The organism is Pseudonocardia sp. Ae150A_Ps1, from assembly GCF_001932315.1.
In the GTDB taxonomy this organism is placed as follows: Bacteria; Actinomycetota; Actinomycetes; order Mycobacteriales; family Pseudonocardiaceae; genus Pseudonocardia.
In genome coordinates, this window is sequence record NZ_MCIJ01000002.1 from 58,118 (window position 1) to 105,103 (window position 46,986).

Sequence of the window (46,986 nt, forward strand, 5' to 3'; positions counted from 1 at the left end):
CTCTTACCTTCGGTAAGAGTAAACCTCGTTGGGGTCCAACTTTCGCCGCGCAACGACCCCGGCGGGGCCTCGGACGGGCCCGCCGAGAAGCTTTCGGAGGGGATGTCGGAGGGGATGTCGGAGGGGATGTCGCCGATCTCGGTGAGGGGTGCGTGGCGGGCGTCGTCGGGCGCCGCGGCGGTGTTCGACGCGGTGACCGCGTGGTCGGGCAGGCGGAGTTGGTAGACCGCTGCCCGGTTCCCGCACCGGCCGTGGATCGCGGTCTGGAGCGGCCCGCGGTACTGCGGGGTCGAACCGGACTCGACCAGCAGCAACCAGCCCGCCTCACGCAGCTTCGCGAGCCAGGACGCGACCGAGGACCGCGCCCACCCCGAAACCTCCTGCAAACGCGCCCAGGTCGGCCACGTGTAATGATCAGCCCAGTCCGCGCGCAGCGCCAGCTCGTTGAGCAGAGGGTCCAACCGGCGGCGGACATCACGACGCGCCTGCTGATACCAGGTCGATGCCTCGATAGCCTCGCGCCAGTCCCGGGCAGTCCGCGGCAGGACCCCGGCGGCCTCGTCGTCACCGGCCCCGGGGGCAGCCTCGTTGGTGACCGACGCCCAACACCGATCACAGACCACCGAGTCCAACACCGTGTCCCGCGACCGCCCGGACCGACGCACACAACCCGTACACATCACCGGCGCCGCAGACACCGCCGCCAGCTCACAGACAGAACGCCACTCGACCCCGGCCACCGCGGCCGCTGTAGCGGCCAACTCCCCCGGAGCAAGCTCGACCAGAGGCCAGAGCCCGACGTCGAGACCGGCCCGAACCGCACACCCACAGACGCTCTGAGCGTCCTCGACCGGGGGGGTTGATGAGCCTTGACCGGTCGAGCTATGGTTGTCCTGCGCATGCAACGCGTATCCGCCCCTCTTGGTGGGGGCTGAAGGGATCGGAGCTACTACTCCGTTGCACTTCCTACATCGGGCCCGACCTCTTTAAGGGGTCGGGCCCGACGTAGTTCTAGCGTGCCTCTGATCCTCAGCCCGGGATGTTCAGTAGTTGGATGGGTCTAGGTCTGCATCGCGCTGATCCTCTCATCGTGCGTGTCGTGCGCCGAGAAGCCGAGAAGCCGAGAAGCCGAGAAGCCGAGAAGCCGAGAAGCCGAGAAGCCGAGAAGCCGAGAAGCCGAGAAGCCGAGAAGCCGAGAAGCCGCCCGACGGTGGATCCTAGCGGTTCTGGCGTGGGGTCGAGTGTCCGCCGCGCTGGTCCCGACCGAGCTCTTGTGTGTCGTTGATCATGCGATCATGTCCATGAGTGGATCGAGGATGTTCTGGGCGGCGCGTAGGTGTCCGACTGCGGTTGCTTGCGCTGGCGACTCGGCTAGCGGGTCAGCGACAGTCTGCGCGGCGTGGAGGACTTCATGAGCGGCGCGGAAGAGCTCGCCTCGGAGCCAATTATCGCTGGCGCCGCTTGCGAGGGCAGGATCGAGGGCGGGGTACATGTCGGGACCTCATCATCGTCTACTCGGGGCCGGCGGTCACCTGTTCGGCGTGGCGGTGCTTACTTGGGGAACGACGGCCACGGCGTCTAGTGACGCTCGGTAGTGCTTACCTCACCACACTGCACCACCGTCGTCAACGGGGTGTGTCATGCTGCAGTCCAAGGCTTGCAGGACGCGAGGTCGAGCGCGCATACCAAGGGGGAGACTGGTGGGTCAGGCGGCGGTGGAGCTGGGTGAGCGGCTGCGATCTGAGATCAAGGAGTACGAGCAGCGAACGGGACAATCGTCGCTGTCTATGCGGAAGCTGGCTCGACAGATGCGCGATGCCGGCGTGCAGATCTCACACGAGAGCCTGAGGCGAGCCCTTGCAGGGACCCATGTGCCGCCGACGATGAAGTTGCAGGAGATAGCCGCATTCTTCGGAACTAGCTTCCTGGCGTTTGACGTGAATCTCGACCCTCGTTGCGTTCGGGTGATGGGCCGCCTTGCGCGTCTTGATGATGCAGGTCGTGTGGCTGTGGAAAATTTTCTTGACACGTTGGGCCAGTCGGATTCCCCCGAGTCGAGTTCGCAGTGAACCTCTGGTTGAGAAAGTCCCAGATCGACCCTGTCGCAGCCCCGGTCACGGCGATACCTCGCGGGGTGAATATGCGTGCGGCGAAGCGGGCACTGCGCTGGTCGCGAGAGCAGCTTCACTCAGTGCCGGAACTCCCTTACCCGTGGGATGTTGACAAGTTTATCGAGGGTCTCGCCGCGAGCCGAGGTCGAGAAATAGTCATATCTTCTATTCGAATGAGTGACAGTTCGGCTTCTCCTTCGGCTCTCTGGTATGAGCATCCAGATTTCGACGAGATCAGGCTCGATGAGTGCGGCGGCGATTGCCTGGAGCGCGATAATCGCATCATCCACGAAGCTTCGCATATGATCGCAGGACATCGGGGCGTCGTGATCTCAGAATCGAGTGCGGGAGCTGAGCTGGGGGAATCTGCTGATGGCGGGGGTCGATCCTCATCAATCAGGGTTCTCCATCGTAACCACTATGCCGACTATCGCGAGTTGCAGGCCGAGACTCTTGCGTTCTCGATCTGGGAGGCAGCAGGGGCTCGCTTGTTCCCGGACGGCGATGTTGATGCCGCCCGTCTCGTTGGAGCGTTCGAGTACCGGCTCGGGCGGTGCGGGTCGGGGTGGTGACAGCGCACGACGCGATCCAGTTCATGCTGGTCGGCCTTATCGTCGGCGCGGCGATCGCGAAACTCTTCCAGCTGCGCTTCCCGGTCGCGGAGACGAACCGTCCAGCTGCTGTCGCGATGTGCGCTGCGATCATTTTCATGGGGATCGCTACGTTCCAGGAGAGCATGGTCGTCACAGACTTTCTGGGGCGGTCGCTCGACACCAATATCTCCTATGCGCAACGGCACACTCCGGCCATAATCTCGTTCGCGTGTGTGCGGATGGCGTTTGTGTGCTGGATCTGGCCTCCGAGCCGTCGTCGCCGCCGCCGTATGGCCATGCACTTCGCTGTTCTTGTAGCCGTTCTAGCGATGAGATGGTCGATTGCGGTGGTGTCATCACCGCACGATGCTGCTGCTGCTTTGGCGGGGGATTGGACTGCGGCACCGTGGACAACGGCGGCCGTCCTGCTCTACATCGTTTATGTTGGCTCCGTATTTGTGGCTACGGCTTTGATGGCGTGGGGATGGGCTCGTGAAGAGAGCATCGCGCGCCGATGGACGGCGACCGGATTGAAACTTATCGCGGCATCGGCGTGCGGATTCTTCATGTATATTGGACACAAGGCGCTGTTCCTGCTTTCGGCGTACACGGTGGGGCGTCCAGGCTATGATCCACTTGCGGCGGAGCGCCCTATTTTGGTGACGTCGGTGTTCCTGCTTGTAGTCGGTTTGGGGATGCCGTTGGTGGCGACGGGTGTCCCGGCCGTGGCTCTCTTGGCTCGCCAGCGAGTGGTGTATCGGGAAATGGGCGGAATGTGGCTGTCGCTGGTGCGGTTCCGACCTGATGTGGTGTTGATGACGTGGGCCCCGTCGTGGGTTCCTAATCAGTGGATCGGGTTCTGGGAGGCCGTAGATATTCGCGAGATGGCGTTCCGGCTGTTCCGTCGTGTTATCGAGTGCTGGGATGTCGTCCGGTGTCTTCGACCTCATCTCGATGTGTCGTTGCGGGCTTGGGCGTTGACCCGGGCTCGAGCCGAACTCGACGAGTTCGCCGCCGCTGGTGTCGGTGACGCAGTCATGTTGCGTGTGGCGCTCACCCGGGCTCGTTCTGGTGCCGCTGCGCTGGAAGAGGCGCAGCGCGCCTTGACCCCGGCCGGCCTTCGCGAGCTCGGCCAGAACGCGTCCTGGTGGCAACGTGTCGCCCGAGCGTGGGATCACCCACTCACCCTCCGTCTCACCGCTGAGGTCGATGCTCGTGCGACCGTGTCCACATGAGCATGGTCGTGATCGGCGGGTAGCCGGGCGATGGTGGTGCCGGTCCCGTTCCGACGGCATGATCTACGGTGTGATTGTCAGTTTCGATGAGCAGTTCCAGGCTGACCCGTACGCGAGCTGGGATAAGCTACGACGGAGTGGCCCCGTCCATCGTGCGATGACGCCGGATGGAGCTCCGGTCTGGGTGATTGTCGGCGACGAACATGTTCGGGCCTTGGCTGCTGATCCGCGGTTGACCCTGGACCGCAGATATTCTCTCCGCGGGTACACAGGATTTTCGTTACCGCCGGATCTGGACCGGAACCTGTTGAATATGGACGGCGCCGACCACCGCCGGATCCGCCGCCAGGTCGCCGCAGGACTCACCTCACGGCGCGTTGAGGTGCTCGGGCCTGCAATCAGCGCCGCCGCGGCCGAGCTGGCCACGAACTTGCGGATCCAGCTGGCGGGCGGCGCACCGGTGGATGTGATCGCCGAATACGCTTCCCCGTTCGCTCTTCGTGTGATCGCAATGATTCTAGGTATCCCGCCGGCAGATCTGTCTGATTTTCGTGGATGGACCGATGAACTTCTGGCCCCATCAAGTCAATCGGCATCGGCTGATGCAGTCAGAGAACTTCATCGCTACATCCGCACTCTAGTTGAAAGATTACGTAAAGAAAAAGAGGGCAGCGCCGACAGTTTCCTGGGGGGGCTGGTGCGTGACGCTGACAACGATCCGGAGCGACTGTCGATGGAGGAGCTGACCTCGGCAGCGTTTCTCCTGCTGTTTGCCGGGTACGAGAACACCATCCGAGTGATCGGGAACGGTCTGATCGCTGCCGCGGACGAGACGGGGGGCCTGGAAATGTTACGGGATGCCCTGGTGGAGAGGGAGTTTCCGCGGGCAGTGATTGATGAGTTGTTGCGTTATGATCCGCCGCCGCAGTTGGCGATCCGCCGGTTCACCCGTGAGGACGTCACCATTGGCGGCATGGGGATCGCTAGAGGCGAGACGGTCATGTTGTCGTGGGCCTCGGCTAACCGCGATCCGCTGGTGCACTCTGGTGCTGATCAGTTACGTCTCGATCGCTGTCCGAACCCGCACCTGACATTCGGGCATGGGGGGCACGCCTGCCCGGGAGCGGCCCTGGCTCGGATGGAACTTAATATCGGACTGGCGACTCTTTTCAGGGAAATTCCGGGTTTTCGGTTGGCGGCCCCGACGAGTCATGCGTGGCGTTCATCGTTTCGGAACCGGGGCGTCACCGAGTTGCCGGTGGCCATGCAGTGATTGAAAGCACGGCAGTTCAGGGTGTGCCCCGGACTGGGGCGGCGCCGGAGTTGTTGTCGTCAACTATCCCCGCCAGGAGTCTGTGGACGGCGTCCTGCTGACCTGGAGTGAGTTGCGCATAGAGCCGAACCAGTTCCGCGGCACGGTTGTTCCTGAGCAGGACAACGGCACTCTGATGCAGCCCATTGATAGGGGTAGGCTGCACCTCTCGGAAAAAACTGACAGGAACCGCAAAGAATTCACTGATCCAGCGGAGGTAGTCTTCGCCCGGATTTTTACCGCGTTCACCAGTGAGGAGCTTCTGCATGTAGACGGTGGTGATGTGTCCGCCGTTTGCGTTGATCCAGCGGGCGACATCTGCGGCAGGATAGGGGCGCTTGGCGGGTCCGACGATAGTGGTGAATAAGTAGTACAAGCGTTGCGGGATTGATCCAGATCGGTAGCCGTCGAGGCGCTGTTGAATGCGTTGATCCTGGCGGGGGCCGTCGATGGGTGCAGGTTCGGGATCGGTGAAATATGCGGAGGGCAGGCAGAAGAACTCAGCCAGAACGGCGAGCTCGTCAGGGGCCGGTGCCGGTTTTGGCGGCTTCCCGACGCGCCTCAAGGCGGTGATTCGCTCCCGGCTGGTCGGCGTTCGGTGAGCGTTGATCCACCGCACGACCTCGTCGGTGGAATAGGAAGTTCCATCGGTGTGCCGGATAGTGACGAATAGATGATCCAGTCGTCCGGCGATGTCCTGCTTGGCGAGGGGTACTGCAGGTTGACTATGGGCCTCGGGCACGGGTCTTCACCTTCGTGGATGACATCGCTGGTCGGTGGGGCGATCCTAGATCGCTGGTCGGGTAGTCGTTTCCGAGGAGATGCGAGTGTATGAGCGGTGAGGGTGATGGGCTGGTCCCTGCGGGTGGAGTGCCGCCGGGCGGCTGGGGCGGCCGCGGCGCGACGCCCCAGGTTGGCCCGGCCGCGACTCCGGGGTGGGCTGCCCCGAGTTCCACTCCGGAGGGGGTGGGCCAGGCGCAGTTGGCGGCCTCGTGCGTCACCGCTGATGGCGGGCTGGATCTGTCGCCGCCGCGACGAAGGGGCCCCCGGGCATGGCTCTCCATCGCCTCCGGCGCGGTCGCGGTCGCCGGCGGAGTGTTCTCGGCGGTGGTGTGGCCGGGCTGGGCCATCAGCGTCATCTTCGAGCAGGAGGCGTTGCAGGCCGGCGTGCGCACGGTCCTGGTCGAGGACTACGAGCTGACCGTGACCGCCGACATGCAGTGTCCCGCCGAGGTCCCCGTCGTTCCTGGGCAGCGGTTCGCCTGCCAGACCATGATCGATGGTGAAGCTACCGAGATCACGGGAGTCGTGCTGTCCCCAGACGGCAGATACCAGGTCGATCGGGCCTGATCCCCGGCTCAGCCTGTCCGGGCAGCGCCAACCCATACTGGTGTACTCTCTCTGCCGATAAGAATGTACATCTGGTGGTTGTGGGGCGACGCCGGTCGACAGGCTGGCCGACTTCGCGTCCTGTCCGGGCCTGGTGGATCGGTGGCGGCGATGGTGAAGACACGGCGGGTACGTCCGGAGCCGGCGGCACTGCCGCCGTGGTGGTCGAACAACGCCGCGATACCTCTCGGGGGCCGCCGCTCCGATGACGACCGGGCAGCGCTGGAATCGATCGTGGCCGCCCCGGCCATCGAGCCGCCGCCGGAGCTGTGGGAGCAGGTAAGCAGTCAGACGGTGGCCGCCGGTGATCTCGTCGATGCCCGCGGCCCGGCCGCTCCCAGCTCGGTGTTGGCGCCGCCGCTGTTGGTGCCGTCGACAGGCGAGCTGCCGGTGTCACTGTCTGAGCATCGAGCTGCGGCGTCCGATCCGGGTATGGCTGCGCTGCCCTCGTGGCGGCCGGCTGATGACGAGCGCAGCACCCAGACCACGGTGGACCGCCCCGTTGAAGCGTTGCGCCCGATCGACCCGGCGGAGGCCCGCCAGCTTGCGGAGTGTTTCGCGATGGACTACCTGTCCTGCGACGCGGAGGATCCAGGTCGTCGGCGCCTGGCGTTGGAGCCGTATCTGGCGCGGCAATCAGATGCTCTGCTGGGGTGGCCGGGTGGCGTGCACGGTCACGGGCGTCGCCGCGCGGTCCACGCGAGAGCCGGTGAGGTGCTGGCGCACGGCTATGTCCTCACCGTCGATGTGAAGGCACTGGTCGAGATCTTTGATCCTGTTCCATCTCACGCTGGATTCGTCAGCATGGACGGTGCCGCCGAGGCTACCGCCGCCGAGGCCACCGGCGCCGGTGAACCGCAGCAGGGGGATCCTGCGCCGGTTCCGCGGTTACCGGTAGGGGCCCGATGGTCGGCAGTCCCACCATCGATCGCGGAGGGCTGGGCGCCGGTGATGGCGGTGTGGCAACGTCTCGGAGTCCCAATCCGCCGCCACGATCACGGTCATCTCGTTGTGGAGCTGCAGCAACTGCCCTCTCCCGACGATGACCGCCTGCAGTCCTCGCTTGAGTCTGGGATCTGTTGATGACCGACGCCGTTGCTGATTCCGACCCTTTGCGCCGCACGTGGGATCTCCCCACCGGTGCCTCTGATCCTGACCTGGCCACGTCGGCCGTCCCGCTGCCGCAGGCGGTGCCGCAGCCAGAATTGGACGTCGGCAGTGCAGTGCGGTGCGGTCGTCGTCCGGGGCCACGATCGACATCGTTGCCCTGGGACAGCGCCCTCTGGGCGGGGCCGGCACCGGTCGGAAGCCTCGATGCCGTCTCGATCAGGCCGGCACCGGTAGCTCCCGTACCTGCCACCACTCCTGTTCTGCAGTCGGACCCATCACCCCGGGAACGTTCTGAGTCGGTCCCCGCTGGGTTGCTGCCCCGGGACCTGGGGCCGGCGCGGCTCAACGCGTTGCGGCCTCGGCAGAGCGCGCCGACCAGCGGCTGGCGGGCTGCGGCGTTCCGGCTCAGCGGCGGGAAGTGGAACCCAGGTCCCTCCGCGGCGGAGGAGCACTACACCGACCTGGCTCGGCGTATTGGTAACACCCGTCTGGAAGGGCCGCACTCGGTCATCGTCGGCTCGATGAAGGGCGGCGTCGGGAAGACCACGGTGTCCTGCTTGCTCGGCCTGTGCCTGGCTGAGCACCGCGGTGATCGAGTCGTGGCCGTCGATGCCAATCCCGATGCCGGCACCCTCGCCGACCGGCTTGTCGGTGAAGAGTTCGCCGCGCAGGTGACCGTCCGCGATCTGCTGGCCCACCTCGATGAGGTCGAGACCTTCACTGATCTGTCGAAGTATGTTCACCTGACCCGCCGGTTGCAGGTCGTGGCCTCCGATCAGGAACCGGAGTCCAGTGAAGCGTTCTCGCTATCTGACTACGAGTCGGTCGTGCGGGTGTTGTCCCGGTTCGCGCAGGCGATCATCACCGACCTCGGTACGGGAATCGTGCACTCGGCCGCCCAGGGGGGCCTTAAACACTGCGACAGCCTGGTCATCGTGGGGACGCTGACCCAGGACGGAGCCTCGCGCGCACAACGGACCCTGGACTATCTGGCGAACTACCGTGACCCCGCCGGCGGGCTCCCGCATCGGCACCTGGTCAAGGACGCGGTCGTTGTGCTCTCCGGTGATCGTTGGAGCGAGTCGATCGACGCCGAGGTGATCCGTGATTACTTCCGCGGCCGAGTCCGCGCGGTATTGGAACTTCCTGCGGACCGGCATCTAGCCAGCGGCGGCCCGATCGACCTGGCGCTGCTGCAGCCGGCTACTCGTGACGCCGTTTTGGAGATCGCCGCGACTGTCGCGGACGGTTTCTACGGCCGTGACACGCACGGCCTCGCCGCCCACGGCTTTAGAAGCAGCAGTAGCCACCGGTGAGCGTCGACACCAGAGGTGCCGATGGGCCCGGTTAGCGCGATCACAACGTTCGTAACGTCCGCGGTACTGGCGTTCGGTGGGGCATCAGCCGTGTCGTCACCGGACGAGCTGGAGGCGAGGTGTGGGTGGCGTATCACGGCTGCCCGTGTCTTCGCTGAACTGGCCCCTGACGCCAGGGACGCTGCGGGGGCGTTGCGTGCGGCGCTACTCGCTCTCGGTGCGGGCACCCCGGGTTTCGTCCCCGCTCGCTGCTACGCCGCTGGACCTGATGATCAACGAGCGCGCACCGGGGAGGACTCGCCCCCGTCAGTCGGATCACCCCAGTGGTTGCCCGCGCAGGACACCACGGACATCACGGGTAGCGGGGCGGGTGGCAGCAGACAGGACACGGCCCAGGCGGTGTTCGGGTGGGGTGCCCCCGACGTCATCGACGACTTCACCGGCACCGCGCTCGGGCCCGGGTGGAACGCCTATGACGGCCCGGGGCATGCCGGGAACGGCACCCGCTCCCCCGACGCAGCCACCGTCGCCGACGGTGTGCTGACCATCGACGGCACCGGGGACGGCACGACCGCCGGTCTGGCGTGGACATCGCATGCGCAGAAGTACGGGCGCTGGGAAGTCCGCATGCGCGCCCCCACCGGCTCCCCGTCCTACAACGCCCTCGCACTGCTGTGGCCGACGCAGGAGAACTTCCCGGTCGGTGGGGAGATCGACTTCGCCGAGATCATGAACCCGGCCCGCGACACGATCGAACTCTTCCTGCACTACGGCGCGGACAACTCCCAGGTCCACGGTGAACTGAAGGTCGATGCCACGGCGTGGCACAACTACGCCGTGGAGTGGACCCCGGACGGTGTGACGGCGTTCGTGGACGGCCGCGAGTGGTGGAAGACGACGGATACCTCGATCTTGCCGCCGGGGCCGATGCATCTGTGTCTGCAGCTGGACTGGTTCCCGCGCGGGGACGGCGAGACCGGGCAGGTTCAGTACGACTGGGTCAAGCAGTGGGGCCTGGCCGCCGGCGAGGGCGCCTCCACCGATTCGTCGGGCAGCGAGGGTTCCACGGATGCGGACTCGTCGACGTCGATCACTGACGAGGTCAACAACGTCGGTAGTCGCCGATGACTCGGCTGCCGGCCGGCGTTGGGGCCTGCGGCTCGCCTTATCTGTTGATCATGAAGGGGATCTTCTGATGTTCTCTCGTTCTGCTGCTTTTCGTTCGGCCTCGGTGTCGTCGGTGGTGGTGCGTCGTTCGGCTGTCGCGGCGTTGGCGGCGGGTGCGATGCTCGGCGGGACCGCGCTGACCCCGGCCCTGCTGGGTCCGGCCGCGGCGGCGGAGGAACACGTCGCGGTCACACTTCGGGTGACCGCGATTGGCCCGAGTTCGGCGGTGGATGCGTCGCAGGTGCATGCCCAGGCTCGCGCTCTGCTCACTGACCTGGCCTTGTCGGACAGCCCGCGCGCGCGGGAGCTGGCCCGGAAACTGGTCGGGCTCGGGGTGAGCCCGGCGACCCGTCCGGCGGGCTGGCGTCAGCAGGCGGTCGATGTGTCGGACCGGTTGCATACGGTGCACGGCACCCACCCGTCCCTGGATGTGGTCGCGGTGGAACTCGCCGCTGCCGGCTTCGGCCCCACTCCGGCGGGTCTGCGCATCCTGACCGAGCCGCCGCCCGCCGCGCCTCCGGGGGCCGGGCCGGTGGGTGTCCTCGGCGGTCTGACGGATGCGGGCCACGCAGCCGTGGACGCTGTCGGTGCCGCCGGTGGTGCGGTCGCCGATGTGGTGACCGGCCCGGCTCCGGTCCCGTCATTGGCGACTCCTGCTCCACGGCCTGTAGCGCCGCAGCCCGGTCGCACGCCGCCCGTGACCTCGGCGCCCGCGCCGACCCCGTCCGCTGCGCCAGCCCCGCCGCCGACGGTGCCGGTGCAGCCTGCCGCTGCCACAGCGTCGCTCGCCCCGGACGACTCCAGCAGCGGGACTCAGTCGGCCCCCAGCGCGACCACGTCACGCCCCGAGGATCAGAGCAAGGACCACGGCCAGGAGAACGACAAGGACCACCGGTCAGACGCCGCTGACCAGGGAAGATCTGTCGGAGTCGGTCGTGGTGGGGGGGAGCAGGGTAGCCGCCGGAGCTCTGATCCTGGTGGCTCCGGTACGAACACAGCCACCTCCACCACGGCTGAGACGGATGTGGAGGCCGCGCGTGCCGCGGTCGCGCTGCTCAGCGATTTCCTTACCGCTCTTGATGCTGAACCGGTCAGCACGAGCAGCGCGGCGGATGAGGTGGATCGGGTGCGGGTCGCTGTCGATGCGGTCGTGAACCGACCGGAGGTTCGGGCCGATCTGGAATCCCTGGGCGCGGATCCCGCTGCCCTCGACGCCGCCGCCGCCACCGTTGCGGGCGGTGACCGTGGCTCGGTCGCTGCCGCCGGTAGCGGCGCGGCTACTGCAGACACTGCGTCGTCCGGGCGGCCCGGGAGCAACGCTGACACAGCGGGCGGGGAGCAGCGCGCCGGCGGTCGAGACGACGGCACCTTCGATACCGCCGGTCAGGGAGCCGCTCATCGTGGTGAGGGTCTGGCCGCGGGCGTGGAGAAGTTGACTGAGCAGGCCGCGCGGGCGGCGGTGGCTGATCCGGACGCGGTCGCGTTGTTGGAGACGCTCACAGACCCGGACCTGAACCTCGACGACCTCGACACCACCAACACCAGCGGTACCAGCGCTGGTAGTGCTGGTAATGCTGGTGAGACGATCTCTAGAACCAACAGCGCCACCCCCGCCCCGGAGCCTGTGTCGGCGGATGCTGCCAACGGCCAGGAATCCGCCGGCGCGCAGCCTTCACCCACGTCGGCTCCGGAGAAGCGCTCGGGCGCGGTCCCAGAGCGGGTGTGGGATGAGCTGGTCGAGTGCGAGTCCGGTGGGGACTGGTCGGCTCGTACCGGGAACGGATTCTCCGGCGGGCTGCAATTCACGCCGTCGACCTGGACGGCGTTCGGCGGTCAGGGTGAAGTGCACGAAGCGTCCAGGGCTGAGCAGATCGCGGTCGCGCAGCGTGTCCAGGAAGGCCAAGGGTGGAAGGCATGGCCGTCATGCGCGAAGAAGCTCGGCCTCACCGACTGATCGGATTAAAAGTTGGAGTTCGGCCCGACCGGCCGGCGGCTTCTCGGACGCGGGCGGGTCTCGGGCCGAACTCCGTTCAGAGTAGCAGGCGGACGGGGCGAAGCTGAACACAACCACGAGGTAAACGATTCCAACCTGGTGGAGAGCCCGGCGGTCGTGCGGCGTGGCGCCTCTTTACGGGCGAGCTGCTCGGTCACGTCGTCCTCGTTGCCATCTGGTGGTCAGCGTCGGGTCAGGGTGCACCAGATCGTGTCCGAGCCGGTCTGTAATCCGGAGATGGAGAGGGTGGTGTCGTCGACGGTGTAGCGGCCGGTGCCGCTCAGGGGCTCGGAGCGTTTGGAGTCCGTGCTTATCAGGGTGAGCCGGTCGTCCTCGGTGGAGTAGGTCCCGGTGTCGGGGACCGGCTGGCATCGGGACACGGTGGCGGTGAAGGATCCGTCGGCGCGGAGGTCCAGGTTCACGGGGGCCGTCAGGATCGATGCCTGCGGGGACGGGGAGCAGGTCCCGACCCACTGTCCGGCCAGGTCGGAGTCCGGGCCGCCGCAGCCGGTCAGCGCCACGGCTGCGGTGATGGCAGCAAACCCGAGTACCAGCGGGGTCCGGTAGCGGCCCGTGGGTCGGGCGCGGGGGCGGGCAGGTCTGATCAACGTAGGTGCCTTCTGGTCGGTGTGGTGCGGGTGTGCGGCTCGGTGGCTGGTCATGAGGTGGCCGGGACGGCGACGTACTCGCTGGCGGAGTCGTAGTCGTAGCTGCGCGGCGTCCCCGGTAGGGGCGGTGCGGATGCGATCCCGAAGTACTCGTTGACCAGGTGGGGCGCGGCGGTCGCAGTCGGGGTGCGGTCGGCGCCGGTGGCGGCGTCGAGCACGACGGGCCCGGCGTCGGTGAAGCCGTAGACCGCGCCGTGCCAGACCGCGGTGAGCTCGGGTGGGACCCGGGGACCGCCGGGCTGGGCGGCGATGCGCCACAGCTCGGCCCCGGACTCGTCGAGCCCGACCAGGACCTCCGGCTTACCGGAGAAGCCCTGAGACTCGCACACGGTGATCGAGCGCTGGTCGTAGAAGCATTGCCACTTCCCCCGGTCCTGTCCGAGCGGGGTGGTCGTGACCGGGGTTCCGGTGGCGGCGGCGATGACCTCGGTTTTGTAGCCGCCGGGGTTGATCGTGACCATCCTGGGCCCGAGGGGGGAGGCGGTGTCTCCGCCTGCCCTGCTCCAGCGCCGAGAACCGTCGGTCAACGACAGTCCCTGCAGCGTCGCGTTGAACAGGTCGTCGCTCGATGCGACCACGGTGTCGCCGACGATGAGGGCTCCGGTCAGCTCGGGGGCGGTCCAGAGTGTCTGGTGGGTGGTCAGGTCGACCCCGGCGATGATCGCGGTCTGGTCGGTCTTCGCCTCCACGACCACGGTCGATCCCCGTACCCCGATCACCGCGACCCGTTCGAACTTCGGGTCGTAAGCGGTGGTACTCGGAGGTGGCAGCGCCACGGTGGTGGAGAATGCTCTGGCTGCGGTAGCCGTGTCGGCGGCGACGAGCTCGAGGGCTTCTGCGCCCGGGGTGGTGCCTTGGCCTGGGGTCTTCACCGGGAACGCTGCCAGCGCCAGCCGCCCGGCCGGGGTGTCGGCCACTACCGGGTCACCGAGGACGCTGCCGAAGTGCACCCAGTCGTCGAAGGCGTTGTCGGGGAACACGCCCTGTCGCACAGTGCTGGTGGTGAAGTCCACCCGTACCAGACCGGCTGAGCCGACCGTCCACCCTGACAATCCGTCGAGGACCTGCACCATCGGGATCGCGGAATCACTTCGGCTGCTCATCACCGCGGTTGGGGCCCCGAAGTCGGCCGGCGGATCGAACGCTTGCCGAGCCGGACCTGCCGCCGCAACCCCTTCGCCTGAGCTGGGATCGCCCTGGGCCGGGGCTGACGAGCAGCCGCTCGCCAGTAGTCCGGCCACGGCGACCACAGCCACCATCCACACCTGTCGCCGACCGGTGACCCTACGTGGGTATTTCATGTGGACATGATTGCCGTACAGAGTGGATGAGCCAACCTCCTCCAGCAGTGAGATCACGAAGCCCGATCGCCGACGGCATCGAGAACGCCAGGACCTCCGGCGGGCCCTGGCGGGGGCGCCGACGACCTCCGGCGGCAGCGGACGGCTTCAGACGGCTCTGCCGGCGGTTCGGCTGCCCTGGTCGGGGCAACGCGGGCCCCGTTCACGGGCACTGTTCGCGGGCCCTGTTCACTCGTAGTGATGGTCAGGTCCGCTGTGGTCGGTCACGGTGCGCGGTCGCCGCGCGCTGACCGGGTGATGGTCTTTGACCTGCAGTTTCCCGATCCGAATCCTCTCGTTGCAGCTGGTACGGGCTCCCCCCTTGTATTCGAAGTGTCGGCATCATCTCTGGAGGACATGCGTGATGTGGAAGAAGTCTGGGATCGTCGTGGCTGCGTCGGCTGCGTCGCTGATGGCGCTCTCGCCGGTGGCGATGGCCCACGGCACCCACGATCAGGGTGACGGGATCGACAAGAGCGCCGAGGGTCTGATCGCGGGGCTCAACGGTAATAACGTCAACGTCCCGATCCAGGTCTGCAACAACGACATCCCGGTCAACGCGCTCGGTATCCAGGTCCCGATCGAGGACCTCGGCCTGGGTAACGGCCTGACCGGTGCGCTGGGGATCCTCGGATCCGGCACCGCGAAGTCCGGACACTCGGTCACCGACCAGGCCGACAACTGCGCCCAGACCGGCGCCGCCGGCGACGCGGTCAGCGCTGCCCACGGCAAGGGCCACAAGTAACACCTGAAGTAACACCCGGGGACTCAACACCCCGAGACGACGTCGTGAGGGGTGGTCGACGTGTATCCCGACTGTCCCTCACGACGAGGGGCGCACCAGGATCTTTCATCGAGGGGGCTGGTGCGCCCCACCGAACCGTCCGGTTCCCGGGCCCCGGCATCGCGCACAGGGTGCCGGGACCCGGCGCCGGGCGGTTCTCGGTTCTCCCGAGGCGAACAGACATCGGCCTCGGAATCGGTGGCTGCGCCTCGGACGGGTACGGGGACCTCTCAGAGGGATGAAGGTGTTCCCCCGACCCGGGTCCGTGGGCCCCGGCCCGATGTGGAATGCGATAAGCAGCCCAGGTGAGTAGCGCAACGATGACGAGACAGGCCAGGACAGGTCCGGGGTGGGCGGTGGTGCTGGCGGGTGCGGCGTCGGCGGTGTTGGTCGCCGGGGGCTGCAGCCCCGGTGGGGCCGGTCATGCCGGGCATGCCGGGCATGGGCAGCCTGCTGCGGTGTCGGAGTCGCCTGTCCCGACAACGACTCCGGTGCCGGTGGACAAGGCGAAGTTGGTCACCGATTTCTACACTCAGGCGTTCGTCCACCGTGATGTTGCGGGTGCGTCGCAGACCTATGTCGCGGAGAACTACATCCAGCACAACCCGCAGGTCCCGAACGGACGGGCGGCGTTCGTGGACACGATGGGCCCGTATGTGAAGGACAGCGGGGTGACGTTCCGGATCGGGCGTGTCGTGGCTGAGGGTGACATCGTCGTGGTCCACGCGGAGTCGACGGAGAAGGATGGGAAGCGGTCCGCAGTCGCGGACTTCTTCCGTGTCGAGGGCGGGAAGATCGTCGAGCACTGGGATGTCATCCAGGCCATCCCCGGTGACACCGCCAACGGCAACCCGATGGTCCCCGCTCCTACCTCCTCGCAGGCCCCGGGGCATCCGTAGAAGAGCTCCCGCTCACCTCCGCCGGTCGGCGCTGGTGGGTCGGCTCAGTAGAGTCGTTCGCTGACGCGCCACAGTCCGTCGGGTCCAAGAGTGAGTGCCAGGGTCGCTGCGGCGTGTTCCGGCGGCACCACCAGTCCATCGCCTTCACATCCGGTCCGGACGACCCCGGTCACCTGGACATAAACCTGACGGTCGGTGCGCGGCGCCTCGGTCGGGATCACTGCGCCGATCTCGCTGACCGTGGTGCTGCACCGGTTGGCGACCAGCTGTTCCCAGCCCGCCCCTGTCGCGGGGGCCTGCGCGGTGGCGGTGTTGTCCTGCGCGGCGGCTCCGGTCAGTACAGGGGCGACCCGCTCGGTCCAGGTGACCGGCCGCGGATCGGTGAAGCTCACCGACCGGGAGGCCTTCAACCAACGGCGTGCGGTCGTCAGCGGGTCACGGTCCGGGACTGCGTGGGGACCGGCGGTCCGTGGGACTCCAGCGGCCCCCACGTCGGGTGCTCGCGGGGCAGCGTGCTGGCCCGGCACGCACGCCGCGTACATGCCGCCGGCGAGCACACCGCCGACGATGCCCACACCTACCCAAACTCCGAGATTGCGCCGACGCAGCGACGTGTTCTCCGTGCCGGACTCACGCAGGGACACCCCGCCCCCTCACTGCACGCGTACTGCCTTGTCGCCTGAAACGATACGACATGTAGTCTATCTGCGGCCTGAAAATCGTCGATCCGAGGGCAGGAGGAGATGTGCTCGATCCTCCGATCGTGGCGGGTGTTCTGGGTGGTGTCGGCACGACTCTGCTCGCTGAAGCGCTCCATGGCCACGACGACGGGATCTACCGCGCCCAGCGGCCCGTGCAGGTGCTCGTGTGCCGTTCGACGTCGAACTCGCTGCACTCGGCTCAGCGCGCGCTGCAGTACACCCCGACCGCCGCGCCGCCGCCGGTTCTAGCGATCGTCGATGACGTGCCGAACGCGGCCTGGGGACCGAACACACAGAACAAGGTCCACATCACCGAGCCGTACGTGACCTCGCTCGTCCGGATCCCGCTGGTGACTGACTGGCGTGACGTCGAGTCGCCTCACAGCAGGGCCTCGACCGTGCTCGCCGAGGACGAGCGGGATCTCCCCAAAGGAGTCCGCGCCTTCGCCAGGGCCCTACGGGAACTGGTCGGAGAAGTCATCAAACAGAACAGCGGTCACCGATCCCGCACCGCCTAAGCGGCGGCCCCCGCCACGCCCCGGAGTGTCTTGCCGTGCTTAACTCGCTCAGTTTTCAACTCCTTGACCTCTACTCCTTGCAGCCGCCACCGCCGACGCCGGGACCTCTTATTCTTGACCCGAGCCCCGGCCAGCTGCCCGGGAAACTCGGGGAGAACGCCAACACCATCATCGCCACGATGAAAGCTGTGCTGCTTGTTCTCGCCGCAGGCGCCGGACTCATCGGCGTCGGACTGATCATGACCGGCTCGAAGAACCGCAGCGGGTATGCGGTCAGTGGCATCGAAAAGATTGGCATGGTACTTCTGGGGGTCGCGATCATGGGGGCGCTTCCGTCGATTCTCGGGCTCGTCGTATGACCTCCTTCATCTGATTGACGAGGAGTGGGCGCACGCATGTTCGGGATCGACTCCTTAGCAACCGACTTCGGCGAGGCGGCCGTCGAGATTCTGGGGATGTTGATGACCTGGTGGCTGGTCGTGCCGTCTCCGCTGGAGCAGGTCAAGGAAGTCCCCGGGCCGAACAATGTCGTCGCCCCCCTCGCCCTGTTGATTCTGGCGGTCTCGCTGCTGACTCAGCTCGGCCGTCTGATGATCTCGGGCCGCCGGGAACCACTGGTCGAGGTCGGTCTCGGCCTGTTGAAGTTCGCCCTGGTGAACGCTGCTGCTCTATTCGCACTCAACATCGCTCTCGAAATGGGGGACGCGGCGACGGAGGAGTTGCTTGGGAACGCGCTCCCGGAGTTCAATAAGGAGGTTGGCAACGCATTCGCGCACGCCCCGGTCGGTTCTGGCTTGAAACTGGTTGTGGCGCTGGTCATGGTGCTCCTGGGATTGATCCAGTGGCTCTTCCTACTGTTTCGGCAGGGCACGATCCTGGTGCTTGTCGCGTTGCTGCCGCTGGCGGCAGCGGGAGTGCTGACCAACGCCACGCGCCGCTGGTTGCCGACGATGGTGGCCTGGTTGATCGGCCTGGTGGTCTACAAGCCGTTGGCGGCGCTGATCTACGCGATCGGACTGGGGCTGGTCAGTAAAGGCGAGGACGTTGCTACTGGGGGAGGGGACTTCGTCGCCGCGCTGACCGGGGTCGTGGTCCTGCTCATCGCAGTGTTCGCGCTGCCCGCAGTGATGAAGTTCTTCAGTTGGGCCCAGGTAGGGGTCGGCGGCGGCGGCTCGGTCGGCGGTGTGATCGCCGGTGCTGCGACCGGCGCGGTGTCGATGGGGGCACTCGGTTCTTCGCGGCGTCAGGAGATGACCGGTCCCGGTAGTGCTCCGGGGTGGACCCAGAGTGCTGCTTCTCCTCCCGGCGTGGCCGCCCAGAAGGCGTTGCCTGCCGGTGGTGCCGGTGGCAGCGGTCGGCAAGGCGCCGTCCGGTCGCCCGAGGGCGGTGGCGGATCGGCTGGCCGCGTAGCTCCCTCGGCGGCGGGTGGCGGAGCGTCCGGGGCTGGGGCTGGGGCTGTGCGAGGGGGCGCCTCCGCGGGAGGGCCTGCAGCGGGCCAGGCGGCCGGGGCCGCTGCCGGGGGCGCCGCAGTTGGTGGCGCTGCCGCGGCCGCCGGCCCTGCTGGTGCCGCAGCTGCGGCGGCCGGGTCCGCGGTGCAGAAGGGCAGGGCTGCCGCCGAGAACTTCGCCTCGCCGCCACAGGACCTCGGCGGCGCGGCACCGAGTAAGGGACCGGACGGTGCCGGCCCGGCCGGGCAGGGAGGTAATCAGTGACGGCGCCCCGCACCTACGGGAACTGGCGCCCGCCCCGCGGGTTCGGCATCGGGCAGCTCGGCACCGGCCAGACCATGACGGTCTTCCTCGCGATCGCTATCCCCGTCACGGTGCTGAACTTCTCAGGTCGGGCAGGCTCGGTTGCCCTGGTCATCGGTGCCCTGGTGATCGGCGCCGTGGTCATCAAGATCGGTGGTAGTTCACTTTCGGATGTGGTTATGCGACGTCTGCGTTTCACCCGTAGCAAGGCGGCCGGCTGGACCGACCGCACCGGCGGGATGGTCACCGACCACCTGCGCCGCCACGACCTTCCCGGCCCGATGGGGCCGATCGTGCCGTTGTCCACCGATGACGGTCGCGGCGGCAAGCAGGGCCTGCTGTGGGACCGCCGCACCGGATGGCTGACCGCGGTGTTGCGGGTCTCCCCGGTCGGGCTGGACCTGGCTGATCCGGGCCAGGCCGACGCCTGGGTCGCGAACTGGGGCGCGTTCCTGGCTGACCTGGGATACCAGCCGATGATCCGCCACGTCGCGGTCACCGTCGACACATCCCCGACCGGGGGTACCACCCTGCGCGACTACGTCAACGATCGCATCGACCCGCGCGCCCCGGCCTCCGCGCAAGCGGTCATGGCCGAGCTCGCCGCCACCGCCCCGGCCTCGTCCGCTGAGGTCGACTGCCGGGTGTCGGTGACCTTCGACCCGGCCCTGGCCACACCCCGACCGCCGGATCTGGCCGCCGGTGTCGCCGAGGTGACCCGCTGGCTGCCCGGGCTGGAGTCCCACCTGGCCATGGCCGGTGTCGCGGTGCGCGGCCGCGCGACGGCCGCTTGGTTGACCGGGCGGCTGCGGGTCGCCTACGACCCGGCCAGCCGCTCGGACCTGACCGACTACGACGAGCACTCCGACGGGCTGCTGCGCTGGTCCGAGGCGGGCCCGGTCTCCTTCCAGGAGAGCTGGGACCACTGGCAGCACGACTCGGGGCTGTCGGTGTCGTGGGCGATGGTCGAGGCACCTCGCCAGTCGGTGATGGACCGCGTACTGGTGCCGCTGCTGGCCGCGGGCCCGTTCGCACGACGGGTGACCCTGCTCTACGAGCCGCTCTCGGCCGGTGCCGCCGCCGACGAGGTCGAGCGCGAGATCACCAACACCCAGGTCCGTCGGATGTGGGCGCATAAGACCAAACGCGACGAGACCCAGCGTGACCGTGACGATCTCTCGCGTGCGGTGCAGAGCGCCCGCGAAGAGGCCGAAGGCGCCGGCGTCGGCCGGTTCACCCTCTACGTGACCACCACCGTCTTCGACGCCGAGCAGATGCCCGCCGCGACCGCCGATGTCGAACAGCGCGCCGGGCAGGCCAAGGTGCGGCTGCGGCGCCTGCGTGGCGCGCAGATCACCGGGTTCGCCGCCTCCCTCGGTCTCGGGATCAACCCTGCCGAGCTGGCCCGCCGCCCCCGCAAATGACCCACCGGTGCGCCTCGTCCACCTGCCTGACCAGGAGCCTTCCGTGACCACGATCTCCCTGCCCCCGCAGCAGCAGCAGTTCGACCCCGGTACCCCGTACCGCGGTCGCCCGGTGCCCCGGGCCCTGGGGTGGGCGCTGCCCGGCGCCGGGCGGGCGGCGAGCGCCGAGCCCGGGGTGATGTGGCAGGGCACGACCACCCAGGTGTGCGGGATGTTCCCGTTCGCGGTCAGCTCGGGTGCGGCACCGCCCGGGGTGCCCATCGGCCATCACATGCACACCGCCGAGCCCGTGGGACTCGACCCGGCGGAGTGGCTACGCCAGGGGCTGGTGTCCAACACCGGCATGTGGATCCAGGGCCAGCCCGGCATCGGCAAGTCGACGATCGTGAAACGCCTGATGACCGGGCTGGTCGCGTTCGGGTTCACCGCCGTGGTCCCCGGTGACGTCAAGGGCGAGTACACCCGCCTGGTCGAGCACCTCGACGGGCGCGTGTGGCGGATCGGGCGGGGCCTGCACTCGCTCAACCCGCTCGACGCGGGCCCCCTGCGGGCCGCGCTCGCCCAGACCAGCGGCGACGAACACGCCCGGCTGGCGGAAACCATCCGTGCCCGGCGGCTGTCGCTGCTCGAAGCGCTCGTGGTCATTGTGCGCCGCGCCGAGATCAGCGTGACCGAACGACGTCTACTCGGTGCCGCACTCGACCTGTGCGTGGATGGCACCACCGTCGGCGAGGAGCCGATCATCCCCGACGTCGTGCGGATCCTGGTCAGCCCGCCCGCGCTGCTGCTCGACATCGCTGCCTGCGACTCCAAGCTGGCCTTCCGCCGCGACGCCCGGGACCTGGTCAACACCTTGGAGCTGCTCTGCGCCGGCGCGATCCGGGGCCTGTTCGACCGCCAGTCCTCGATCACGGCCGACCTCGACACCCCGGCGTTGTCGCTGGACATCTCCGCCCTCGACGACGACGAGGACGAAGTCGTGGCCGCAGCGATGCTCTCGTCCTGGGCGTGGGCGGCCGCGGTCATCGACGGCTCGGCGGCGACGGGCCGGCACCGCAACATCTTCCGCATCCAGGACGAGCTCTGGCGCGCGCTGCGCGTCGCCCCGGGGCTGGTGGAACGCTCCGACCGGGTCACCCGCTTGGGCCGCCACCGCGGCGAGATCTCCGCGCAGGTCACCCACTCCCTCGACGACCTCGAAGCACTACCCACCGAGGCCGACCGAGCCAAGGCCCGCGGCATGGCCCAACGCAACGGCGTTATGGTGCTCGGCGGCATGGCCGACAAGGAACTCGCCGCGATCAACGAGATCAGCCCGCTCACCGCAGCCGAGGCCGCGATGGTACGGGCCTGGGCCGCACCGCCGACCTGGATGACGGGCAGCACCCACCCCGGCCGCGGCCGGTACCTGATCAAGTCCGGTGAACGGATGGGACTACCCGTCGCCCTGTCACTGATGCCCAGCGAACGCGACCTCTACAACACCGACACCGCCTGGCAGCCCCGCACCGGACACGCCTGATGAGCACGCCTACGCCGCCGATCCCGTGGCAGCAGCTGGCCGTCCCCCTGATCGGGCTCGGGGTCCTCGGTACAGGGTTCGCGGCGACGACGTGCTGCTGGGCAGCAGCCACCGCCGCGGCCGAGGCTGCCCCGGGCTTCGGGGGGCCGACGCTGCGGGCGATGGTCTCCGCCGCCGGGACGGGCACCCTCGACCCCCTGATCGGGGTCGAGGGCTCGCGCCCGGTGTTCTGGTCCGTGCTGGCCGGGGGGTTGGCTCTCCCACTCGGCCCCATCGCCGGCGGCGGGGTATGGATCGGTTCCCGCTCGGCTCGGCGCAGCGAACCGCGCTCGGTGCTGGCAGGGCATCGCGACACCCGTGACATGCGCGGTCGTGCAGCGCAGAAGCGAGCACAGCAGCTGCGGCCCTCCCTGGCCGGCCTCGACCGCATCGACAAACGGGACCTGGGGCATTGTCTGGGGCGTCGCCCGGGCGGCGTCGGTGAGTCACGACTGTTGCGCGCCTCCGAGGAAGACGTTCTACTCGTGATCGCCGGACCGCGATCGAACAAGACTTCCGCCCAGGTGGTGCCCGCGATCCTCTCCGCGCCCGGCCCGGTCATCGCGACCAGCAACAAGGTCGACGTCTACACCTTGACCATCGGGCCGCGTGCCGAGCTGGGCCGCTGCTTCGTCGCGGATCCTCAGGGCATCGCCGGGGTCGAGCAGAGCTGGTGGTGGAACCCGCTCGCCGACATCAAGGACCTGGCCGACGCCGGGTATCTGGTCGCTCACTTCTCCCGCACCGTCGGTGCCGGCAACTCCAACGACGCCAATCCCTTCTTCACCAGAGGCGCCGAGCGGCTACTCACCCAACTCGTCCTGGCCGCATCATGCAGCCCCGACAAAAGCCTGCGCGACGTCCGCTCATGGCTGGCCACCCAAGCTAACGAACCGGTCGGTCTGCTGGAGAACAGCGGCTTCACCGAGATCGCGGAGGGCTTGCGAGGTCTGCAGGAAGCACCGGCAGAGACCCGCGGTGGTCTGTTCGAGACCGCGCTGACAGCCCTCGGGTCCCTGGAGTCCGAGGCCGTCGCCCGCCTGATCACCCCGCCCTCGACGTGGCGGGAACCACCCCGGGGGCCGGTGGAGGAGTTCGACCCGTGGCGATTCCTGGTCGGCTACCAGCCTGATAGCTCCGGTAACCCGGTCCCCCGCGACACCCTCTATCTACTCACCCGCGAAGGCGCCGGCAGCGGTGCCCCGGTCGTCGCCGCCCTGGTCGATCACCTGCTGCGCATCGCCGCCCAGGCCGCCACCGCCCAGGGCGGACGGCTCGATCCCCCGCTGCGCCCGGTACTGGACGAGGCCGCCAACGTGTGCCCGATCGCGAACCTTCCCGACCTGTACTCCTACTTCGGGTCGATGAGCATCCAGGTCATGTCGTTTCTGCAGTCCTACCAGCAGGGCGTCGCGGTCTGGGGCAAGTCCGGGATGGACAAGATGTGGTCGGCAGCCACGATCAAGCTGGTCGGCGCCGGAGTGCAGGACCCCGAGTTCGCACGCTGGATCAGCGACCTCATCGGACCACTGGAGGTACCGACCTACTCCCACCAGTACGGCCGTGGCGGCGGCTCCACGTCGACGTCGATGCGAGAGAAGCCGGTGATGACCGTTGCCGACGTGGGCTCGCTCGACAAACGCCACGCCATCCTGCTCTCCGCCGGACGCCGCCCGGTGCTGCTGGAACTGATGCCCTGGTACCGCGAAGCCGACGCCGACACGATCAGCGCTCACGCCGCCGAGGCCACCGACCAGGTCCGCCAGTCAGCGGTGGCCGCGCTCGGGCCCCGCAACCCGCTCGCCCAGCGCCTCGCCCGCGCGCGAGACCCCCGCGACGGGAAGCCATGACCGCCCCGGAACCCGACACCGGCCTCGCTGCCGGTGACTGGGCTGCGGTCCTCGCCGCACTCACTCAGCTGCGCGCGGAACACGCGACCCTCACCGCCCGGCTGGGAGAACTCGACCACCGGGTCGAGAACATCGAGGGCGCCTTCGACGCGATCGAGGACACCACGCCGGACACCGGACTGGACATGCGTGAGCTCGTCCCGTGGGTACGCGACCACATCGCCCAACTGCTCGAACGCCGACTGCCGCAGAACAAGGGCCGGCTACGCTGGTGCCGCAGCTGGTGGCTACACCCGGAGGCGATCGCACGCTTCGATGCCCTGCACCGATCCTGGACCGAAGCGATCACCGCTGATGGAGGCAACGCCCTGGCCACCTACTACGACCACCTCGACCGCCAGCTCACGACGCTGATGGACGAGCACGGCCCGTTCAGCGCCTGCGAAGGCGGACACCACGGCACCGAGCGGTTCGTGACCAAACTCGGGCAGGTCGACCCGCCGCCGGAGTACTTCTTCGTCCTCGACGGGCAGCTCGACCACCTATAACCAGCGGCTCAGCCCCTCAAACGCGCTCTCACAGGACAGCGTATGGCGACACACACATGAACGGGTCCGTTTCCAGTAATAGATACTTCGGGGTCGTTCCTGTGGTTCCCGGCGGATGGTGGCATCATCGCCGTCCTCACCGACTCAAGAAGCGGAAGGCGTGATCTTCAGATGCACTGCATCGCGCTCTGCAATCAGAAGGGCGGCGTGGGGAAGACGACGACGACCCTCAACCTTGCCCGCGCAGCACATCTGCGTGGCATCCCGACGCTGGTCGTCGACCTCGACCCCCAGGCCAACCTCACCACGGCGTTTCTCGGGCGCTCTCCCGCCGATGACGGCGAAGAGACCATTGCCGACGTCTTATCGGACCGCACTGACACCACGGCTGCCGATGTCATCCGAGCTACTGGCTGGCTCCCGACTGACGAGTACCCCGCCCGCGGTCGAGTTGACGTCCTGCCGTCCGGAGGGGACGTTCTGGCATCCGTTGGCTCCGAGTTGGTCGTGATGCCGGCGGGGCGGGAGTACCGCCTACGGGAAGCCCTTGCCGCCCTCGTCGCAGACGAGGAGGCGCCGAGGCACGAGCTCGTTCTCCTGGATTGCCCGCCATCGCTGGACCTGCTTCCGATTAATGCCCTGACGGCTGCCGACCTGGCACTCGTGGTCACCACCGCAGCTCTGTGGGCGTCCGACGGCATCGCGCGACTGCTCCGCACGGTCAACGGAGTGCAGAAGTACTCGAATCAGTCCGTACACCTCGCCGGCATCATCTTGACGATGTTCGAGGGCCGGACCCGGCGGCAGGCCCACCGCCGGGACGAGCTGCTCAGCAACGCTCCGGCTCCAGTGTGGGACCCTCCGGTCCCCAAAGCCACATGGATCGCAGAAGCGTCCGAGGCCGGCGTCGGCCTGGACGAGTGGGGCACCCCGGCTGCCGCCAACCTGGCCGCCGTCTACGACGGGTACCTGACTCGGCTCCTCGACGGAGGCAAGGCGTGATGCCACCACCCAGTCGTCGTCGCCAACCGCGCCCGTCCGCACTGTCCGGCCACCCGGCATACCCAGAATCCCCGTCATCACCAACTACACCTGATACGCCCGATACACCAGCAACGGCCGGTTCTACGGCTTCCCCAATAACGGGTCCGTTTTCAGTCTCCACCAGTGCATCCGCTCCACGCCCAGAGCAGGGGAAGCCCGTAACCCCATTAACGGACCCGAAACCAGCAATGGACCCGATACTGGAAAGGGCGGATCCACCGCCGGTCGGGAAGATGACCGTCAACCTGCGCAGGGAGCTGATCGACGAGGCGAAGAACGCATACTGGCTAGCCAGAGGTGACTATGTCACCTTCGCTGCATGGGTCGACGAGGCGTTGCGCCGTCAGATCGACACAATGAAGACTGCTCACGGCGTTGACGAGATCCCGCCCCGCCCGGGCGCATTGCCACCTGGGCGACCGTTGTCATGATTCCCGCCCCGCTGACGCGAATAGTTTCCATAGTAGCGGGTATCACCGTCTACCCGTTGCCGTCCCGTGAAGCTGAACGCCACCGCTCGTGGGCGGCCTGGCCGCTGATGCCGACCAGATGACCGCGATCTCGCGCCAGGACAGCTCCGACTCGGTCGCCGGCTCGGACACACCCGCCAGGCCGGGGCGACCAATGCATGATCATGAGAGGAACCTGCGACGCCCGTGAGCGGTGTACTCGTCCGGATGACCTGCTGCGGACACACCTGGGTCGGACCCGACCGCGCCCACTGCTGCCGACGCACCGCCGGCTGCGGACACGTCTTCGACACTCCCCACCTCTTCGACTCCCACCGCGTTGAACACGACGACGTCACCGCCCGTCTCGACCCGAACACGCTCGACCTGACCACCACCAAAAACGGCATCTGGATCCAGCCCTGACTCCTCAGCGGGACACTTCTGCGTGCTATTCCTGCGGTTGCTCGGGCGGCTTCTGGGATGCGAGCCTTTTTCAACCTGTTTTCACAGGTCAGAACTTGGTTGACCTACGCCGGATGCGCCAGCGGAGGTACTCACTTTCTCGTAGGAGTCATGCTGCGGTGGGCGAGTTCAGCCGGTCGTAGCACTTGATCTTGGTTGTTCAGCGGGACAGGATGTTCCGTGCGTGAGATGTTGATGTTGTCGGATCGGGAGGAGATCTCAAGGGGTCTCGCGGAGGGCTTGTCCTACAAGCAGATCGCCTCGGTGGTGGGTCGTGATCGGTCAGTGATCTCTCGTGAGGTCCGTCGTCACGGCGGACGCCACGAGTACCGGGCCGCGGCAGCGCAGGAACGGGCCCTGGCGGCCCGGGAGCGGCCGAAGCAGTTCGCGGTGGACCGTCACCCGCGGTTGCGCGGGATCGTGCATGCTCTGCTGCGTCGTGGCTGGTCACCGGCCTCGATCGCGGGCCGGTTGCCGACCGAGCACCCCGATGACGAGGCTTGTCGGGTGTCTCACGAGGCGATCTACCAGTGGATCTACGCCACCCCGGTGTCCACGCTGGCCCGCGAGCTGCTCGCGCTACGGTCCGGGCGCACCGCCCGACGAGGCGGCGCCAAGCCCCCACCGGCCCCGCGGATCAAGGACCCGACCTACATCGACGCCCGCCCCGCCGACGCCCAGGGGCGCGCCGTGCCCGGGCACTGGGAGGGTGACCTGGTCATCGGCAAGAACGGCAAGACCGCCGTCGCCACGCTGGTCGAGCGCACCTCCCGGTTCCTGGTCCTCGTGCCCCTGACCGGCCGCGACGCGCTCACCGTCGGCCGTGGGGTCATCGCCGCCACCAGCGGTCTGCCCGCGCACATGCGGGCCTCACTGGCCTGGGACTGCGGGGGGCGAGATGGCCGGCCACGCCACCGTCACCAAGGGCTCGATGCCGGTGTACTTCGCCCACCCACACTCGCCGTGGGAACGCGGCAGCAACGAGAACCTCAACCGCATCGTCCGCGAGTACTTCCCGAAAGGCACGGACATCACCTCGGACCCGAAATACCTGGCGATGGTGGCTTGCGACATCAACGACCGACCCCGTAAAATCCACAACTGGAAGAAGCCCTCCGAGATATTCGCCGAACTCGTTGAGCTAGATGCTTCGACCGCCTGAATTCGCCGTGGGGTTCGTCGCGCGGACGGCTCCGATGAACTCCTGCGCGTAGTAGGTGTTGGACCAGATGTCGGGCTCGACCTTGACCACGTCTCCGGTTTCGGGGGCGTGGAGCATCTGCCCGTTGCCCAGGTAGAGGCCGACGTGGTGGATGCCCCCGGGTTGGCCGTTGGAGGAGAACAGCACCATGTCGCCGGGCTGGAGCGCGGCCTGGTCGGTGATCGCGGGCTGGAAGGAGTTCCAGATGGCCTGGGTCTGGTGGGGCACGCCGACGCCGATCCCGGCGAAGGCGTAGACCATCAGTCCGGAGCAGTCGAAGCCGCCCAGGGTGGGGCCGTTGGCGTCGCCGCCGGCCCAGACGTAGGGCTGGCCCTGCTGGGCCATCGCGCGGTCGATGACCCGCTGGATCTGCGGGTCGGCAGGGGGCAGGTTCCCGCTGCCGGTGCCTGGCCCGCAGGTGACGCCCTCGAGTGCGCCGACGAGGGTCGCTGCGGGTTGTTCCCATTTCGCGTAGGCGTCGGGGAAGGCGCTGATCTGCACCAGCTGGGCGGCCCGGGTGAGTGGCATCGTCTCCCAGCCGGTGATCTCGAGCAGCGCGTCGTAGAACAACCGCGCAGCCTGCCGCGGATCCATCCGGGTCGCGACGTCGCCCCATCCGGCTTCGCGCTGCTGGAACAGCCCGACGGAGTCGTGGTCGCTGCCCACGGCCTCGTGCGGGTGCTGCAGCGACTCCGGGACGGTGGAGTTGGCGTAGTTCTTCAGCACCGACTCCTGCATGGCGGTGGCCACGGCGATGACCATCCCCCGGCGTGGGACACCCATCTCCGTGCCGGTGGCCACGATCAGTCCGGCGTTGCTGACCTGCTCGGGGCCGAAGCCTTCGACCAGCTCGGAGGCGTCGACGCCTGGTGGTGCGCACACCACGCCGGGGGCCCCGGGAGTCGACCGACCTGAGCCGCCGACGACGACGAGCACGAGAATGATCAGGAAGAGGGCCATTCCCGTCGCAAGGGCCCCTGCGACGCCGAGTGAGCGCACAACCAGAACGTATCATTTCTGATAGCTGAACCTATACGTTCCTGGTGGGTTCGGCTGTCAGAGCGAGCGGGCCGTAAGGCCGCCCCAGTGTGGAATGCCACGGATGCGATCCAAGCGCGCAGTCGTCGCCGCCTGGTCAAACGGGTCCGTTCCCGGCAATATCTGTATAACTGGGTATGGTAGTGAATCTGGGAACGGACCCGTTGCTGACTTTTCGCTCGTTTCCTGTTGTGGATACGCATCCAGGAACACGGCCGCTACCAGCTACGGACGCCCTGGACCGGGGCCGCGACCGTGACCTCGCGTTGTGGGAGGAGTGGGAGCAGGCCAGCCACGGCATGCAGCAACTCGTCTGGTCCAACGGGCTCAAGGCGGCCTGCCAGCTCGACGAGATCGACGACGAGACGATCGCCGAGGAGGACGACGGCGGCGAGTTCGTTGCCCAGCTCCCCCGCCGCACCTGGGAGAAGGTCTACCCGGTTGCCGAGGAGCTGATCATCGTCACCCGCACCGGCGGCCCGGAGGCCGGACGAGCCTGGCTCGACGCCCGAGGGTGCGCTTTATCTGCCGGCTCGGTGCAGGCGGAGCCGGGTTCGCAGCAGGCTTGGGACCCACTGCTGCACCAGGCTCGGTCGTCGGTGGCCGGTGCGCTACCTCTGCGCGTAGCGCGGCCGCAGTCGGTGCCCCGGCCTCCTCGGCTTGGGCGATCGCGCGGTCGTGGTCGGCTCGGCGCCGCTCACTGCTCGCTGCGTCCTGCCCGATGAGGTCTTCGCGCGGTTCGGGGGCCGGGTCGTCGGGCGTCTGTGCGCGTTCAAGGGCTTGTTCTTCTGCCTCGACGGCGCGTTCCCACGCATCGGCGGCCCGGTTGAACTTGCTCCAGATCTCGCCGGGGTCCGGTGCGGCGAGGATCTGCTCGATGTACGCGTCGTCCTCGACCGTGCCGGCGCCTCGCGACATCTCTAGCGCGGTGCGATCGACGACGTTAGTCGGGTCGAGTTCGCGGACTTCGAACGGCGGCGGGGGCACGCCATCTCGGACAGCCTCGGGGACCGGGCCCCATCGACCCGGCTCGTCGAGTCCGGTGAGGTCGCGGACCCGTGCGGTGTGCCGGGCGCCGCGCTCCTGGCCCGCTGCCTCGGCTGCGGTGCGGGCCGCGTTCTGACGCAAGTCGACACCCCGGCGCAGCAACGTCTTCAGATAGCCGGCTGGGATGTCGGCGTTGCGGATCCGCTCCTCCGGCACGCGGGCGAGTTCCTCGGCAAGAGGGGCGCCCTCTTCCTTCCAAGCCAGCAGCTGCTTCGCCAGTCCAGGCCAGGCGCGGCAGCTGACCACCGAGTCTGCGGTCTGCGGTGCGAGGTAACGGCGCATCATGCGCTCGGCGGGCCCCAGGTCGGGTCCGGTCTTGTGTATCCCGGCCTCGGCCTCGGCTGCAGCCCGTCCTGGTTCGCGGTTCGCCTCGCTCAGCGACGACGTCGCCGGACGCTTCTCGACTACTACGCCCAGGTAGGCCGCAGGGTCACGAGCCGTGTTGATCTTATCGCCGGGGAGATCAGCCAGCAGCTTCGCGAGGTCGTGCCCCTCGGACCGCAGATCTGTCAGCTTGGCCCGCAGCTGATCGAAACGACTACCCTGGTACACCCGGTTGGGGTCGATACCGGCGTCCTGCAATCCCCGGATCAGGGCGTGAGCAGCCTCGCGGGCGACCACAGGATCGACGGGCTCAACATCGACGACGTTCAGCCGGGTGCCTAGCTGCCGCACCAGGGCGCGGGTGTGGCCCGCTAGGTCCGCCGCATGCGAGTTGTACCGCTCACGCAGCTCTCGGGTATTGAGCCGGGCGAGGACCTCCACCATGTTGTAGCCGCGGTCCTCCAGCTCCCGGAGCTGGCCCGCCAACCGGTCGATCGAGGAGTAGTCGTCGCCGTCCTCACCCCGCCCCGGTGTCATCACTCCAGCGACAAGATCGCGGTCGTCCGACCACGCCGCCTCGAGGCTATAAGCCAGCCGCTCACGCAGCTGGTCGTCGTTCTCGCGTACCTCGGTACGGGCGTGCTCGGCGCGCTGGAAGCCGTAGGTGCCGAGATCGCGGAGCGACTTGAGCGTGCGCTGCTCACCGCGTGTCACCTCATCCTGTAGACCCAGGGCGGTCTCCCGGTCGGGGACGACCACGAAAACCGACAGCGACTTCTCGGCGTAGGAGCCGTGCGCCCACAGCCCCCACGCACCGCGCATCCCCGACGGCGAGTTCTCCGGCATGGGCCCAGCCGTGGTGTGCACCGTCCACCCGAACTGCGGGTCGGCGCTGGTCCTGTGCTCGAACCCTTCCGCTCCGTTCGCGCTGGCCTCGCGGAAGGCTGCCTCGTCGGCTGCGGCCATCGCGCGGACCCGGGGGTCGAGGTCGTTGGCGTACTGCTGCACCGTGCGGGCAGCCGCACGCTGCTGACTCCAGGCGGCCTGCCCCAGTTCCATCCGGCGCTGCCGCAACGCGTTGGCCGTCACCAGCATCAGCTGCGTCCAGGCCTGGACCTGCTCCCGCCCCGGGCTCAGCAGAGGAACGTCCTGGTCGATCTGCCCCGTCATCGGCCTCTCCCTCGCGTCTGGTTCTCCTGCCGCCGAGCCTGCGGAGCCCGGGCCGGCCCCGGCGGAGGCTGCTGCGGCTGCTGACGGCGCGTGGTCTTCATCCGGCCCCGGCCCGGCCCGTTCGACGCCGGCCGCGCCGAGATGGCCTGAGCCGAACTGCGCAGCGCGATGCAGCTGCGCCGCGCAGCCTGCGCCTGGGCACGGCGCGCCTGCGTCTCCCGCAGTGCGGCGATCTCGGCGACCAGCGCCGCCAACGCCAACACCAGCCGGGCCCCGTCGCCCGCGCCGTGACGGCCCACGGTCCGCGTCGCGGCCAGCCGCCACGCCGACTGCCGCAACGCCTTCGCCGCTGGCGACCACCGCGACGGCAGGACCTTGCCCGGTACTCGGGTCGCCCGGTCCAGATCGTTGCCCGCGTCCCGGCGCACCCGCTCGCCCTGGTCCTGACGGCCGGTCACCACGCCCACCGCGGCGAGCATGTCCCCGGCCGCGTGTGCGATCCCGTCCGCGCTCGCCCCGGTCTCACCGGCGGCGAGGGTGGCCGTGGCGTGTTCCATCGTCGACACCGCATCGTCGATCGCGGCCGCGCGTTCGACCGGGCTCACCGTCGCCCGGCGCGTCTCCCCCGCAGCCCCTGACGCCGGCACCGGTTCTGGTGCAGGCGCCGAGTCCCACCGCAGCAGCAGGTTCGGCAACGACAGGTCCCCGGCCAGCGTCCGCCCGGAGAACCACACCGGCTGCCCGGCCCGGCTGACATCACCCGGCGCAGCCACGGAGTAGCCGACCATCGGGGCGTGCTGCTCCACCACCGGCTCCGGGTCCTGTTCCTGCAGCCCGTAGCGCGGCCGAACCAGCACACCCAGCTCGCCCAGCGCCGCCACGAACGCTTCCGGATCGCGTGCCTGCACCGCCGCGACCCGCACCATCCGCCGCAGCCGCTCCCGGGAGGACTCGTTCATCTCCCGTCGGGTCGCCTTCTCCTGCTCCGCCTGCGACGGCCCGGTCGCCGAGCTGCGGTCCGCGCCCGCCGTCGCCGCGAGTCCCAACTCCGCCTCCGCTGCCTGGCACGTCTCCCGGGCCCGGACGAAGTCCCGGTACGGATGCACCCGCTTGCCTGACTCCTGACGCACCAGCACTGCTGCGACGTGCACGTGGTCGTCGGCGTGCCGGATCGCGACCCACCGGCAGCCGTCGGGGTCCCCGCGCCGTGCGATCCCGGTCCGGTCCAGCAGATCCTCGACCACCCGCGCCCACTGCTCGTCGGTCAGCACCGGATCCTCCGGCGAGTTACGCAACGAGCAGTGCCAGACCGGACCCTGCGGCACCCGCTTACCCTGCTCCACCACCGGCTCACGCAGACCGACCCCCGCCGCGACCGCCGCAGCGCTGATCCCATCGACCAAGTAGCGCACATCGAAGGAGCCATCCGCGGCCTGCGCCAGCTGATGCGTCTCGGGCGCCCCGTCCCAGCTCGCGACGACCCGCTGCCCGGTGTGCTCGTTGAACCGCCCCGGCCCCATCAGATAACGGACCAGCCCCTCCACGCGCCACCCACGGCTGATCTTCGCGATCACCGCCGGCTCCTGCTCCGCCGCGCCAGCGGCATCGCCTCACTCACCTGACGATCGACCTCAGCGACCGTGCGGTCAATCCGCTCGACCGCCCGCACCACCATCTGCGCGACCTGACCGACCGTCGACCCGAGCGCCCCATCAGCGTTCGCGACCCTCGCGATGTCGTTGAGATTCCCGCCGATGTTGCGCAGCACCCGACGGTCCTCCATCAACTCCGCCCGCAAACCCATCAGCCTCTGCATCCGCGAACCGGCCGAACCCGCCGAGACCCGCGCACCGGGCACCACCGGTTCGGGCAGCTCCGCCGCCCGAACCGCCGAGTCCCCAACCCACGCACCCGGAGCCATCGCCGCCCGGGCCGACGCCGCTTCGATCGCCGCCCACTCCGACTCCGAGAACGACACGGTCGTGGCGTGCGGCCGCCCACCCTCGGCACGAGAGCGTCGAGTCCGAGTCATCGAAGATCCCTCCCCTCGGGTTGGTGCGGCGCCGGCAGGACCGGCCGTGACGGACCGAGATCCCCCGGGCCCGACGCCGACGATCTCACATGCCAGCTCCCCACCGGTGTTTTCCTTAGGAAAACACCTAACTTGCTCCGCCGGAGGCGGCAGCGCAGCGTGCAGCACAGCCACACGCATCTCCACACACTCACCACGCAGCGCCTCAGAAAACCCGCGCAGGAACAGACCGCCCCCAGACCAAGCCGACACCCGTTACCATCAGCGCCATGAAGCCGAGCGCGGCGACACAGGCCAAGACCCACGCACGCACAGCAGCCCGAGATCTCCTCCGCGCACGCATGCAACCCATCACCGCACTCGCCGAACTCGCCGCCGCCGTCGACACCGCCCGCGCACACGCCGACACCGCCCGACAGCAATGGCGCGACGCACAAACCGCCTACGCCCACGGCTACCGCGCAGCCCGCGCCGCCGGCTGGAGCCCCACCGAACTCCACGACATCGGCTGCGGCCCCCACCCCGCCGGCACAGCACTACGCGCCACCCCACCCCCCACAACACCCGACACCGACGAGGCGAGCAGTGACGAGCCGAGTACTGACAAGCGGGGCGCTGACGAGCGGGGCGGAGTCGAATGAGCGTCGATACAGCTGACGGTTCCGCCGGCGCCACGACAGCAGTCCTGATCTTCGGGCGGGGCGCGATGACACGGCTGGCCGATGGACGCAAGACCGCGACGGTCATCGGCGACGACCACGAACCGTCCGTCGACGACGAGCTGACCGCGATACTGCCCCGCGGGACCGCGCGGCTGCCGCTGCAGGTGAAACAGTGCCACCGGGTACCGGAGCTGTCGATGCTGCCGCAGGTCGCCGCAGCAGCGGGACTGGAACTGTCGGCGTTCACGAAATGCCGGACCTGGAGCGCCTACCTCACCGGGCTGACACAGCAGGAGTTCCCCGGCCCGGTATGCGTACTGGGCGTCGCCGCGACAGGGGACCTCGAAGGTGAACTCCCCCCAAAGGCCGGCCCACACCGAAACGCAAGCGCCAACCCCCGACACCACCGAAACCGAAACCCGACCCGAACGCATCGAAGACGGTGAAGGGCGGCTGGCTACAGGTCGGATCATCAGGCCCGGTGACAGTGACACCACTGACGATGGTGCACCCGCTCGACACCGCAGTGCTGCAACAGCGGATCACGGCAGTCATAGCCCGACGGACGCCACCACTGCAGGTGCGGCGAGCCCTAGCACCAGTGATCGGAACACTGCTGGAAAAAGGCAAAGCCGGACCAGCCGGACTGGGCAAAGCCGACCGGGAACGCCTCCGCAGACAACTCCCCCCAGCAGCAGCATGGCTGACAGAACACCAGCTACTGGTCCGCGGACGATGGAACACGAAACTACTGGTAGGACTCCGAATCCGACACGCAGTCACCCGCGGCGGCACCACCACCACCCCACGCAAGCGGAGCACACAGTGAGCATCACAGACCGACTGGTCCCACTGGGATACCGCACCGACGAAGGACACGACCCACACACCGCCGCCGCAGCAACACGACTCGTCCTCACCCGAGCCCACGACCCGGACGACGCCCGACTCCTGATCACCGCCCTCGGACTCGAAGGCGGCCTCGACGTCCTCGCCGGGGCCCGCAGGAAGCAACAACAGACACCGCCGCGCACACCCCCGAGCCGCGCCGGCGCCCGGTCCGGTGTCAGCGACACTACTGCCGCGCGCGCTCTCGTCACCGTCATCGAGGGACAGGCGCCGACAGCGAGATTTTCCTGATCGGGGGACTGCAATGCGATACGAACATTCCAGAACATCAGGGGGGTCTCGGCAGCAGATGCCGGATCGGCGGACGGGCTCGGGCTCGGGTCGAGGACCACGGGGACCGTCACCGGCCGGGGGCGTGGAACGGTCGTATTTCTGCCGGTCATGCAAACTGACAGCAGTAGGGATCAGCGTCCCCACAGGCTGGTACCTGCTGGAACGATCCCCCGGCGGCGGGGCCGTCATCTCCGGCTGGGGATGTACTGCTCGCTGGCATGCGTCCTGGCCGCAGCCGAAGACCTGAAACTCGGCGAGCGCGAACACGCCCAACGGCTGGGAACCCCAGCGGACGCCGAACGCGATCGCGCCCGAGTCCTGGAACGAGCCGAGACGATGATCCGGCGAGGAATGTCGGCGAAAGCCGCAGCGGATGTGCTCCGAGTGCCACCGGCAGCGTTGCGGACATGGCTGAAGGCCGCAGGGATCGCCGTGGTCCCCGACCCCGCCGAAACGCCACCGGTGACACCGGTGTTCACCGCACCACCCCCGACGACCGGGGCGCGACGAGCGGGCACCGACAACGTGCACACCACGGCGACGGCGCCGGCAGACACCAGCACTGCAGCGCTGACCTCCACCCCGACAGAACATGAGCGAACAGAGGACAACACCGCACGAAACGCTGCAGCAACACCCGGGAAGAACCCCACCGGGACAGCACCGGCCAGCACGAAAGGTACCGACCGGAAGGGCACCGACCGGAAGAACGTGGTACCAGGCGGGGTGAAACCGGGCCAGGATCCGGTGCTGGGAAAATACACCTCGCCCCGGGCGTTGCTGCACCACTGGCGACAGCTGGAACGGATCACCGACCTCGAGATCGGCGCCGCCCCAGCAGGAGCGGGGAAATCAGGACACCCCCAGGGATTCACCGCGACAGTATCGGCACGGCTACTGGTAGGAGACACCGCAGGCGAATCAGTGGTGTGCACAGCCACAGAGAGAGCGAAGATGAAAGCATGCGACGCCGCAGCGTACGCACTGGCGAAGATCCTGCGCCCCATCATGGACGCTGCGGCCGTAGCCGCCGCAGCAACACCGCCGCGCACCGCTCCTCAACCTGAGACCGCACCCGAACCGGCGGCCGCACCGCCACCCGAACCCCGGCACATTCCGGCCGGCCCACCCCCGGCCACACCACCAGCCGCGCCATCCACCACAGCGCCCACCGCACCACCTACTACACGATCTGGTGCCACTCCCGACACCCGACTGGTACGGGAATGGGCCCGCAAACAGGGATACACCGTAGGGGAACGAGGACGACTCCCAACCCATATCCAGGACGCCTACCTCGCCGCAACAACAGGAACCGCACCACCACCGTGAACACAGAACCGGAGAACGACTCACCGAACCCGGCGAAACCAGCGGCGACCACCGACACAGTGAAAGAGATCGGACCCGCAGCGACGGAACACGACCGCCCGAGAAACCACCGAGAAGCTCGAGGTGTCCATCCGCACGATCCTCAGTGAACCGTCCCGAGTTCGGGAGAGGATCCTGATCCAGCAAGGAGACTGGAGTCTCTCCCGAACCCAGGACGGTTCACTCTCAGAGGTCGAGTGCAACGCGCAGGAGCGCGTCGAGCTGGTCGAGCACAGCTCGATCGACCAGGCCGAGCGACTCGGTCAAGGTCGGCCGATACACCCTGGTCAAACCACGCTGCACGTTGAGCCACCGCAGCTCGCCGGCGACCTCGACCGGAACGACCAACAAGATCGCACCCGGATCCTGCTCATCGACCTCGACCCCGTAGAGCATCGACACGCCCCGGTCGATCACCGGCTGCGCGCTGACGATCAGGATCGTCCGATCCCGCACCACCGACGGGCAACGCCACAACTCACCCCGACGCACACCACTCACCCGCAGCACCCGCACCAGCGCCGAGCTGCTCCTCACGCTCGTCCAGCGCGACCACCGCAGCATCGGAACGGTCCTGCACTCCAGCGCTCAACGCCGGCCGTTCAGACTCCCAGGCATGCCGCAACACCAACCGACTCATGAACCCCGACAACGTACGCCCCTCCAACTCCGCAGCCCGCCGAGCAAGAACCAGCGCACCCGCATCAAGCGACAGCGACACCTTCTCCGTTGACCCCACCAAAAAATCCTACCATTTAGTCGTCCCAACTACGGTGGCTGGGGCCGTTCGGGCGATGAAGCGCGGCCGACGCCGGCGAGCACCTGGTGGCCCACCACCGACGAGGTCACGCGCCCACCCACGCCGCACTGCCCGACTCGGCCGAGGCGACCCAGCTGCGCCCGTTCTTGACCGCCAGTCCCGCACCGGCCAGCGCGGTCAGCGCTTTCGACACCGCCGGCGCCTTCCGACCCGTCACCGCAGCGATCTCCCCGGTCCGGGTATGCCCAGCGCACAGGGCGGCGTGGACCTCGGCCTGCGCAGGCGACAACCCACCCACGACACCGACCCCAGCGCCGACCCCAGCGCCGGTCTCAGCGCCGGTCTCAGCGCCGGTCTCAGCGCGGCGGTCGGCCGTGCCCGTGGTAGCGGGCACCTCCACCGGGGCGGGTGAGGAGACGACGTCGGCGGCGGTCAACGCGGTCGGCAGCGACATGACCGCCCACCCCGGCGACGTCACCACCTCCGACGGCGGCTCCGACGGTAGGGCCGGGGCCGGGGGCCCTGGGGGCGGCTCGGCTCCGGGGCCGGCCGTGCGGCGCCAGGCGGCCAGCTTCGCCGTCTGCGCCTCCCACCGCGCGGTCGGTGACAGGCCCTGGGCCGGCTGGAACGGCGCCACCGCCGCCGCGGTATCGGCGTCGAGCGCGGCGCCGGGCGCCGACCGCACCCACCGCCCCAGATCGGCCGCCCACGCGACCCGGCCCATCGTCATCCGCCCACCGGAGTTCGCGAAGCAGTACCCGCCACCGGCCGGCAGACTCGTCGGCGCCACGGCGAGCCCGTCGACCACGACGTTCTCGCTGCGGTTCATGTTGCGGAACGCGAACAGGTTCCGGGCGGTCAGGAAACTACGCAGCACCGTCGACCCGCCGAAATCCGGCGCCAGCAACGACTGCGTGCCCACGACCACCCCGACCCCGTACTTACGGCCGATCCGCACGACCCGCTCCACCCGGCCGATGAAACCCGCCGCCACCAACGCCGGATGCGTCGACAACCTGTGCAACTCATCGATGACCCACACCAGACCCGGCAGCTCAGGGGTGGGCAGCAGCTTGCGCGCCGACGGCTGAACCGCCGGGTCCGTGATGGGCACCAGCACCCCGGGCACGCCGTCCGGGGCGGACGGGCCCTCAGTGAGCGTCGACTTCAGCAACGACCGCACCTCCAACGCGGCCTCCACCGCACCCAGCTGGGCCAGGACACCGTCCGGGCCCGACTCCGCCCAGTCGGCGACATCGTTGAGCACCGGGGACGACCCGCCATCGGGGTCACCGTCACCGAAGAACACATGCCAGCACCCGCTCGCGGCGAGACCGAGACCGATCGCCTCCAGACACGCCGATTTCCCCGACCCCGGTTCCCCGGTCACCAGGCCGTTGCGGACACCGACAGCCTCCACCGCATGGAAGACCATCTCCCCCTCACCGTCGGCGTACGGACCCAACGGCACCGCACCGTGCTCATAACGGGGCCCGGTGAACGCGATCCCGCCCGAGAGCACGTCAGCGATGATCACCGTCAGCTGCGCCCAACCCTCATCATCGGGATACGGCTCGAGGACCAGGTGTTTCGCCGACACACCCAACGCCGAGGCGATCCGGCCCCGACGAGACAGGACATCGTCGAAACACAGCTCACCGGGCGGGGTCCGCACCGTCCAGCGGACCGCCCGCGCCGTGTCCGCCCGATCGGTCAGCAGCGACCCCGGGAGCGCCTTCCCCCGGCGGGCGACGTTGTCGGCCCACCGCCGCGCCAACCCGTCCCCCACATCACCCTCGACCTCGTCCTGCGGCAACGCCGGAACCGCAGACACCGCGGTGACCGGGTGGGCGGCCATCCACCCCGACCAGCACACCGCCGATCCCGCCGCCAGCACTCCGAGCAACGCCGGATCGACCGGACCGGCCACCGCCGCAGCACCGACCCACGCACCCGCACCCGCGACACCCGCCCACGACGCCTTCTTCCACGCCGCCGGGACCCGGCGCCGACACCACCCCCGCGCCCCGGCCATCCCGGCCGACACGATGAGCCCGACCACGGCGGCGGTCACCGCCGCCGCAGTCGGCCCGTCAGAGGCAGCGACCAGATCACACACCGCCCAGCCCAGCGCCCCGGTCACCGCGATCGCTGCCGTGGCCAGATACGGCACCCGCCGCGCCCACACCGACGCCCGCACCCGATCCACACGCTCACTCACAGCAACCTGACCAGGCGATTCCCTCCGCAGCACCGAACCGGTCCGGCGCAGCACCACCTCCCCACCCGCACCGGCCACAGGCCCGCCGTCGACGGCGGCCAGGCGCTGCAACGCCGCAGCCAGAACCTCCGGAGTCAACCCAGCCGCCCCTGACTCGATCGCTGCGCTCATCGATTCCCTCCGGACACTCGGCCGTTCAGCACTGTTCACAGCTGTTCGGTTCTGCTCGGTGGTGCCCCGCACCGCCACGACACGGCCGCTCGACAACCAGTACCCGCGTACCGGTTTCCGAGGACGGGGCCGACTCCGATGGGCTCCGACCTGCGTATCCACAAGCCAGAGCCCATCGAAGACGCGTCAGGTGCGGGTGCCGATGTAGGTGCCCGACACCGTCGCTGCCAGGGAGTCATCAGCCAGGACCTGGTCCTGGGCCGACAGATGCCGCGCGAAATGACTCTGCGCGCTCGAGGCACTGTCGCAGAACAACGCCGCGTGCTCCTGCATCTGCCCGAGCAACGCGATCGGGGCGCCCGACACCCCCGCCGCAGACAGCGACGACACCGACTGCTCGATCCGGGTGAACATCTGCTCGGCCAGACCGCGCATCTGCTCACAGAAATGATGCGCGCTCCCCGGATCCAGCGTCTCCCCACTCGCCGCCGCCACGCCGACACTGCCGCCGCCGCTGGTACTGGTGCTGGTTGCGGTCATCAGACCATCCTTCCCATCGTTTCCACCGTTACTGCTGGTCACAGGACTATCGGACGTACTGGCCGGCGCACTGCCGGTCGAGTCCGGACCGCGGAGCGGATGCACCGTCGCCCACCCGTCACCGGCCCCGGGAACCCGGCCGCCGGCAGGCGGCTCCTCCGCCTTCTCCGTGGGTTTCTTCTCAGCGGGTTTCTTCTCAGCGGGCATCGGCTCCGGAGCCGGCGGCTCGGAGGCCGACGGCACCGGGGTCGGCTCGGGGGCGGGCGGGTCGACGGTGATCACCATCGGCCCGTCCTCCGGGGTCCGGACGTCGGCGCGTTCGGCAGGTCGCGGTGTTTCCGGGCGGTGTGCCCGGGACGGCGCCCATTCGCCGCGGGCACCCGCACCACGCCGCCGCCTCGCCTGCCGGATCGTCTGCCCGACACGGTCGCGCACCGCGCGGGCCCACCGCTGCCGCCGCAGCTGTCCGGCCACGGCCCGCTCATGACGGCGACGACGCCGGTCGGTGGCGTAATCCCAGCCATCGGACCACCACGCCCCCAGCGCCCGGCGCGCCGGCCCGGGGGCGCGCCGCGAACGCGGGTGCGCGATCCGGTGCGCGACCCGCCCGGCCAGGGCTTCGGCGATCGTCGGACCCGCCCGACGCGCGTCTTTGGTCATACGCCGTTCATGCGCACGCTCGGCCCGCCGGCGTCGATCTCGTAGGCGGGGTGGCTCGGTGCCGCGTGCGGTCGCGATCACCTCCGCACCCGCGTATCTCGCCAGGCCCCAGACGACCAGGGCGACCAGCAGGATCGTCTCCACCCGCGATCACCCGGTGATCCACGTCGAGGCCACCGCACCCGCACCGCCGACCCCGCGGGCCAGGACGCTGTAGAAACCCGCCAGCAGCGGCGCACCCGAGGCGACCGCCAGGGTCGGCGCGGTCAGCGCCAGCCACGGATGCCACGACTTCGGGCGAGCGGTCTTCGGCAGGATGCCCTTCACCACGACCTCCAAGGTGGCGACCACACACACCGCCGCCAGCACCGTCCCCCCGGCCACGCCCAACAGCTGGGTGACCGTCGAGGTCGCCCCCGACACCGTCGTGAACACCCTGCCCAGCAGCGTGCCCAGCACCCCGCCGAGCCCGGTCCCCGCGACCAGGAACAAAGCGTTCGTGGTCTTCGCGCAGTCCTGGTTGTACTTCAGCCAGGCACCCAGCACGAGCGCCAACGCCGCGACCACACCGGTCGACGCCCACCCCGCCGCGGTCACGACGGGCCCCCGACAGAAGCCCCACCCAGCCACACCAACAGCCCGGACGGCGCCCAGTAGGACCAGGTCACGCACTCCGGCACCAGCAGCCCGACCAGGGGGACCTGGTCCAGCACCGACGCCACCGTCACCGCCAAAGGCAGCACCGTCCAGAGTCGGCCCGGGGTCCGCGCCGCCCACCCCGCCATCCCCGCGATCACCAGAACAGGCACCTGCACACACCAGAAATGCGCGACCGCGACCTGACGCAGCATCGGATGCTCCGAGGCCGTCCAGTCACCGCGCCGCGCCAACTCCAGGCCCTCGGCCAGGGTCACCGGACGCTCCACCACGGCCCGGCAGCCCGCCACCGCATCAACAACTGCTGCCGACACACTGCGGGCCAGTCGCGCCCACCACGGCGGCCCCGCCGCCGGGACCGGACCCCACCCGGCCTTCCCCACACCCGCCGACACCCCTGCACTCAGCGTCGACCCGCTCACCGTCGACTCGCTCACCGTCGTACTCGCTGCCGTGCTCATCGCCGGCCCCTTCCCGCGCTCAGCGGCTCTCGTGCCTGCAGCTCCAGGAGCCGATCCCCCGCCGTGACCAGCGCCGAGGTCACAGACTCGACCAGCCGCGACGCTTCAGCCGGATCCGGATGCCGACGCGACGCCGCGCCCCGGGCGTAATCGAACGCCGCACACAGCCGCTCCACATCGCTGCCCGCCGAGGCGAAGCGCACCACGAACCGGCCACGCCGCCGCTCCCGACGGCCACGCCGCGACACCGCCTCCACCTCCGCACCCGACAGCGCCGCGGCGCGGCGCCGGTACCCGCTCACCGCCGACCACCCCGCCCCACACCACACCGGGCGAGGACCCGGGCCACCAGCCCGGCGACACCGCACCACACCACCACCGCCGACACCCCCATCACGACCCGCGGACCCGACCAGTCCCCGGCCGACGGGAACAACGCATCCACCAGCACGAACACCACGAACCCGACACCACCGGTACCGAGCAGCACCGGCACCGACGACACCACCGGCCCCCACCGCGGCACCAGACGCGACACAGCAGCCCGCACCGGGTGCGGCGCGAACTTCGCCCGCCGCACCCGCACATGGTCCGGCGGGAACAACGACAACCGACCCGACCGACCCGACCGATCCGGCGCTTCACGCTCCGACGCCCGCCCCGGCGAAGAGGCCGGCGAAGGAACCGGCGAACGACGAGAGACCCGATCAGACAGCCCGGAAGACGACACGACAACAGACATAGGAAGCTCACTCCGGAAAAGGAAGAAGCAGGAAGAAGAAGGAGATAACCGACACCCTCGGTCGCGCAGCCACCCCTACAGCAGCTACGGCCGGACGAAGACGATCCGAGAAAGACCTAGACAGGCCCGAGCAGAGCCGCCCTAGGCGATCGCGGCGACCCGGGCACCGTTCACAGGCCCGACCACCGGCGAACCGGACGCTGCAGCGGCCGCCGGCGCGGCCGCCGAGGGCGCGGTGCGGTGCAGGAACGCGGTGACATGGTCATAGGCGTCACCGGCGAGCTGGGCGCGGGACTTGCCCACACCGAAGGTCTTACGGATCGCCTCCCGCGACACCGACCCCGCACGCTCCCCCGACACCACCGGGGCGGGAATGCGGCCCTCGGCCACCGCGCGGCGGGTCCGCTCATACAGCACGACCGTGTCCGCCGACGCCTCATCCAGACGGGTCGGGGCGAGCTCGTCATACAGGTCGGCGAAGATCGGCCGGAACACCGAATGCAACACATGCTGCACGACCACAGCCGCCGCGACGAGTAGCGGTGGCAGCACGTGGGCCAGGGTCGAGCCCGGGTCGAACCCGTACCGGGCTCCCCACGGCACCACCGTCAGCGCCAGCGACGCCCCAGCCAGACCGGCATCGAGGGCATAGAGGCCGCGGGGGACCCGGCGGCCGTGCTGCACCGCGGTGAAACCCACGAACAGGCTCACGACCAGCAGCACCGACGCCACAGGCTCGATCAGGTAGCCGTACCACGGGCCGTCGACACCGACGACACCGTCGTGCACGGTCACCGACATGAACAGCACACCGGCGGCGATCAGCAGCGGCGGCACCATCGACAGACCCACATAACGCCGATAGGTCGAGGCCAACCGTCGGTCCGGGTTCAGCAGCCGGTCCCGGGACGCGACCGCACGACGCGCCCACCCGGCCTCCCGGCGGGCACCACGGGCCGTAGCGATCTCCGCCATCCGGGACCGGCGGCGCTCGACCCGCTCGGCCCCGCGGAGCTTCTCGGTCACGCGCCGGTCAGCACGCCGCTCGCGTGGCGACCGCGCCTCCAGCAACGCCGGATCGTCCTGCAACGCCACGACCGCGCGGGCCTGGGCCACCTCCCGCGCCAACAGACGAGCCTCACCCACCAGACCCGGCGCCACCCGATCCGAAACCGAACCGTCGACGGCGCGATCGGGGGCGGCGCGATCGGGGGCGGGGACCAGGTCCTCCAGCCACGACTCCGACCGGCTCATCGGGTCCACCCGGCCGTTGACGTGCGCGGCAGCGGTGTCACGGCAACCGCCGACCACAGCCGGTCGATGAGCTTCTCGGTCCACCCGTCCGGGAACCACCGCAGCTGCTCACAGCCGGGTCCACCACCCAGAAGGGGAACCGCCCCACCCGCGGGTGGAACAACATGGGTCGTGCAGGCAAGATGTCTCACAGCCGATCACCTGGTTTCGTTCAGGTCGATGTGGTGAGACCGGCGCCCCGGATCTTGATCCGGGGTGTCGGTCGCCCACCCGGCAGGCGCCGGGCGGTCTTTCCCATGTCTAACACCCCCGCGGCCCCGTGACAAGACCGGGGCCCACCCGCTGTCACCGCCCGGACACCCACCGCACCCGGCGACCGAGCCGGGGCCCGGCCAGCGGGGGCCCGGCGCGCGGCGACGGCACAGCCGCAGCGGAGGCCGCCGAGAGGAAATGTCCCGGGGCCGCCTCGCGGGCGCGCGCGACGCGCGCCCACGCGCACATCGCGTTGAGACCCGCACCGGCCCCCGACCGCCGAGGAAATTTCCGCCAGGAAAACCCGGGCTCACCCCGGCGGGCCCCGGCGTCGAGGACGACCAGCAGCACCGGCCACGCACCCGGCGCAACCAGCCCGACAGGCCCGCGCAACAGGCACTCCCGGCGGTGCCCCCAGCCGGCGATCCGGCCGGACGCGAGCCGGGCGGCGGCGAGCCGGCGACCGGCACCGCACCACGAGCCGACCGAGGACCACGAGCCGATCGCAGCCCCAGCCACACCGGCGGCGACGGCGGCGGCGTCACGTGTCGGACGCTCGATAGATCCGGCGGCGCCGACCGAGACACCGGCGAGGAAATTTCCTCGCCAGACACGCCGACGGGCCGGGCTCAACGCGATGTGCGCGTGAGCGCGCGTCACACACGCGCGCGAGGAGCCCGGGAGTTTCCACCGGAGACACCACAAGGAGACACCACCACGTAAACCTTGAGCGGGTACAGCCGAGCACTCATGCGACAGGCACGTCGGCAACACCCGGGGCAGCGACGCGGGACCATGACGCGAATCTGGGGGCGACACCCGCGCGGTCGCGGCGGGAACGCCGGCCAGGTGGCAGCCGGCGTCGCGAGCGACGGTGACGGGAACGGGGTGGCGCACGATCCGGCGCCAGCAACTTCCCGGTCGGGCACAGACCCCGATCTCGATCCGAGGGGCGACCCGAGGCACCCCGGGCGCGGCTGCGGACAGCGCGACACAGGCGCACTCGAGCATTCCAACGCCGAACATTCCGGCACGGACATTCCGGCGCCGACATTCCGGCGCTGGGCGCTCCGCCGGGGACGCCCCCGGGCAGCACTGCTCGCCCGATCGTCGAGAAGGCGTCCCATGATCGCCCCGTACGTAGCGGGACCAGCACCTTCACCTCACGCATCAGACGTCGAGCAGCGAGCCGGGGACAGTCCGAGGGCACCGGCGCTGGCCCCGGCACCGGAAGGAATCCCCAGGTCAGGCCGGCGCGGCCCGGCGGGCCGGCGGGCCGGCGGGCCGGCGGGCCGGCGGGCCGGCCAGAGCGTCAGAGCCTGACGCCACCAATGATCGTCCCTACGTAGCGTTTCCGCTGGTCCCGACACTTACCGACACCTGATCGCCTGGAGTGGCAGGCTAGGCCGGGCGCGGGTGGCGACCTCCCCGGGGCGGGCCGCGTGTGGATATATCCGCAGGTCAGGGGGGTGATCCGGGCGGCGAACGCCTCACCCGGAGGGCTCCCGGCGACTGATGCAGTGATCATGAAACGGACCGTTTTCGCTGGTCCCGGTACTTATCGATGATCTGTCACATGGCGGAGCGAGAGAGGAATGAGGGGCCGACAGTCGTGGGCGGCCGACCTGAGTCCGGGAGAATCCCAGAGAATCCCCAGGTCAGAGGCCCGACCTGGCCGGGTCATCGACTCCGAGGGTCGGACGCGCGGAGCCGCTGGTTGATCATGCATCGGGGGGCGTTCCTGCTGGTCCGGGCACTTGTCGATGACATGTCGCCTTTCCTGGTGGGGCACGCGCGGAGCGCGGGGATACCCAGGCCAGGGGCCTTCTACTGCAAAGATCTGCAGGTCAGGCCCCTCAGGGTCGGACCAGTGGGGCCCCGGGACGACACCGGGGGCCGGGATCGCCAACCCGCATAATGATCATGGATCGGGGTTGTCTGTGCTGGTCTCGCTACTTCTCGATACCTGGTCTCGGTAATGGGTGCAGGGTGTGCGGGCGGCCGGGGCCGGGGGCCGGCCAGTCCGGCGGGTTCGCGAATGCTGAAACAGCAGCTGGGCGTGGACCTGATCCGCGGCGGCTTCCTCTGACCACTTCCACCCGAAGAGCCCAGTCGGTGTCACAGCGCGTGTCGGCGTTGACACCTGATAGGGCGATCTGCCTGATTGAGGTGGTGATGGTGAAGGTCAGGAATGTTGTTCGGCGGGCGATGCTCGGGTTGGTCCTGGGTGGTGCGGTCCTGGTGGGGGCGGTGGTTTTCCCGGGTCCTGCCTATGCGGGTCTTCCGAGTGATCCGGAGACGTGTGCGGCGGAGAACGCGGTGGTGTTGGTGCCGTGTCCGCCTGCGACGGATTTTGATAGGTCGTTGAACGTGACGAGGCTGCGGTTCACGTTGGCACCGCAGCTGCGGGCTCATCTGACGGTGACGTTGGAGACTGAGAACGGGCAGGGTCGTCACCAGCAGACGATCCCGTTTGTCAACGCGAGCGATCGTGTCGTGGAAAGTTCGTGGAGCGTCGGTGCCTATGACCAGGGCATGGGAGTGCGGATCGTGCGCGCCGAGTGGCACCCGGGCTGAGTCTCCAGGCGCCCCGGTTTCCTGGCTGGGGATCCTGACCGGACCTGCTGTCTTCCGCCGTGGCGCTTGTGTTGTCCTGGCCGGGTGACGGTCGGGAACGTTCGAGACCGCAGCAGAGGTGTTCGTAGCGGCTGCTGAGGTGTTCCTGGTGGTGTGAGGTGCGGCGGGTGGTCGTGGGCAAGCCGACCCGGACCGCAGTCCGCGCTAGCGGGCGAGGACCGGAAGCGGCGCGGCAGCACCGTTCGTGTGCGGTGGCAGCGTGCGGCCGGGGGTGGGTGTCGGCGTTCAGCATGACGTCCCGGCTGGGCTGGGGCGTCGGGACCGCCGGTGGGCGAGTAGGGCGGTGATGTGTGCGTGGGCGGTCTCGCGGGCGCCAACGGAAATGACATCGTGGTCGGGGACGAGCCCGGTGAGGAGTGCGTGGTGGTCGCGGGTC

42 protein-coding genes are annotated in these 46,986 nt (G+C 68.9%); 25 read left to right on the forward strand and 17 right to left on the reverse strand.

Translation table 11 applies throughout. The annotated features are described in order from the left end of the window. The coding region (locus tag Ae150APs1_RS33050; protein ID WP_212567353.1) for a hypothetical protein at positions 1 to 632 on the reverse strand (632 nt) is incomplete at its 3' end. A gap of 1,068 nt (positions 633 to 1,700) precedes the next feature. Between Ae150APs1_RS33050 and Ae150APs1_RS29165 the strand changes: the two genes are divergently transcribed. The 4 genes from Ae150APs1_RS29165 to Ae150APs1_RS29175 all read left to right on the forward strand — a co-directional run bounded on the left by Ae150APs1_RS29165 (position 1,701) and on the right by Ae150APs1_RS29175 (position 5,212). After that, a complete protein-coding gene (locus tag Ae150APs1_RS29165; protein ID WP_075302869.1) occupies positions 1,701 to 2,069 on the forward strand; it encodes a hypothetical protein in 369 nt (122 codons plus the stop codon). Between the two features lie 215 nt (positions 2,070 to 2,284). Next, positions 2,285 to 2,683, forward strand: coding sequence for a hypothetical protein (locus Ae150APs1_RS31645; RefSeq protein WP_139317249.1), 399 nt, complete (start codon positions 2,285 to 2,287; stop codon positions 2,681 to 2,683). Beyond that, the gene (locus Ae150APs1_RS29170; RefSeq protein ID WP_139317250.1) at positions 2,680 to 3,939 is read left to right on the forward strand and encodes an MAB_1171c family putative transporter; all 1,260 of its coding nucleotides are present in this window, start codon (positions 2,680 to 2,682) and stop codon (positions 3,937 to 3,939) included. The genes Ae150APs1_RS31645 and Ae150APs1_RS29170 overlap by 4 nt, the downstream gene beginning before the upstream one ends. 58 nt (positions 3,940 to 3,997) lie before the next feature. Continuing rightward, positions 3,998 to 5,212 carry a cytochrome P450 gene (locus Ae150APs1_RS29175; protein WP_075302871.1) on the forward strand — a complete coding sequence of 405 codons (1,215 nt, stop codon included), beginning with the start codon at positions 3,998 to 4,000 and terminating at the stop codon, positions 5,210 to 5,212. Positions 5,213 to 5,228: 16 nt separating this feature from the next. Here Ae150APs1_RS29175 and Ae150APs1_RS31650 read toward each other — a convergent pair whose 3' ends face one another. After that, positions 5,229 to 5,993: a hypothetical protein gene (locus Ae150APs1_RS31650; RefSeq protein WP_139317251.1), complete on the reverse strand. Its 765-nt coding sequence runs from the start codon at positions 5,991 to 5,993 to the stop codon at positions 5,229 to 5,231. A gap of 224 nt (positions 5,994 to 6,217) precedes the next feature. Here Ae150APs1_RS31650 and Ae150APs1_RS29185 point away from each other — a divergent pair, with 224 nt between their 5' ends. The 5 genes from Ae150APs1_RS29185 (at position 6,218) to Ae150APs1_RS34755 (ending at position 12,187) form a co-directional block, all read left to right on the forward strand. Continuing rightward, a complete protein-coding gene (locus Ae150APs1_RS29185; protein ID WP_075302875.1) occupies positions 6,218 to 6,601 on the forward strand; it encodes a DUF4333 domain-containing protein in 384 nt (127 codons plus the stop codon). 141 nt (positions 6,602 to 6,742) lie between these two features. Next, positions 6,743 to 7,723 carry a hypothetical protein gene (locus Ae150APs1_RS29190; RefSeq protein ID WP_139317252.1) on the forward strand — a complete coding sequence of 327 codons (981 nt, stop codon included), beginning with the start codon at positions 6,743 to 6,745 and terminating at the stop codon, positions 7,721 to 7,723. Next, positions 7,723 to 9,066 carry a MinD/ParA family protein gene (locus tag Ae150APs1_RS34475; RefSeq protein ID WP_083680587.1) on the forward strand — a complete coding sequence of 448 codons (1,344 nt, stop codon included), beginning with the start codon at positions 7,723 to 7,725 and terminating at the stop codon, positions 9,064 to 9,066. Before Ae150APs1_RS29190 ends, Ae150APs1_RS34475 begins: the two co-directional genes overlap by 1 nt. Positions 9,067 to 9,393: 327 nt before the next feature. Beyond that, positions 9,394 to 10,194 (forward strand): glycoside hydrolase family 16 protein, encoded by an 801-nt coding sequence (locus Ae150APs1_RS29200; RefSeq protein ID WP_170918211.1) that lies wholly within the window; start codon positions 9,394 to 9,396, stop codon positions 10,192 to 10,194. A 67-nt stretch (positions 10,195 to 10,261) separates the two neighbouring features. Continuing rightward, positions 10,262 to 12,187 (forward strand): transglycosylase family protein, encoded by a 1,926-nt coding sequence (locus Ae150APs1_RS34755; RefSeq protein ID WP_349289922.1) that lies wholly within the window; start codon positions 10,262 to 10,264, stop codon positions 12,185 to 12,187. 221 nt (positions 12,188 to 12,408) lie between these two features. Here Ae150APs1_RS34755 and Ae150APs1_RS29210 read toward each other — a convergent pair whose 3' ends face one another. Together Ae150APs1_RS29210 and Ae150APs1_RS29215 are read right to left on the reverse strand one after the other, a co-directional pair. Then, positions 12,409 to 12,747 carry a hypothetical protein gene (locus tag Ae150APs1_RS29210; protein ID WP_075302883.1) on the reverse strand — a complete coding sequence of 113 codons (339 nt, stop codon included), beginning with the start codon at positions 12,745 to 12,747 and terminating at the stop codon, positions 12,409 to 12,411. A 137-nt stretch (positions 12,748 to 12,884) separates the two neighbouring features. Further along, entirely contained in the window at positions 12,885 to 14,153 is a 1,269-nt protein-coding gene (locus Ae150APs1_RS29215) for a hypothetical protein (RefSeq protein WP_139317646.1), read from the reverse strand. A 445-nt stretch (positions 14,154 to 14,598) separates the two neighbouring features. Here Ae150APs1_RS29215 and Ae150APs1_RS29220 point away from each other — a divergent pair, with 445 nt between their 5' ends. Continuing rightward, complete coding sequence (locus tag Ae150APs1_RS29220) at positions 14,599 to 14,979, forward strand: hypothetical protein (RefSeq protein WP_075302887.1); 381 nt, start codon at positions 14,599 to 14,601, stop codon at positions 14,977 to 14,979. Positions 14,980 to 15,515: 536 nt separating this feature from the next. Continuing rightward, complete coding sequence (locus tag Ae150APs1_RS29225; protein ID WP_158071568.1) at positions 15,516 to 15,917, forward strand: nuclear transport factor 2 family protein; 402 nt, start codon at positions 15,516 to 15,518, stop codon at positions 15,915 to 15,917. Between the two features lie 44 nt (positions 15,918 to 15,961). On the opposite strand, the gene Ae150APs1_RS29230 is transcribed toward Ae150APs1_RS29225, so the two are convergent. Beyond that, positions 15,962 to 16,309, reverse strand: a complete 348-nt coding sequence (locus Ae150APs1_RS29230; RefSeq protein ID WP_075302891.1) for a hypothetical protein — start codon at positions 16,307 to 16,309, stop codon at positions 15,962 to 15,964. A gap of 353 nt (positions 16,310 to 16,662) precedes the next feature. Between Ae150APs1_RS29230 and Ae150APs1_RS29235 the strand changes: the two genes are divergently transcribed. The 11 genes from Ae150APs1_RS29235 to Ae150APs1_RS29280 all read left to right on the forward strand — a co-directional run bounded on the left by Ae150APs1_RS29235 (position 16,663) and on the right by Ae150APs1_RS29280 (position 27,320). Next, positions 16,663 to 17,136, forward strand: coding sequence for a hypothetical protein (locus Ae150APs1_RS29235; RefSeq protein WP_075302893.1), 474 nt, complete (start codon positions 16,663 to 16,665; stop codon positions 17,134 to 17,136). Between the two features lie 35 nt (positions 17,137 to 17,171). Then, on the forward strand, positions 17,172 to 17,495 hold the full coding sequence (locus Ae150APs1_RS29240; RefSeq protein WP_083680590.1) for a hypothetical protein: 324 nt from the start codon (positions 17,172 to 17,174) through the stop codon (positions 17,493 to 17,495). A 36-nt stretch (positions 17,496 to 17,531) separates the two neighbouring features. Beyond that, positions 17,532 to 18,848, forward strand: a complete 1,317-nt coding sequence (locus Ae150APs1_RS29245; protein WP_075302895.1) for a hypothetical protein — start codon at positions 17,532 to 17,534, stop codon at positions 18,846 to 18,848. Then, positions 18,845 to 20,311, forward strand: coding sequence for an SCO6880 family protein (locus Ae150APs1_RS32380; RefSeq protein WP_075302897.1), 1,467 nt, complete (start codon positions 18,845 to 18,847; stop codon positions 20,309 to 20,311). Before Ae150APs1_RS29245 ends, Ae150APs1_RS32380 begins: the two co-directional genes overlap by 4 nt. A 43-nt stretch (positions 20,312 to 20,354) precedes the next feature. Further along, positions 20,355 to 21,833: a hypothetical protein gene (locus tag Ae150APs1_RS29255; protein WP_139317256.1), complete on the forward strand. Its 1,479-nt coding sequence runs from the start codon at positions 20,355 to 20,357 to the stop codon at positions 21,831 to 21,833. Continuing rightward, entirely contained in the window at positions 21,833 to 23,722 is a 1,890-nt protein-coding gene (locus Ae150APs1_RS29260) for a type IV secretory system conjugative DNA transfer family protein (protein WP_083680591.1), read from the forward strand. The genes Ae150APs1_RS29255 and Ae150APs1_RS29260 overlap by 1 nt, the downstream gene beginning before the upstream one ends. After that, on the forward strand, positions 23,719 to 24,270 hold the full coding sequence (locus Ae150APs1_RS29265) for a DUF4913 domain-containing protein (protein ID WP_075302903.1): 552 nt from the start codon (positions 23,719 to 23,721) through the stop codon (positions 24,268 to 24,270). Before Ae150APs1_RS29260 ends, Ae150APs1_RS29265 begins: the two co-directional genes overlap by 4 nt. Before the next feature lie 171 nt (positions 24,271 to 24,441). Then, on the forward strand, positions 24,442 to 25,272 hold the full coding sequence (locus Ae150APs1_RS29270; RefSeq protein ID WP_075302905.1) for a ParA family protein: 831 nt from the start codon (positions 24,442 to 24,444) through the stop codon (positions 25,270 to 25,272). A 275-nt stretch (positions 25,273 to 25,547) separates the two neighbouring features. Next, the gene (locus tag Ae150APs1_RS31670; RefSeq protein ID WP_139317257.1) at positions 25,548 to 25,745 is read left to right on the forward strand and encodes a hypothetical protein; all 198 of its coding nucleotides are present in this window, start codon (positions 25,548 to 25,550) and stop codon (positions 25,743 to 25,745) included. Between the two features lie 246 nt (positions 25,746 to 25,991). Continuing rightward, positions 25,992 to 26,189 carry a hypothetical protein gene (locus Ae150APs1_RS29275; protein ID WP_075302907.1) on the forward strand — a complete coding sequence of 66 codons (198 nt, stop codon included), beginning with the start codon at positions 25,992 to 25,994 and terminating at the stop codon, positions 26,187 to 26,189. A 228-nt stretch (positions 26,190 to 26,417) separates the two neighbouring features. Beyond that, a complete protein-coding gene (locus Ae150APs1_RS29280) occupies positions 26,418 to 27,320 on the forward strand; it encodes an IS30 family transposase (protein ID WP_249266618.1) in 903 nt (300 codons plus the stop codon). Between the two features lie 49 nt (positions 27,321 to 27,369). On the opposite strand, the gene Ae150APs1_RS29285 is transcribed toward Ae150APs1_RS29280, so the two are convergent. The 4 genes from Ae150APs1_RS29285 to Ae150APs1_RS29300 all read right to left on the reverse strand — a co-directional run bounded on the left by Ae150APs1_RS29285 (position 27,370) and on the right by Ae150APs1_RS29300 (position 32,986). After that, positions 27,370 to 28,389, reverse strand: a complete 1,020-nt coding sequence (locus tag Ae150APs1_RS29285) for a C40 family peptidase (RefSeq protein ID WP_075302909.1) — start codon at positions 28,387 to 28,389, stop codon at positions 27,370 to 27,372. Positions 28,390 to 28,929: 540 nt separating this feature from the next. Beyond that, positions 28,930 to 31,008: a hypothetical protein gene (locus Ae150APs1_RS29290; RefSeq protein WP_075302911.1), complete on the reverse strand. Its 2,079-nt coding sequence runs from the start codon at positions 31,006 to 31,008 to the stop codon at positions 28,930 to 28,932. Next, positions 31,005 to 32,582, reverse strand: coding sequence for a relaxase/mobilization nuclease domain-containing protein (locus Ae150APs1_RS29295; RefSeq protein ID WP_075302913.1), 1,578 nt, complete (start codon positions 32,580 to 32,582; stop codon positions 31,005 to 31,007). Before Ae150APs1_RS29295 ends, Ae150APs1_RS29290 begins: the two co-directional genes overlap by 4 nt. Then, the gene (locus Ae150APs1_RS29300) at positions 32,579 to 32,986 is read right to left on the reverse strand and encodes a hypothetical protein (protein ID WP_075302915.1); all 408 of its coding nucleotides are present in this window, start codon (positions 32,984 to 32,986) and stop codon (positions 32,579 to 32,581) included. The genes Ae150APs1_RS29295 and Ae150APs1_RS29300 overlap by 4 nt, the downstream gene beginning before the upstream one ends. Positions 32,987 to 33,309: 323 nt before the next feature. On the opposite strand from Ae150APs1_RS29300, the gene Ae150APs1_RS31680 reads away from it, so the two are divergent. Together Ae150APs1_RS31680 and Ae150APs1_RS31685 are read left to right on the forward strand one after the other, a co-directional pair. Continuing rightward, a complete protein-coding gene (locus Ae150APs1_RS31680; RefSeq protein ID WP_139317259.1) occupies positions 33,310 to 33,681 on the forward strand; it encodes a hypothetical protein in 372 nt (123 codons plus the stop codon). Further along, positions 33,678 to 34,148, forward strand: a complete 471-nt coding sequence (locus tag Ae150APs1_RS31685; RefSeq protein ID WP_139317260.1) for a hypothetical protein — start codon at positions 33,678 to 33,680, stop codon at positions 34,146 to 34,148. Before Ae150APs1_RS31680 ends, Ae150APs1_RS31685 begins: the two co-directional genes overlap by 4 nt. Positions 34,149 to 36,441: 2,293 nt before the next feature. On the opposite strand, the gene Ae150APs1_RS29310 is transcribed toward Ae150APs1_RS31685, so the two are convergent. The 8 genes from Ae150APs1_RS29310 to Ae150APs1_RS29345 form a co-directional block, all read right to left on the reverse strand. Continuing rightward, positions 36,442 to 36,819 (reverse strand): hypothetical protein, encoded by a 378-nt coding sequence (locus tag Ae150APs1_RS29310; RefSeq protein WP_075302919.1) that lies wholly within the window; start codon positions 36,817 to 36,819, stop codon positions 36,442 to 36,444. A 281-nt stretch (positions 36,820 to 37,100) separates the two neighbouring features. Continuing rightward, positions 37,101 to 39,089: a hypothetical protein gene (locus tag Ae150APs1_RS29315; RefSeq protein ID WP_139317262.1), complete on the reverse strand. Its 1,989-nt coding sequence runs from the start codon at positions 39,087 to 39,089 to the stop codon at positions 37,101 to 37,103. Positions 39,090 to 39,593: 504 nt separating this feature from the next. Continuing rightward, a complete protein-coding gene (locus Ae150APs1_RS31690; RefSeq protein ID WP_139317263.1) occupies positions 39,594 to 40,751 on the reverse strand; it encodes a hypothetical protein in 1,158 nt (385 codons plus the stop codon). A 6-nt stretch (positions 40,752 to 40,757) separates the two neighbouring features. Beyond that, complete coding sequence (locus tag Ae150APs1_RS29325; RefSeq protein WP_075302925.1) at positions 40,758 to 41,204, reverse strand: hypothetical protein; 447 nt, start codon at positions 41,202 to 41,204, stop codon at positions 40,758 to 40,760. Next, positions 41,201 to 41,521, reverse strand: coding sequence for a hypothetical protein (locus Ae150APs1_RS29330; protein WP_075302927.1), 321 nt, complete (start codon positions 41,519 to 41,521; stop codon positions 41,201 to 41,203). Before Ae150APs1_RS29330 ends, Ae150APs1_RS29325 begins: the two co-directional genes overlap by 4 nt. Positions 41,522 to 41,721: 200 nt before the next feature. After that, positions 41,722 to 42,027, reverse strand: coding sequence for a hypothetical protein (locus Ae150APs1_RS29335; protein WP_075302929.1), 306 nt, complete (start codon positions 42,025 to 42,027; stop codon positions 41,722 to 41,724). Continuing rightward, a complete protein-coding gene (locus Ae150APs1_RS29340; RefSeq protein ID WP_139317264.1) occupies positions 42,024 to 42,305 on the reverse strand; it encodes a hypothetical protein in 282 nt (93 codons plus the stop codon). Before Ae150APs1_RS29340 ends, Ae150APs1_RS29335 begins: the two co-directional genes overlap by 4 nt. Before the next feature lie 303 nt (positions 42,306 to 42,608). Then, positions 42,609 to 43,595, reverse strand: coding sequence for a hypothetical protein (locus tag Ae150APs1_RS29345; protein ID WP_139317265.1), 987 nt, complete (start codon positions 43,593 to 43,595; stop codon positions 42,609 to 42,611). A 2,493-nt stretch (positions 43,596 to 46,088) separates the two neighbouring features. Here Ae150APs1_RS29345 and Ae150APs1_RS29350 point away from each other — a divergent pair. Then, a complete protein-coding gene (locus Ae150APs1_RS29350) occupies positions 46,089 to 46,550 on the forward strand; it encodes a hypothetical protein (protein ID WP_075324343.1) in 462 nt (153 codons plus the stop codon). The last annotated feature ends 436 nt before the right edge of the window (positions 46,551 to 46,986 follow it).

Excerpts from the sequence above, each read along its gene's own strand:
- Ae150APs1_RS31680 (WP_139317259.1), top strand. The coding sequence starts at position 33,310 with ATGAAGCCGAGCGCGGCGACACAGGCCAAGACCCACGCACGCACAGCA.
- Ae150APs1_RS29175 (WP_075302871.1), top strand. The coding sequence starts at position 3,998 with ATGATCTACGGTGTGATTGTCAGTTTCGATGAGCAGTTCCAGGCTGAC.
- Ae150APs1_RS29215 (WP_139317646.1), bottom strand. The coding sequence starts at position 14,153 with ATGGTGGCTGTGGTCGCCGTGGCCGGACTACTGGCGAGCGGCTGCTCG.
- Ae150APs1_RS29270 (WP_075302905.1), top strand. The coding sequence starts at position 24,442 with ATGCACTGCATCGCGCTCTGCAATCAGAAGGGCGGCGTGGGGAAGACG.
- Ae150APs1_RS31670 (WP_139317257.1), top strand. The coding sequence starts at position 25,548 with ATGACCGTCAACCTGCGCAGGGAGCTGATCGACGAGGCGAAGAACGCA.
- Ae150APs1_RS29275 (WP_075302907.1), top strand. The coding sequence starts at position 25,992 with ATGACCTGCTGCGGACACACCTGGGTCGGACCCGACCGCGCCCACTGC.
- Ae150APs1_RS29245 (WP_075302895.1), top strand. The coding sequence starts at position 17,532 with ATGTTCGGGATCGACTCCTTAGCAACCGACTTCGGCGAGGCGGCCGTC.
- Ae150APs1_RS29290 (WP_075302911.1), bottom strand. The coding sequence starts at position 31,008 with ATGACGGGGCAGATCGACCAGGACGTTCCTCTGCTGAGCCCGGGGCGG.
- Ae150APs1_RS29260 (WP_083680591.1), top strand. The coding sequence starts at position 21,833 with ATGAGCACGCCTACGCCGCCGATCCCGTGGCAGCAGCTGGCCGTCCCC.
- Ae150APs1_RS29220 (WP_075302887.1), top strand. The coding sequence starts at position 14,599 with ATGTGGAAGAAGTCTGGGATCGTCGTGGCTGCGTCGGCTGCGTCGCTG.
- Ae150APs1_RS29310 (WP_075302919.1), bottom strand. The coding sequence starts at position 36,819 with ATGCTGCGGTGGTCGCGCTGGACGAGCGTGAGGAGCAGCTCGGCGCTG.
- Ae150APs1_RS34755 (WP_349289922.1), top strand. The coding sequence starts at position 10,262 with ATGTTCTCTCGTTCTGCTGCTTTTCGTTCGGCCTCGGTGTCGTCGGTG.
- Ae150APs1_RS29265 (WP_075302903.1), top strand. The coding sequence starts at position 23,719 with ATGACCGCCCCGGAACCCGACACCGGCCTCGCTGCCGGTGACTGGGCT.
- Ae150APs1_RS29285 (WP_075302909.1), bottom strand. The coding sequence starts at position 28,389 with ATGGCCCTCTTCCTGATCATTCTCGTGCTCGTCGTCGTCGGCGGCTCA.
- Ae150APs1_RS29280 (WP_249266618.1), top strand. The coding sequence starts at position 26,418 with ATGTTGATGTTGTCGGATCGGGAGGAGATCTCAAGGGGTCTCGCGGAG.
- Ae150APs1_RS31645 (WP_139317249.1), top strand. The coding sequence starts at position 2,285 with ATGAGTGACAGTTCGGCTTCTCCTTCGGCTCTCTGGTATGAGCATCCA.
- Ae150APs1_RS31685 (WP_139317260.1), top strand. The coding sequence starts at position 33,678 with ATGAGCGTCGATACAGCTGACGGTTCCGCCGGCGCCACGACAGCAGTC.
- Ae150APs1_RS34475 (WP_083680587.1), top strand. The coding sequence starts at position 7,723 with ATGACCGACGCCGTTGCTGATTCCGACCCTTTGCGCCGCACGTGGGAT.